The sequence below is a fragment of the Dyadobacter sp. UC 10 genome (assembly GCF_008369915.1).
GTDB lineage: Bacteria > Bacteroidota > Bacteroidia > Cytophagales > Spirosomataceae > Dyadobacter.
This window is the reverse complement of sequence record NZ_VSRN01000001.1, coordinates 6178331-6236001: the sequence shown is the minus strand read 5'-3', so window position 1 is coordinate 6236001 and position 57671 is coordinate 6178331. Positions and strand designations below refer to the sequence as shown.

Below are 57671 nucleotides of genomic sequence, written 5' to 3'. Positions count from 1 at the left end.
GCATTTTTTACAGACGATTCATTTTTGGTATCATTGATGACATTGAGCGCAAGAAGCCGGTTGTCGTCACTTTTTCCCTTGACGAGCAGGCTGAGGTTAACCAGCTTTTCGACGGTTTCTTCGTAATTAACGGCCAGCAAAATGTTCTCGTTTTCACGGTTTATGCCCGAAGCGGTATCTTCTTTGTCGGATTCAGCGATCCGCTGCGCACTCGACATCGACACGAAGGAAGAAACCGTGCAGGATATTAAAATCAGAAGGATACTACCATTCAAAACATGCTCGCTCAGCAGCCTGACCGATTCTCCATTTGCCGTTTCCGACACAATGATATTGTAACCAACCATTACAGCGGCGAGTGTGGCCGCAGCAGAAGCAGAGCTCATTCCGAATATAAGCATCCCTTCATCTTTGGTCAGCCGGAAGGTTTTTTGGGTAAAAATAGCGGCAAGATATTTTCCGCCGATGGAAGCAACGAGCATAACCGCCGCTACTCCCAGCGTTTCAAGGCTTTTGAAGAAAACACTAAAATCGATCAGCATTCCGACGCTGATCAGGAAAAAAGGAATGAAAATAGCGTTCCCGACAAACTCTACGCGGTTCATCATCGCGGAAGAGTGGGGGATCAGCTTATTCAGCGCCAGCCCTGCGAAGAAAGCACCTATAATCGCCTCTATCCCAGCCAGCTCCGCCAGTACAGCCGCCAGATAGATCATCACAAGCACGAATATGAATTGTGAAATCTTGTCGTCGACTTTCTTGAAAAACCATCTGCCTATAATCGGAAAAACGAAAAGTACCGTCACGCTGAATGCAATGACTGATAAACCAAGCCGTGTCCAGAAGGCGCTGTCGACCTCACCCTGGGTCATTCCGACGCAGACGGCCAGTACCAGAAGCGACAATACATCCGTGATCATCGTGCCGCCTACCGTGATATTGACCGCAAGGTTCTTCGAAATCCCAAGCTTGCTCACCATCGGATAGGCGATAAGTGTGTGGGAGGAGAACAAACTTGCAAAAAGGACAGAGGTCAGTATCGAAAAATGCAGGACGTAGTACCCGCCCATAAAACCGAGGATAAAAGGAATCGCGAATGTGTAGGCCGTGAAAGTCACACTCTTCCATTTGTTCCGTTTGAAATCGCCCATGTCAATTTCAAGCCCGGCCAGGAACATAATGTAAAGCAGCCCGGTGGTACCGGTAACCACCACGCTGCTGTCCCGCGCCAGCAAGTTGAAACCATTCGGACCAACCAGGGCGCCCGCGATCAGCAGGCCGAGTAAATGAGGTACTTTTATTTTATTGAGCAAAAGCGGCGCGCTCAGGATGATCACCAGTTCCAGCAGAAATTTCAATACCGGGTCTTCAATCGGTAAGCTACCGATGTGTATGTTTAAAAACTGCATAGATCAGCGTTTGGTTGTGCGGGTAAGCTCCACGGAAAATTTCGCATTACATGCCTGGTCGATATTCGTGGCCTGCGTGCCTTTGAAGAAGTCGGCATTTACCTGGCTGAGGTCTATCCGGATATCCGTCCGTTTGCTTGCAGCCGAATCACTTTTGAAATACAGCCTGATACCCGTACTGTCAAGTTCTGCGGTATAAACGCGTACCACCTTGTTGTTGCCGTCGACCACCCGGGTAAACAGCCCTGTTGAATCGCTTACAAACTCCCAGAAATTAGACCGCTGATCTCCGATTACATATTCGGTGCAGGTAGATTCGCGGCACACCGACTTGCTGTTCCATATTCCCGCCATCGCGTCCGGCCAGGCCTGGATAATCACCGTATCCTTTCTGGTAAGCAGGCTGTCGCGCATGCTTACAAGCGACCGGTAATCTGCTTCCTTCATCGCAAATTCAGCCTCCATGCGGATAACAGCCTGTTCACGTGCAGCGAGTTGCTCTTCGCGCTGCGTGTCTTTACAGCCGGTGAGCAGGACGCCGCCCAGTATGGTGAAGAAGTAAATTTTAGGAAAAAACATACGCGACCGGATTTTGCATAACAATAGGTTTGTCTCGTAAACTAGCACGAGATATTGGCTTACGCAAATAATCAGTCCATTCCCTTCGGGCGCGAAGCATCGGGGAATACAGGCGGCTTTCCAGACCGATCCGGGATTTTTCAGCGTCAGACGCGGGCAATTCCGGTCACATCGAGCATGAAATTGTGCAGTTCCGTATTTTGTACGAAAGGGTTAAGATTTTCACTGCCGGGCCCGAACATGGCTAGCTCGACGTAGTCCGAAGAATGGTCCATTCCTGCCCAGCCAATGCCGGTATAGCGTGTCTGGATCGCCCCAAGTTCTTTGGAAAGGGGTTTATTGGCCACGTAAAGTCCGCTTTCATTTTTAGTACCAAAAAGGCCGAGCAGCTTTTCGGCTTCTTCTTTCCTGATTGCATATCCCTGGGCAAATTCAATGCGCTCAATCAGCTGCGAAGGTGAAAGCATTTCCTGCAATCCTCCAAATATCCAATTGTTGGTATGCCTGAATTTTTGCAGCAGATCAAATTTTTTGTCTCCGCCAAAAAGCCCGGGATTGGCATTGCCGTGATCCGTTGTGATGATAACCAGCGTTTCTTTATCCCTGGCTGCAAATTCCAATGCTTCGGCAATCGCGGCGTCAAAGGCGATCTGATCATACAGTAGCCCGCCCGAATCGTTTGAATGTGCAGCCCAGTCTACCTTTCCGCCTTCGATCTGAACCGCAAACCCTTTTGGGTTTTTCGATAAGAGTGCAAGCGTTTTCCTGGTCATTTCCGCAAGGGACGGAACATTTTTTTGAAGATCGCTATCTTCCAAAGTATCGAGAGAATAGGGAAGTGCGCCTTCACAAAACACACCCATTACCGGCTTCTGCAGATCATGCAGTGCCTTTAAGCCGGCAAGGCTGCGGGCCACATGATAACCCGCCTTTTCGTATGCTGCGAACAGGTCTTTTTTGTCTTTTCTTTTCTCAGGCGTAAAAAATTCTGCGCCTCCGCCCATCATCACGTCAAATTTCTGGTCAAGATATTGATCCGCGATCTCCGATTCGTCCCCTCTTGATTTATTATTGATACAAAAACCTGCGGGAGTGGCGTGGGTAATGGTAACGGAGGTTACGCAACCTACCGATTTCCCGGCTTCTTTGAATTTTTGCAGGATAGGCTTATTAAAACTACCGTCGGCATTTACATTCAGGTTACCGTTCGGGACTTTCCTGCCGCCGCCCCATGCCGAGCTGCCTGCCGCCGAATCGGTGACGATCGCACTGGAAGATGAAGTTTCCATAAATGCACGTCGCCCGGTTTTTTCACTATATAACTTCATCCAGGCGCTTTCACGTCCTTCTTTACGTTTCAGGAGCAGGTCGGCCATGTTAAGCGTGCCGGTACTCATGCCGTCGCTGACCATGAATATGATATTTTTCGCAGCGTCCTTTGTCTTGAGTAGCGACTGCGGGCTGACAGATTTTCCAGAGAATGACATCGGGCCGAGGAGCAGACCTGCGGCGCTATTGGTAAAAAAATCCCTTCTTTTCATGACGGTAACGGGTATTTTGACTTTCGGCAAAACTACTTATGCGAATTTTACCCGAATGTTAAGTTGTATTTCTTCTGAAAATCATAACAACTAATTAACATAGGGTGCGGAAAAGGCAAACTCACCCGCGTATTTTGAAGCTAAAATGGCCGGGACGCATTTTTTAGTCTGTAAACGTACCAGCGCCGGGCGATCTTTCCGCTGCGCCGCTGCGTGACCGTGCCTGACTTTTCAATGCGGCGGAAATGATCCTGGAAAATGGTTTGGGGATCGGTAAAATCGTTGGAAGGGGTAATATAGTATGCGTCACTTCCGGCGGGGCAATTTGCTGACATTCCGTTCATCCACTGAAACTTATGAAGGTCATGCACCTTACCCACCGCACGAACCCGCATTTTCATCGGGTATGCAGCGTAATAGTAAATATGTGCGCCGGGAAACCATTTATACACCACCACCGGCGCCGCTGCCGACATATTACGATCAGCAATATCGCGATCCCGCAAAATCTCAAAACCGGCTTGAAGATCCTCCCAGTGATACATATCCAGGGTAGCGTCGTTTTTACCGGTATGCGGGGCACTTTTATCCGACAATGCACCCGGAAAATACAGGATTACCAGCGTGCCGGCCACGAAGACAACTAATATTAGGGCGACTGATGCTTTCGTGAGGTTGATATAACGCGGTTGTTCAGAGACAGAATGGCTTATATAAATTGCCGAAAGCAACATAATTGCCAGATACCCGGGGCCGCTCCAGTGCGGCAGCGTTGGCCGGAAAAGCGATACCATTGCAGTTGCCAGAATAATCGGGCAGCCGATCCCGAGTAGCAGCAGAATGTTGTCACTCCGGATATTGCGCCACTGTTTGATGATGCCGGTAACGCTCATGACTGCGATAAAAATCAGGACGGGATTGAAATATAAAACCTGCCCGATCACATTTGCGAGAAATGATTTCAGTTGAATGCCCTGGTTCATTTCAACGCGCTCGCTGTGGAATTGCCAGGAAATAAAGTCGTTACTTAAATTCCAGAATAGAATAGGAGAGGAAATCAGGACAGTAAGCCCGCAAGCGAGGAAGAGTACTGGATTTTTCAGCCAGCTCCGTTTCCTTAAAACAATAAAACCGAAAAGCCCGGCCCACAAAAACATACCATGCACTTTGCACATCACGGCCAGGCCCGTACAAATCCCGAATAACAGCAGGTTTAAGTTCAGATTTTTCGTCGATTGGGTATTGATCGCATTCAATGCGGCCTGTGTGGCGAGCAGCCAAAAAGTGAGCTGTACTGAGTCAGGGAGAATAAAAGTCCCTGATATGATACTGGTGTAAATGCAGGCATTGTAAAAAATGGCAGCGAGCAGGCCGGCAGCTTTATCCGCCAGCATGCGCCCACAGCGGGCTATCAACATGGTATTGACTGCCGCGCCGACTATGGCGGGCATTCTCAGCGCAATCTCATCCGTCCAGCGGAGATTGAAGGTAAAGAGCCTGATAAAAATGCCGACCAGCGGCGGATGGTCGAAATGGTTCCAGTCGGGCTGAACAGCGTAAGTGAAGTAATAGACTTCATCATTCCCCAGGCTCGTGAGCGAGGCGACGGCAAGTCGTAGCGCACTGAAACCGAGAATAACAAAAGCAATGTACATCGGGTACCGGATTGAACCGTTCCGTGTATCTGGCAATCGGGTGGAGGCGGCTGTCACTTGATTGCCAGGCGTCCGGTTCCGAATCCTTGCAGCCCGTTCCCGCCGGAAAGTCTCCACACGATGCCCAGCCAAAAGCAAATAGCCAAAATACCCGAAAACCGGAACAGCAGGGTCTCGCCAGGGTTGACATATGGCCTCACTGCACGGTAACCCGATCGCGGCGTAAAGAAGACAGGGTTAAGATAAATGCCGGTACCATTGGAAAAGTGAAATTCGGCCCTCGCATAATGGTCGTCCCGGCGAAACAGGAATGCAATACGGTCTGTTTCACGGGCTGTTTTTATTGTCCTGCCATTTTGTCCGTAAATACTCACTTTTTGGGCTGTATCGCTGACTTTAATGAACACAGAATCCTTTTCAACTTTCACATAAAGCAGGTAAGGCACAGAGTCGATAGGCTGGGTTTCGCCCATCGCAACTCCATAGCTGCGGCCCGCCCGCAAGGCTTCCAGCACACCGGATCCAGTCTTGGCCGGGTTGTTTACGAACGTGCACATTTTGCCCAGCCTGTTCCCGGAAATTACATCGTGCGTATCATCATTTCCTACCACAAACACTTTTCTGCCAGCCGAAAGTGCCGCATCCCATTCCTGTGTAGAAGTCGCTGCCGGGCTCAGCACTTCCATGCAATCGTAGTTGCCCAGCTGGGCCAGGTCGTTTTTTGTGTATCCGTTTCTGATAGCGGGATGGTTCAGTACAGTTACTGTTTTCCATTCGTAAAGTTTGTCAAGCACATGCTGTTTATTGTGGACGGTTTGCGGCAGAAGGTAGTCCAGCCACTGCACATTTGAGCTGCCTAACACCAGCTGATGGGTTTTGGTAGTATTATAACCGTGTTCATAAACAGGCAGATAAGTTCGTTCTTCTTCGTTGGTTGTATCGATATGATGGTAATTTGATACGCAATGCACCCCATATTTCAGCGAGTCGTAAGCCGAGTGGATGTCGCTGGCGCTGCCTTTTCCATTGGTTACCCCGTTCCAGGCGCGGGCATGTGCGTGAAAGTTGCATTTGACCCAATCCTGCTGGCTGACAGAATCGTATGGATTGTAAACAACCGGTCCTTCGAAAGGCTCAGGATCAGGGAACTGGTAGCGTGCGCAAAGCAGGTATTGTGAAATCAGCAGCCAGAAAATCCAGGTGCAGCATAGAATTCCGATGGTAGGCAGAGGTTTCATAGCGGTAAATATCCGTTCCTGCTATTACCTCATTGTTAGCTGAATGTGATTTTTTCCGGCCATTCGTGGCTAGATAAGTAATAGACCAAACCTATCCTTCCATAGAATTAATCGATTGTGATTATAATTTTCAATCTTATATCTTGCCGACCTGCTCAGTAAGAAATACAGTTTATTATTAGTTAAATCATGAACTCATAACAATGGAAAACGAATCAGGCGACATCAGTAAATGCCCGTTCCACAATGGAACAATGCAAAGTAATGTAGGGGGCAGCGGCACCAGGAACCGTGACTGGTGGCCCAATCAGTTGAAACTCAATATTCTGCGCCAGCATTCGTCTAAAACCAATCCGATGGGAGAGGATTTTGACTATGCGGAAGCATTCAAAAGTCTGGATTTGGCAGCCGTAAAAGCCGATCTACATGTGCTTATGACGGATTCGCAGGACTGGTGGCCTGCCGATTTCGGACATTATGGTCCGCTTTTCATTCGTATGGCCTGGCATAGCGCTGGTACCTACCGCGTATTCGATGGCCGTGGAGGCGCAGGCTCAGGCCAGCAGCGTTTTGCCCCGCTCAACAGCTGGCCCGACAATGTCAGCCTTGACAAGGCGCGCCGCTTGCTTTGGCCGATCAAACAAAAATATAGCAATAAAATCTCCTGGGCCGATTTGCTGATCCTCACAGGAAACGTTGCGCTGGAATCGATGGGCTTTAAAACATTCGGTTTCGCAGGCGGCCGCGCCGACGTCTGGGAGCCTGACGAGGACGTATACTGGGGTGCAGAAACAACCTGGCTCGGTAATGACAAACGCTATCCAAAAGGCGTAGCCGGAGTTGAAGGAAACGGCGTCGTATCTTCCGATGAAGATCCGGGTGAAGGAATCCATACACGCAACCTGGAAAAACCACTTGCAGCTGCACATATGGGCTTGATTTATGTAAATCCCGAAGGCCCGGACGGAAACCCGGATCCGATCGCTGCCGCAAGGGATATCCGCGATACGTTCGGCCGCATGGCTATGGATGACGAGGAGACCGTCGCACTCATTGCAGGCGGACATAGCTTTGGTAAAACCCACGGCGCAGCCCCTTCCGACCACGTAGGCAAAGAACCCGAAGCCGCGGATGTGGAACTGCAGGGACTGGGCTGGAGTAATAGTTACGGATCAGGTAAGGGGGCCGATACCATTACGAGCGGATTGGAAGTGATCTGGACTACAACACCTACACAATGGAGCAACAATTTCTTCGAGAACCTGTTTGCATTTGAATGGGAGCTAACTAAAAGTCCAGCCGGTGCGCACCAGTGGGTTGCGAAAAATGCAGGAAACATCATTCCCGACGCGTATGACAGTTCCAAAAAACATGCGCCGACCATGCTTACCACCGATCTGGCCCTGAAATTTGATCCTGCCTATGAGAAAATATCCCGTCGCTTTCTGGAAAACCCCGACGCATTTGCAGATGCATTTGCACGGGCCTGGTTCAAGCTGACCCACCGGGATATGGGGCCGAGAGAACGTTATCTGGGCCCGGAAGTACCGGAGGAAGTGCTGATCTGGCAAGATCCTATTCCTGGGGTGGACCATGCATTGATAGACGAAAACGACATTGCTGCACTGAAATCCAATATCCTGGCTTCCGGATTGAGCGTGTCAGAACTGGTGACGACGGCATGGGCTTCGGCTTCTACCTTCCGCGGCTCCGACAAGCGTGGAGGCGCCAATGGTGCACGTATTCGCCTGGCTCCCCAGAAAGACTGGAAAGTAAACAATCCTTCACAGCTGCAAAAGGTATTGCGGACGCTGGAAAGCATTCAGGGTGAATTCAATAGCACGCAGCCGACCGGAAAGAAAGTTTCCCTGGCTGACCTGATCGTACTGGCAGGTTGTGCAGGTGTGGAAAAGGCGGCTCAGGAGGCGGGACAATTTGTTGCCGTTCCTTTCACGCCTGGCCGGATGGATGCATCGCAGGAGCAAACCGACGTTGAATCAATGGGTTATCTGGAACCTGCTGCCGACGGTTTCCGCAATTACAAAGGCAGATTCGCAGCTTCCACCGAAGAAATGCTTATCGATAAGGCTCAGCTACTTACACTGACTGCGCCGGAACTGACCGTTTTGGTTGGAGGTTTGCGGGCTTTGAATGCCAACTTCGACGGCTCTAAAAACGGCGTGTTTACTTCACGTCCGGGCCAGCTTACCAACGATTTCTTCGTTCACCTGCTGGATATGAACACCGCCTGGAACGCAATGGGAGAGGACCGGGAGATCTACCTGGGGACCGACCGTGCGACCGGCCAGCCGAAGTGGACTGCAACCCGTGCAGACCTTGTGTTTGGCTCTCATGCAGAACTACGGGCGATCGCAGAAGTGTACGCAAGCTCGGATTCAAAGGAGAAATTTGTCACCGACTTCGTAACGGCATGGAATAAAGTAATGAATCTGGACAGGTTCGACCTGGCTTGAATGTCAATTTTTTAATGTATGCAAAAATGGCGTCTCCACGAATTTGGGACGCCATTTTTTATAAAACGGAAATTTCAGGCAGAAAAAAGTAAATCAACCGCTTAATCAGCCAGCGCGATTTCCACAACTCCGCCTTTTCCTTTGTCACCATATTTCCGGATTCCGTCGGCTTCACGCAACTCCCGAAAATGATATTTGTTTTCTGCAAGTTTCACTGTTTCGTTCAGTTCTACCGGTTTGCCGTCGATAACCAGATAGCCAAACTGACTGATAAAGGAAAACCTCCCGCTACCGGTAAATTTCTGTGTGTTGAAATCAACTTTTACATTTTTTCCCAATAAAAACAATTCATTATTTTTCTCCGACCAGTGTATTTCCGACGCATAGAATGTGCCGGACAGGGGCCTGCCTTTTCGATTGGCCGCAGACTTTACAATTTCCTGTTCAGCCGGCTTGACATTCCGCGTCTCCGTAATGTCCTGGGCCTTAAACCGGACCGGTAATTCCGGTATTAATCTGGCAGAGTCAAGCGTCAGGCCTGCCAGCATAAGTCCTCCCAAAGTGCTCAGATTTTTCATTTCTTCTAAATTTTTAGGTTTTTCAGATATGATGGGATTTTCAGGAATGGTGGCAGCCGAGGTATCGGGAAATAACGCTTTTTGATTTGCCTTCTGTTTTACATTAACCTGGGTCAGATTGATTGCGGATGAGTCTTTTTCAAATAGGATTGGTGCAGCATGCTCTTGGTTATTGGTATTTAATGAAAATATTGAAATACCGGCTAATAGACCAGCGGTTGCTATTCCCAGAGCCCCGGTCTTTAAATAGGTGCTTTTCTGAATAAAAAGAGGTTGGTATTTTGGGATAGCTGCGCCATTCAGGTCGACTTGATGAAATAAATGTTCAGCCCGCGGTGGAATGGAAAACTGCCCTAAAATGTCGGTAAATAGCTGGTCTATATGCCAGATCCGGTGCGGGAAAATAATAAAAAGGAATGCTCTCTTTCGCTCCTTATTATTCGTTAAAAGCAGATGAAGAAGCACCCGGATTTTTTTTCTTGCTCTCGCTAAATGCGATTTGGAAGTGCCTTCGCTGATGCCAAGCTGCGCTGCAATCTGGGCGTGCGTAAAATTATCGATGACATATAAATTAAATACAAGTCTGTGGTGCTCAGGTAGCTGGCCGATTACTGATAATAATTCCTGCTCCGAAAATGCATTCAGATCGTTATCCGGGCTCTCTTCGTGATGGTGATCGTAAATCGCCGGATAGGCATTTTGTCCGAGCTTTTCCTGTTGTTTTTGGGCTCGTAAATATTGCAAAGCCACATTCACGACGATCTGTCTGAGCCAGGCTTCGAACGGTCCCCTGTTCTCAAAGCTCGAAACCTTGTCGATGGCGATTACAAATGCGTCGTGTGCCAGGTCTTCGGCGGTTTGCCGGTCCTGGGTATACCGACAGCAAATGCCTATCATTTTTCCGATGTTTCGCCGGTAGGTGGCTTCCCAAAAACTGTCTGACATGTTATCCGGATTGAAATGTGCATTTCAATGATGCAGATTTTTCAAATGGTTGCAGTTGCCGGCAGTTCAACGAAAAAAGCGGTGCCGAGGCCGCTTTCCGATTCGAACCAGATCTTTCCTTCGTGTCCTTCAACAATTTGCCTGCAAATAGAAAGGCCTATCCCGAAAGATTGCTCGCCTGCGGTGCCGGACCGTCTGGCTTCGTTGGACGGCAGGAAAATCTGACTTTTCAGCTCGTCCGGGATCCCTATGCCGTGATCTCTCACCGTCAGCAGGACCATATCGCCCTGTTTCTGTAAATGAATAAGTATCGTGCTTTCGCGGGGCGAAAATTTGATGGCATTGCTGAGCAGGTTGCAGAACACCCGCCATATTTTTTCCCTGTCAACAGGTGCCGTCACTTCCTCATATTGAAATTCAAGCTTTTGCTGTTTCTCACCTGCCTTATGACTCAGCATATCCACGCACGATTGTACGATCTCTTGCAGGGCGGCGTCACTTTTCGAGATTTTTTCACGATCGGAGCTCGACTGCAGTATCTGGCCGATGAGGTTATTCGCCATTTCGCCGGAATGCTGCATAGCGGTGACTATTTCAAGCTGTTCGCTGGTCGGGATCTGGTCCCAGAATACCATATGTGATGCCGATATCATTGCTGCAATCGGGCTTCGCAGGTCGTGCGCGACGATTTTCAAAACGTTCTCGTTCTCGGCCTCCGCCTGTTCCAGTGCATTCACGGTATCCTGCAAAACGATATTGCTTTGGGTAATTGCTTTGTTCAATTCCGTGACGGCGCGCAAATTCGCCGCACTTTTTTTGGCACTGCGCCAGATCAGGTAAATAATGACGCACAGTGTGATTGAGATCAATATCGAAAACCGCAATATCAGTTCTTTCTGTGCATCCTTTGCGACGGTAAGCTCCGTTTCGTGGGCCCGCTGAACTTGTTGAAGCAGTGCGCCGACGTCACTTTTATTCTCTCCGTTTTTTTTCATTTTACTAACCTCATCTGCTTTGAGGCTGGTGATCAGCAATCCGCCCGCTTCTCTGAACTTTTCCTGACCGAATAAAATGTAAGCTTCCAGCTTTTGGTACATACTAGCCGTGGCCGTATTGTTTGAAGCGGCGGGCAGGGTTTTCAGGATATTCAGTTGTTCTTCTGCCTTGTCATATTGTTTGGTATCTATGTAAATCCTGGTCAGTATCAGGCGTGATTGCTGCTCTACTTCTACCGACCAGTCTATTTCCGGGTCGTGCTGAAGACATTTTTTCAAAAGCCTTTCCGCGATCTTTACTTCCCCTTTCAATGCATATGCTTCTGCCTGATTCTGGAGAATGACAAGCCGGGCAAACTTTATGAAATTCTTCTCGCGCGGAAATTTTGACTCATTTTTGTCAATGAAATCCATAGCCTGCTGGAAATAAGTCGATGCAATGTCCGGCTTGTTCAATTGCACGTAGGCCATTCCAATATTCCGGATGCTGCCCTGTACTTCGATAAACTCCAGCTGAAAATTGTCTGCCTTAGGACATTCCGCAAGTTCTTTCAGCTCTTGTTCCCAGTAAGCGATAGCACGATGGTAATTTTCTTCTTTATAGGAAATGTTTGCAATCCTGCTGCTGTACCTCGCACATTCGCATATTTCACCCAGGGCGGTCAAAAATGATTTACCATGGTAATAGTTCCTGTATGCCTTGTAATACTCTTTTTGTTTAAAAAGATCGTCTCCTTTCAATAGCAACGCTTTGGAATAATCGGTTGGGTACAATTCCCGCACACGGACCGAGGAAAACAGCAGCAGAAGACTATCTGTATAATTCAGTGCATCTTGTTGCAAAGTAGAGTCGCGGTGGCTCAGCACTTTCATGAACTTATAATACTGCACGCGTTCATTGAAGCTTTTCTCTTCCTTTGTGCCCATTAAAGAATCAAGGAGCATGATTGATTTTTTGATCCCGATCTTCCTTGAATTTCGGTCCAGGCTGTCGATCCACACTTCCAGCTCTTTTTCCTGTTCGTTCCCAGGCGAGTTCTGACATCCCGAAAAACTCCATAACAGGGACAGGGACAATAGGGTTATCTGAAGAATTTTTGCTTGTGCGAGCGAAAAGAAGTCTTTCTTCATTGGTAAGTGCTGTGAACTGTGCCTGTGGCGGTTATGTCAGAGAAAGTGAGAGAAAATGGGTTAGCGGGCGTTATCAAGCGTTTTTCAATATGGTTTCCAGGGAAATAGAACGGATATTTGATCGGTGGATGCTAACACAAAGCAGCTTTTATGAAAATTTACTAAAATACGCACGTAGCTAAATGGCTACATGGCGTTGTGTAATTTATTGGTAAAAGTGCTTTGATTTCCGAAGTTAATTCTAAACACTGTTCAATTGTACAGGAGACTGCCAGTTTACCTGAAATTTAATATTATCCGATAAATAATTATGGAGCCACAACATATTTCCCGAAACCATTTTATCAAATCTGCATCCGTGCTGCTGGCTGGCGGCAGCGGCATTTTGAACGTGCCGGAAAATGTATCGCGTGAACGGACCTTACCTGCTCAGAACAAGAGATCTTATACACTGAAAAATGTAAGGCTGGAAACCGGATTTGAATATGATCCGGAAGGTGAAGTGACCGGCACGAGGACGGATCTTTTTTGTATTGAGGTGCATGAAGGGAAAATCAAAGGTATTCTGGCAAATAAACCTGCTGCGGACGCCATTGATGCAAAAGGACTCCTGATGCTGCCGCCGTTCCGTGATATGCATATTCATTTGGACAAAACTTTTTACGGGCTTCCCTGGAAAGCCAAGTCTGCAAAGAACAGGACGGTAAAAGATATGATCGCTTATGAGCAGCAAATCATTCCCGAACTGCTGAAGACTTCCGTTCCCAGAACTGAAAAACTGATCGAACTTCTGCAATCGTACGGCACCAATTATGCCAGGTCTCACGTCAATATCGAGCCTACATCCGGATTGAATTCTTTGAAAAACCTGCAAAAGGCGCTGGAAAATAAAAAAGATTCCTTCCAGGCAGAACTTGTTGCCTTTCCGCAGCACGGTATCTATTACACCAAGTCCGAGGGCCTGATGAAGGATGCCGCCCAAATGGATATTGATTTTATAGGGGGACTTGACCCTACCAGCATTGACGGCGGTATTGAAAAACACATGGATTTTATCATACAACTGGCACTCGACAACAACAAAGGGATTGATATTCACCTCCATGAAGGCGGGGAATCGGGTATGAAAACGATTCAGTATTTGATTGATAAGGTGAATGAAAGTCCCGTTCTGAAAGGCAGGACGTTTGTCAGTCACAGCTTCGCACTGGCTAATCTCGACAAAGGCAAAACGGAGGAGGTTGCGCAGCAGCTGGCCAATGCCAAAATCGGTATTGCTTCCACGATTCCTTTTGGAGGAACGATTATGCCGATCCCGGTTTTATATAAACACGGCGTAGATGTGGTGACTGGAAATGATTGTATCGTAGACTGGTGGAGCACTTTCGGGAGCGGAAGCATTCTTCAGAAAGCAAATCTGGCCGCGCAATTGTATGGTTACAGAACAGAATTTGACCTTTCAAGAATATTGAAACTGGCTACTCACAATGTACTGCCGCTGGACGATAAGGGGAGCCGGAGCTGGCCGAAAGCAGGAGATCCGGCAGATATGGTATTAATCGAGGCAAGTTGCTCGGCAGAGGCAGTGTCGAGAGTATCACCGGTTAAGTCGCTGATTCACCGGGGAAATATCGTTTTCTAGTTCAGGTGCATGCTTTATTTGGCCCACCCATTCGTTTTTTTAACTGATGAAGTTCGATTGGTAATTTGGTTTGCCGGGCAAATAATCAGAAATTGCGCGCCCAATTTTCCAATTCAATGACAAACCCTCTTTTTTGCGGCATTGATTTCGGTACTTCCAATTCCAGTCTGGCGGTAGCGGATCGTGACGACGTGTTTCTTATCCCGGTTGAAAACGACCATGTAACTATTCCCAGTGCCATGTTCTTCGCGCGGAAGGACAATCACGCCTCGTTCGGCCGGGAGGCAACGGAGCGTTTCCTGGACCGCCAGCCCGGCAGGTTGATGCGAAGCCTGAAACGTGTTCTCGGCACTCCTGCGATGCGGCAGGGGACGATGGTCAACGGCGAACTGATGAAATTTGACCAGATTATTGCGGCATTCCTTGACCAGATGAAACGCAAAGCCGAGGCCGATTGCGGGAAGGAACTTCGCCACGTCGTAATGGGGCGTCCGGTTCATTTCGTAGACAATGATCCCGCCGCCGACGAGCGGGCGGAAAACGAGTTAAAGGCCATTGCGAAAGGGCTTGGTTTCGATCATGTCGGTTTTCAATACGAGCCTATTGCCGCCGCATTTGCCCACGAAGCCAGACTTTCCGGTGAGAAACTGGCGATAGTGGTGGATCTGGGCGGCGGAACTTCGGACTTCACGATTATCCGGCTTTCAAAGGAAAATGCCAGAAAGCACGATAGAAACAGCGATATCCTGGCAAATACCGGCGTGCGCCTCGGTGGAAATGATTTTGACAAAGATCTGAGCCTGGCCGAAATGATGCCGGAACTAGGTTTTCGGACGAGATACGGCGCCAAAAACCTCGAAGTGCCGTCTTACCATTATTTCGATTTGTCGGAATGGAGCAAGGTGAATTTCTTATATACAAACCGGATTTTGTTCCAGGCCAAGCAGTTGCTGCGCGAAACGCATGATCCGGTTCGCTACGGCAGGCTGATCAATGTGCTTGAACAGGAAACAGGACATGCGGTGCTGGCAGAAACGGAAAAGATCAAGATCGGTCTGGCGAGCAGGGAGAACTTCGAGGCCGAACTACCTTTTATTGATCAGGATCTGCGTATCGATGTGGCCAGAGAAGATTTTAACACAGCCATTATTTCAAAAACAGAGAAAATCGTAAATGCAGCAGAAGAATGTTTGCAGGTGGCCGGCATTGCGCCCGAAGCGATCGGACTGGTAATTATGACCGGCGGCTCTACCGAAATTCCCCTGATCCAGGAGCAGTTCAGGAAGCTATTTCCAGCCGCCAACTGGTCGGAGGAAAACAAGCTTTCCAGCGTCGGGCTGGGACTGGCCTACGATGCCCGCAACCGTTTTTCCTGAAACTATTTAAAGCCGGTATTTCACGCCGGCTTTGAATAGTTTTTGTCAGAACGAAAAACTGTACCGACAGGAAACTGCCCTTCCCGGCAAGTTATAGCCTCTTTTTTCATAATAATTCTCGTCAGTTGCATTAGCGATTTTCAGGGTGAGCAGGTGACTGGCTGAAATTTTGAATGCAGCTGCCAGGTCGATCATCATATAGTTTGGGTATTCGATTTCGGGATTGATCGGATCGGTATAATCGATATCTGTCCGCATGCCCACCGTCCGGGCGGATAACCGGATGCGGAGCCATTTGAGGTTGTCATATTCCAGGCCATAATTAAATGTATTTCTGGCCACATTCTGAATATTCCTCGTTGTTTCCGAAGCGTCGGACCCTATAATCAGTTCCCTCGCTTTCAGCAGGGAAGTGCCATTCCAAAATGCCCGCAAAACGTATCGGTAATCATTTAATGCGCCCAAATTATAGGATAGCTCAGTTTCCAGGCCATTGATCTGCGCGTCGGCCGCATTCACAAAAGTTGCTCTGGACACGATTACGTCGCCGTTTTGCAAAGGCTCGTTCACTGTTCTGATCGTCTTCGCGATCCGGTTATCGACCTGTGTCGCAAAATAGGTAACACTGGCCGACAAGCCTGATTTTGGTCTGCTCAAATGTATTCCTGCGTCCCAGCTGAGGCTGTTTTCGTTTTTCAGGTCCGGGTTCCCGGCTGTTACGGCGATCCTGCCTTTTGCGTCTCTTATCTCGTTATATCCGGCCACATTGTAAGCATCCGTTGTTACAAAGGCGCGGCCGACATTGGCTTTTAAAAACAAATAATGAACCGGATTATAGGTTATGCCCAGGCTTGGACTTGTAAAAGGTGTTTTTTCCTTACCTGCTTTGTAGGTAGGCAACAGGGCAGTTTCGTGTACATCAAATGTAATATGGTCGAAGCGCACGCCGGGCTGCAAAGTGATTTTACCAAAATCCAGAACTGCCTGAGCAAAAAATGCAGATGAAATGATCGCATATTCAGGCTGGGTGGGCGCTCGCTCAGTAGTATCGTTGGTCCAGCGACGACTTTTGGTGGAAGCATTCAGATAATCGTAACCTATTATCAATGAATGTTTTTGCAGTTTCCAGACGTCTTTAATCTGAATACCTTTCCAGCTGTTTTTACCGGCAGCCGAGCGGAAAGGCGCGACGGGCTTGCCGGAAACGTTCAGGGTATAATTAGAAGTATGTTCGTCTGCCCCGAACACTTTCACGCTTGCAGTATGAGCGCCTATTTCCGCAGAAAGTGCAATATCCAGCGCAGCCCGGCCAATATCCTTGGTACTCGCTTCTGTGCTGCCGGAAGAAATTTCACCGGGTGACTCGACATCTTTTGCTTGAAATGTTTCGCCACGCACATCGAGTCGCAGACGTTTGTTCAGCTGATAACCCAGCCGCAGTGCACCCGAATAGTAATGCAGCTGCGTGTAAGGCCTTTTTGCGCCATCATTAACCGTTTCGTCCACTTTTTCAATGGGCTGGGCAGTGTAATTTTTCTGGGAAGATGTGTAGTCAAATGCATTTCTAAGCCAGTTGTTGCTGCCAATCCTGTAATATTTTGATCTTTCCAAATAGGTAAATGAAAGGTCGTAATCAAGCTTTTTGGTCAGATTTCCACCGGTGTTGAGGCCAGCCTGAATCGTTTTAAAACTACCATATTCTACAAAGCCATTGCCGCTGGCTGCACCTTTGGACCGCTTGGTAATCACATTAATCACCCCGCCCATTGCCTGCGAACCATAAAGCGAGGAAGCAGGGCCTTTCAGGACTTCGATCCGCTCAACGCCATTCAGGTTGATTTGGGACAAGTTGGTCGCCCCGGCGGCGCGGCCATCGATCAGTAACAATGTTCTTTGGTTCAATCCGGAAAACTGCGGCCGGAAACCCCGGATTCCTATCCCGCTTGACAAATTCGGATATTGGATCACATCCACGGCTGCCGATTTCCGAACCATATCGGTAAGGTCCTGGGCGGGCGTCAGTCGCATATCTTCCGAGGAAATCAGGTCGATTTTTTGGGCAATGCGCTCTTTGTTTGTGTCAAAACGCGTGGCTGTAACTACGATGGGATCGAGCAGGTTCGCATTCGAACTGTCTGTCGGGGTAGTTTGTGCATTGCTCTGGAAGTAGCTGATAAAGGGCAGTAAATGAACGGGTAAGCGTAAAAATTTATACAAGGGATTCATACAGAGTGATTGTTCCGATAAGGATTGAAAATGCGCCGACGGTGTAGTTGACGACTTTGAGAAATGTTTCCCGCTTGCCCGCGAAACGGTGGATGGAAGTGGCGAAAAAATAGCCGTAAGCCGACATGGAAAGAATAATTCCGACACTTTGCAAAATGATGATCCAGACCGCCGTAGACGCATCGCTTGCGGCGAGGGTCAGCGCCACGGCACATGCGCCGCCTGTTCCCGCAAGTCCGTGGACCATTCCTACCCAAAACGAGCGGCTGAATTTTTGCTGCGGGTTAGGGTAATGCAAAGTTCTGTCTTTCACAAAGTTCCGCCGGATCGCAACCACACCCAGCCAGATCATCAGCGGCCCGACGAGCAGCTCTACTTTCTCCGAAATGTCAAGGGTAAGCGTCGATCTCAGCAGCAAAACCAGCACAGCAAACAGGATGAGCGTAAAGGAATGTCCGAGCGCCCAGTGGGACGAACGCCAGATCAGTTTCCAGCGTTGGGAAGGACTTTTGGCATCCTCGCTGGCCAATACAGAAACCGCCGCCATATGATCGGGTTCAAAGGAATGCTGGACGCCAAGAAGCAGGGAATCAATGAGTAGGATGTTGACCATTCGTTTTTCGATTAATCTTGGATAAGTAAAAAACCGCTTATCTCGAAAAACTTTGGGAACAATGCAGGCGCAGGGCAGCAGCCCAAAAGAAGCCACCGCCATCGTCCTATCGCCTTTCTTCCCGAAAGCAATCCGGATAATATATCGACTGGCAGGTCTTCTGGCTCGCCCAGTTGCAACGCCTTCCCGGGGGATTGATTGAATTAGTGAGTGAGTGAATTAGTGAGTGAGTGAGTGAGTGAGTGAGTGAGTGAGTGAGTGAGTGAGTGAGGGTTTTATAAGTCTAATACAAAAACATTCACTAATTCGGTCATTCACTAATTCACTAACTCATTAATTCACTAACTCACTAATCACTAACTCAAAATTACTTCCCAGTGGCACAAAATGTTGCAACACAAAATATGAACTTACAGCAGCGGGTACTGCTCCGGATTTTCACCGGATTCCCTTTTCATCACGCAAAGCGCGTGAACCAATTGAGCCGCAAATATGGAGTTTTTTGTTTTACACTGACATGAAAATTAACTTATTCCTCTACTTTTGCAGCCTTGAAACAGTTCTTTACTTTATTTTCCAACAGGAAAAGGTTTTACTAACCACGTGAATTAATAGGGAATCGTGTGCAAATCACGAGCTGTCGCGCAACTGTAAGTAACGCAAAGAGTTTACATCAGAATGATGTCCACTGGGGAATTAATGATTGAATTAGCGAATGACTGAATGACTGAATTATAGACCGGGTCGCCACTGCGATGACCGAATATTTTTTTATCAGTCAATCATTCAGTCACTCAATCATTCAAAATTAAAAGCCCCGGGAAGGACGATGTGAATGTTACAAGTCAGGAGACCTGCCTTTTTTTGTTGACAATGCTTCCGCGAAATGAAGCTTCGTCTGGTCTGGATTTTTCCGGTTTTTGAGCCGTGATTTTCGGGTGTAGTTCGCCCGGTCTTTCCTTCTTCGTCTTCTTTCGCTTGCATTAAAAATTCTGGCAAGAGCTTTTAACTCACCTAAAATCAGGTTAAAAGTATGCAAATGCTACAAAACTGCGGTCCGCGAACTGACGGCAGGAGCAACCGGACCATTCAATTAAAAATCGGCGTCTGCACTGCGGTATTCGGCGGACTTATCGTGCTCACTTCGGCTGGTTATGCGCAGCAAAACACTGTGAAGCCTGATCCGGACAAGGACGGCGAAGCACGCGATTTGTCCGAAGTTATCATTTCGGAAGAACGGCGGAAGTCATTTTCTGCCATCAACAAAATCGACGTTCCGATACGGGATATGCCCGTTTCCACTTCGGGTGTCAGCGTCAAAACCATTGAGCAGCGCGGCGCGGATGACCTCGGTGAAGCGATGAAAAACACCACCGGTGTGCGAGCCAACAACACTTACGGCGGATTTCAGCATTTCACGATCCGCGGGTTTTCCAACTTTGTATTGCTCACGGACGGTGTCCGCGACGAGCGCCACAACATTTCCACGAGCGCGCCGAGCACGAACCTGGCCAATGTCGAAAGCATTGAAATTCTCAAAGGCCCTGCTTCGGCACTGTTCGGGCATTCTGCATTGGGAGGGATCATTAATATCGTCAGGAAAAAGCCAACTGCCGGGTTCAAAGCTGATTTTTCTACTACCTACGGAAGTTTTAACACCAAAAGGATGCGTGCCGGAGCGGGCGGGGCGATCAATGACAAGCTGCGTTACCGGGTCGATTTTGGGATGTCCGACACGGAAGGTTACCGGCATTCCGGCTCGAACACAAACAATGGGTATCTGGCATTGGAATACACTCCAACTGAAAAAGACCTGTTTTACCTGACGATAGGCGCCAATAAGGACATTTACGATACCGACACGGGCATTCCGATGCTGGAAGGAAGCAAAGTAGTACCGGGTTTGAACGTAAATACACGCTACAACGATCCGCAGGATTTTTTGAAAAACACGCGGTATGATTTTCAGCTCAAATACGTCCGCCAGATCAATTCGAAACTGAAACTCTCGAACCAGCTATCCTATTACGATGACAATATCAACTACTTTTCTGCGGAGGAGCTGACTTTGAACCCTACGCTGGATTCGATCACCAGGTCCTATCCCTTTTACTTTAATCACCTCACCAAACCGCTGCAAAACCAGCTCGAACTGACGTTTGATTTCAACACCGGAGGCATTGAGCATAAGCTGCTTGCCGGTTATTCACTGAGCTTGATGGATCGCCGGACTTATAACGGGGATGTTTTCGGGCCGGGTCAGTTTGCTACCATTCCGGTTAAGGATCCGGTCGCGAATCAGGGTTATGTCGATTTCGTGACTACCAATTACCGGGCTACGATGGAAAACGTGCACGGGATTTATGTGCAGGATTGGTTAAAGATTTCGGAGAAATTAAAAGCGTTAGCGGGGTTGCGTTATGATATTTTCAGAGGCACCTATTTCAGTGATCAGGTCAATGGCGACAGGGAAGTAACCGCGGAAGGTCCCGAGTCGAAAGTAGCGAAATCTGCATTGACTTACCGCCTTGGTCTGGTTTATCAGCCGACTGAAACTTTGTCGGTTTACGGGTCTTATGCTACTTACTTCAAGCCTTCGCGCCGGGTAGCAGCGAATGGTGAAACCTTTGAGCCCGAGGATGGTTATCAGGCTGAAATCGGCAGCCGGCTGGAAATTTCCCGCAAATGGTCGGGTAACCTGTCAATTTACTACATGCGTAAAAATAACCAGCTGGAAAGCTTGCCGGGTGGGGTTTTGAAACCGATCGGATCGGCGGAATCAAAAGGTTTGGAAGTTGAAATTCACGGAAATCCATCGCCCGGACTGGACATCAATGCAGGCTACACCCTGGCAAAGGCAAAATACCTTCCGCACGACGGCTCAGAAGTGAATCCGGCGGCGGGAAACAAAACGGCTTTCGCACCTGAAAATATGGTTAATGTGTGGCTTAATTATGAAGTTCAGCAGAGCATCCTGAAAGGATTCAGCGTTGGTGCGGGCGTTAATTATATGGATGAAACATTCACGAATAGTGCCAATATTTATGCACTTCCGGCTTATACGGTGGTTGACGCGGCAGTTGGCTACCGGGTTGGTCGCACCGCCTTGCGCTTGAACGTCAATAATTTATTCAATGAAAAATATTTCGCCAATGCCATTTTTGCCAACCAGTTTTCACCGGGCGCAACTCGGAATTTTTTGGTCAGTTTAAAGTATAACATATAGCTCTCTGAGGTGACACGGAGGTACTCGGAGTTAAGGGGAGGACCACAGAGAAAAATAATCTCCGTGCCCCTCATTCTTTCTCCGAGGCTCTCCGTGTAACACAGAAACAAGCACAATGACATTCAAAAGCTCCCATTTCCTGATCTCCGCTCCATCGAGCAACTCCGGTAAGACGACCCTTACGCTGGCCTTGTTGCGCGCGCTGAAAAATAGGGGGATGGTGGTTCAGCCATTCAAATGCGGCCCGGATTACATTGATCCGATCCATCATACCACGGCTGCGGGTCGATCAAGTATCAATCTGGACACCTTTATGTCTTCGGAAAAGCATGTGCGGGAGAGTTACGGGAAATTTAGTGCTACTGCCGACGTGTCGGTGACGGAGGGGGTGATGGGGCTTTTTGACGGAGCGGATAAAATGCAGGGCAGCAGCGCGGAGATCGCGCATTTACTGGATGTTCCTGTGATCTTGGTGGTAAATGCGAAGTCTATGGCTTACTCGGCGGCTCCTTTGTTGTTTGGTTTTAAAAATTTTGATAAAAGAATCAACATTGCCGGCGTCATTTTCAACTTCGTCAGCACCGAATCGCATTACGGGTTTTTGAAGGAAGCTTGTGCCGACGCCGGCGTTGAGCCTTTGGGTTATCTTCCTCTGAATAAGGATATAAGCATTCCTTCGCGGCATTTGGGGTTGCAAATCACTGCCGGGACAGATTACGAAGAGATTATCTCAAATCTTGCAGAGGTACTTCCCAAAACTGTAAACCTGGATCGCTTACTGGAAATCACACAGCGTGAAAAGCATAGCAGCACAAGCCGCGAACATTCAAAATCTTCGAAAAAACCCGGACAACTGAAAATCAGCATTGCGCGGGATGAAGCTTTCACTTTTTTATATCAGCAAAATATTGAAATGCTTTCCCGCTTCGGAGAGATCACCTGGTTCAGTCCGTTGCACGACAACCATTTGCCGAAAACCGATTTCCTTTATCTGCCCGGCGGCTATCCTGAGTTATTTGCTGAAAAATTAAGTGAAAACGTATCTATGCGAGCCAGTGTAGCAGCCTACTGTGATGAAAGAGGCCGGACACTCGCTGAATGCGGCGGGTTAATGTACCTGGCAAAAAGCCTTACAACGCAAAGCGGAGAAACATTCCCTATGGCGGGCGTGCTGGACTGCGCCACTTCCATGCAAAGTGCAAAAATGACACTGGGTTACCGGATCGCGAATTGGAATAATATGGAAATAAAAGGCCACGAGTTTCATTACAGCAATTTGATACAAAACGAAATGCAGCCGGAGTCAATCCGCATTACCAATGCGAAATTGATTGAAACGGAAACGAGGATTTATAGAAAGCTGAATACATATGCTTCCTACATGCATTTGTATTGGGCGGAAAGGGAGGAGTTTGTCAGGGGGCTGTTGGCCTTTGGCTATTAGCTATTAGCTGTTAGCTTTTGGCTGTTAGCTTTTGGCTGTTAGCTATTACCTGTTAGCCATTAGTTTTTAGTGATAAGGATTGAACTGCCTGATATTTAGTGGTAAAATAAGAATAATAAAGAGAGATTAGAGCTAACAAATAGCAGCAAACGGCCAACCGCCAAAAGCTAATAGCTAACGGCTAATAGCTAACAGCTAAAAGCCAAAAACCACCAACAAAATGACAACCAAACGCCAGCGAATAACACGTTCTGACGGAAAAGCGATTAACCTTGTGCAGCGACGGGGGCATTTGTCGTATTGTTACAATGCCTGCTGCTGCGGGCGGGTGGATCGGGGTTATGATGCTGTTCCCGTGGAATTGTACAAAAGTGAGTGGCTGCGCAGAAAGCTCCGCAATGTGGTGCACATGACCAAAGGCGGCTGTTTGGGCCCGTGCACGCTGGCAAATGTCGTGACATTGCTTTTCGACGGACATTCGGTTTGGTTTCATTCCATCAATAATGACTGGCAGATCATCGCCATTTTTGATTACATCGAAAGCATGGTCAAGGCGGACCGCTATCTTGTTCCGCCTGCCGACCTGGCCGAATATGTATTTCAGTTTTACACCTGGAAAGGTTCGGAAACAGCCACGATCAGCGGGCAGCCGGCCATACCGACGGAAGGAATCGTTTTCATGACCCATGCCGATACGGATTTGCTGACATTGAGCCGCGCGATGGAAACATTGCCGGATGATTTTCCTAAAACCATGGGTATCAGCCTGCTGGCTGTGAAAAGTGATGAGCAAATGGCGCAGTTGCTGGCCCGTGAACTGGCAGAAGCACAGATCATTGTGATCCGGATTCACGGCCGGCTGAGTAGTATTCCGGGTTATGGTGAGTTGGTCAGGCTGGCGAAGGAGCGGCAGCAGCACCTGATTATTGTCAGCGGAACCGGAGAGCTGAATCCCGACTTTGCAGCTGTCTCAACGGTTTCACCGGACATTTTGCAGGAAACTCTAAATTATCTGCAGGCAGGCGGGTACATCAATTTTACATCGCTATTGTGCTATTTGTCAGACCATTTGCTAATGACCGGCTTTGGCGCTGAACCTGCGTTGCAATTACCGGAACACGGCATATATCATCCGGATCTTCCTGAAAATGCAGCTATGACAGACTGGCTGAAATACAAAGATCCCGCGCTTCCGACCGTCGCGCTCACATTCTACCGCGCACATTGGATCAGCGGAAATACGCATTTTGTGGACGCGATGGTCCGTTCGCTGGAAAACGGGAATGTAAATGTACTGCCTGTTTTTACATCGTCACTGAAATCAGCCGATCCGGTTACGGGTAAGCCGCTTGCATTTCAATATTTTGTTGATGAGGGAGTTAAGGTCGATGTTTTGATCAATACGATCTCATTTGCTATGACCGATATTCAGCCCGTGGGAACGATCAGCAAGCCGGTAGCAGCACTGACAAACCTGGATGTGCCTGTTTTACAGGCGATCACCAGCGGAATGAGCCGGGGGCCGTGGGAAACGTCAGCGCGTGGACTGAACCCGCTCGATACCGCCATGAATGTGGCGATCCCGGAATTTGACGGCCGGATTATTACCGTTCCGGTTTCATTTAAAGAAAAAGGAAAGGAAACAAAAGGTTATGAGCCGCTTGAAAACAGGGTTGAAAGAGTAACGGGTCTGGCAATCCGTTTTGCGCGGTTGAGACATTTGAAAAATGCACAGAAACGCATCGCATTCATTTTTACCAACTCCAATACGAAAGCATCGCAGATTGGAAATGCAGTAGGGCTGGACGCACCGGCCTCGCTGATGAATATGCTGCACGCAATGCAGGCGGAGGGTTACCAGATCAAAAAGCTTCCCGCGACAGGCAATGAATTGATCCATACATTGATCGATCGATGTTCTTATGACCATAATTATCTGACCAACGAACAACTCGCGAATGCTGCCGGACATGTGCCGGTTCAGCAATATCAGAGGTGGTTTGATGAACTTCCTGATCAGATTAAACAAAAGATAGTGAAACAATGGGGGCCTGCGCCGGGCGAAACATTTGTCCACGACAAACAAATCGTATTGGCGGGGCTGGATCTTGGCAATGCGTTCGTGGCATTGCAGCCGCCGCGCGGATACGGCATGGATCCGGACGCCATCTATCACCAGCCCGACTTGCCTCCAACGCACCATTATTATGCGCTATATCGCTGGCTGCGTGACAGTTGGGGTGCCGATGCGATCGTACATGTGGGCAAGCACGGAACCCTGGAATGGTTGCCGGGAAAAGGTATTGGTTTGTCGGAAAACTGCTTCCCTGACGCGTTGCTGGGTGACATGCCGCTTTTCTATCCCTTTATTATCAACGACCCGGGAGAAGGTTCTCAGGCTAAAAGGCGGGCACATGCAGTGATCATCGACCATCTTACGCCGCCCATGACCTCTGCTGACAGTTATGGTGAATTGGCGCAACTGACACAATTGGTGGACGAATATTATCAGGTCGAAAGTCTGGATCCTTCCAAATTGCCGCTGCTGCAAAGGCAGATCTGGGAATTAATCCGGCAAACGAACCTCGATACCGATCTTTCCGTCATGCTCGCCCGCGATCATGGCGACCATAAGCACGATTGGGACGATGAAATGACCCCTGAGGGAGTGCCGGTAAGCCTGACCGAAATGGATGGAAAAGATATTGCGCATTTGATTGAAGACATAGACGGCTATCTGTGTGAGCTGGGGGCTGCACAGATCCGAAACGGTTTGCATACCCTGGGAGAAATGCCCACAGGCGATACATTGGCCGATATGCTGCAATCGCTCACCCGTTTGCAGAATGGACCGGTGCCTGGATTGCAGTCGGAAATCGCGGCGATATTTGACCTTGAACTAAACGATATTCTTGCCAGAAAAGGGGAGAAGCTTGGTTTAGTAAGTGCTCTTTTTGAGACCCTCGCAGGCAGGAAAATCGTAACCGGCGCTGACGCTTTGGAGGTGATCGATGCGCTGAGTAGCCACCTTTTCAGGCTTTTGGAATACTACAATTTTAGGCAGGATTCCATTGATCGGGTGCTATTTGAAACACTAAGCATTACATCGAAACATTCCGGTTTTTCTGATATAAAAGCCATTCTGGAATTTGTTTGCCATGAGTTGGTTCCCAATCTGGCGCGGACGGATGAGGAAATTACGAACCTGCTTCACGGGCTTTCAGGCGGTTATGTGCCGGCTGGCCCAAGCGGCGCTCCTACGCGTGGAATGGCGCATATACTGCCAACCGGGCGCAATTTCTATGCGGTCGATCCCCGGGTACTGCCCTCGAAGGCGGCGTGGGAAGTGGGACAGCAGCTCGCGCGGGAAGTCCTGGAAAGGCATTTGAAAGAAACTGGGCGATACCCGGAAAGCGTCGGCATCAGCATTTGGGGTACCAGCGCGATGCGCACGCATGGGGACGATGTTGCGGAGGTACTGGCTCTACTAGGCGTTCGTCCGGTTTGGCAGGCAGAAAGCAGAAGGATTACGGGCGTCGAGGTAATTGCATTGGCGGAGCTTGGCCGTCCGCGCATTGATGTTACCACGCGCATCAGCGGTTTTTTTCGTGATGCATTTCCGCATTTGATCGATTTGATGGATGAAGCGGTGCAGCTGGTCATCGCACTTGACGAACCGCTTGAAGACAATTTTATTCGAAAACACTATTTAAAAGATTTATCGGAACTCCAAAAGGACAATAATCTGGCGATTGAGGAAGCCGAGGAAAAAGCGGGTTACCGGATATTTGGCGCAGCTCCCGGCACCTACGGGGCGGGAATTTTGCCGCTGATCGATGAACGGAACTGGCATTCGGATGCGGATCTGGCCAAAGCTTATGTCAACTGGGGAGGATATGCCTACTCGAAAAATGCGCAGGGCGTGGATGCCAGAAGTGAGTTCAGGCAGCGGCTTGCGGGTGTGGAAGTGGCGCTGCACAACCAGGATAACCGCGAACACGACATTTTTGACAGTGACGATTACCTGCAATTTCACGGGGGCATGATCGCCACGATCCGCAATCTGACGGGCCAGCAGCCAAGGCATTATTTCGGCGATTCCCAAAATCCGGCGCAGCCTGTCGTGCGCGATTTGAAAGAAGAAACATTACGAGTTTTCAGGTCGCGGGTTATTAATCCGAAATGGATCGAAAGCATTAAGAAGCACGGCTATAAAGGCGGATTGGAACTTACGGCGACGGTCGATTATATTTTTGGCTACGATGCGACGGCGAATGTGGTAGACGACTGGATGTACGAAAAATTGGCGCAAACCTACGCGCTGGACCCGCAAATGCAGCAGTTTTTTGAAGAAAGCAACCCCTGGGCGCTCAACGCGATTGCTGAAAGATTGCTTGAAGCAGTACAGCGGGGCATGTGGGAATCGCCTTCCGGGGTGGCTCTGGAAGGTTTGAAAGATTTGTATCTCAAAAGTGAGGCGTTACTGGAAGTGCGGGCTGAATAATATCTTAATTAACTGTAAATGAGTGATCAATATCCATTTTCTGCGATAGTTGGACAGCATAAATTGAAGCAGGCTTTACTGCTTTGCGCGGTCAATCCTGCGATTGGCGGGGTGCTGATCAAGGGTGAAAAAGGTACGGCCAAAACAACGGCAGCGAGAGGATTGGCGGCGGTAATGCCCTTTATGGCCGGAGACGGGTCAGAAACGACGGTTGACATTCCGGTTCCTTTTGTCGATTTGCCGCTGGGAGCTTCGGAGGATCGCGTGATAGGAAGTCTGGACATCGCGGCCATGGTGTCGGAGAAAAAGCAAAAGCTGCTTCCGGGCCTGCTCGCAAGTGCACACCGGGGGATTTTATATGTGGACGAGGTGAATCTGTTGTCCGATCATCTGGTCGATATTCTACTGGATGTGTCGGCTTCGGGGGTTAACACTGTTCAGCGTGAGGGACTTTCCGTTTCGCACCCTTCGCGTTTTGTGCTTATCGGTACGATGAATCCGGAGGAAGGAAATCTGCGCCCGCAATTTCTTGATCGTTTTGGTTTAATGGTGGAAGTGGAGGCGCAGCAGGACATTTCGGAGCGAACCGAAGTTGTGAAAAGAAGGATTGCTTTTGAGCATAATCCGGATCAGTTCCATGCACATTGGAGCGGCGCACAACAAGCTTTGAAAACGCAGATCACAAATGCTAAAAACCTGCTTCCCTCCGTAGCTATGCCGGAAGGATTGCTGACATTGATCAGCCAGCTTTGCATTGAATGGTCGGTGGCAAGCCTGCGGGCTGATATCGTGCTGTACAAAACCGCAACTACGATCGCCGCACTGGCTAATCGGAAGGTTGTAAACGCCGACGATATCCGCAAAGCAACCGGGCTGGTTTTAATGCACAGGAGGGGAAAAAAGCCTTTTGAACAAAAACAAAATGATACCCAGGCACAAACAAATGGTACACCTGAAAACCGCGATTCTCAGCCTGAAAATAACCAGATAGACCAGCAGAAAACGCAGGAAGTTCGGTCTGGAAGTAACGACAGTAGGGACGAATGCGGTGAAGGAAATTGCCCTTCCAATGCAACAGAACAGGTTTTTATGCCGGGTGTTTTTAACAAAATACCTGAAATCAATTTGGATAAAACCGTTTTTTCACCTGAATTGAATGCTGGCCGCCGCAAGAAAACGCTGGATATGCCTAAGGGTTTTCAGGTTGGTGCAGAGAAGTTTGCTGGCGGCAGTCTGGCGGTTTCGGAAACAGTGCGAAATGCGCTTGTCCGCGATCCCGACCAGCTGGAAATCAGGAGCGAGGATTTGTATCAGAAAGTGAAAAGTGGAAAAACCGGTCATTTGATCCTGTTTGTGGTCGATGCGTCTGGTTCTATGGCGGCGGGAAAAAGGATGGAAGCTGTAAAAGGAAGCGTGCTCGCATTGTTGCAGGATGCTTATCAAAAGCGTGATCGGGTAGGCGTAATCGCTTTCCGCGGCGTGGAAGCGGAAGTGCTTTTGGAGCCGACCCGCAGCATTGAATTCGCCGAGGAAACCATGAAGAGTTTGCCAACTGGAGGAAGAACGCCACTGGCTCACGCTATGAAAGTTGCTTTGGAGTTAATTCAAAGTCAACCGGTTGATACGAAACCGATGCTCATCGTGCTCAGTGACGGAAAGGCCAATGTGCCGCTTGCAGGCGGTGGCGATCCCTGGCAACAGACTTTGCAGCTCGCTGCTGCGATCGGGGAAATGCAGCTTAAATGTTTGGTTCTCGACACAGAAAACGGTTATCTGCGGCTCGGAAGGGCTGCGGAACTGGCAAATGCGCTGAAAGGAGAATATCTGTCGCTCGACGATCTGACGACTGAAACGATCACAGAAACGATCAACGCAACAATCCATGGAAGACAGTAATAACGGAAAACTGCGGCCGATTATGTTTGTAGGAACCGGCTCAGATGTAGGGAAAAGCGTGATAACAGCCGGTTTTTGCAGGATTTTTAAACAGGATGGATATCAGCCCGCACCATTTAAAGCACAAAATATGTCGCTGAACAGCTATGTCACGGCCGACGGCCTGGAGCTCGGACGCGCGCAGGCTGTGCAGGCCGAGGCGGCTGGTATTCCATGTTTGTCGGACATGAACCCGGTTCTTTTGAAGCCGACCAGCGATAGGTCCTCACAGGTGGTTTTGAACGGGAAACCGGTTGGTAATCAGTCAGCTTACGAGTATTTTATGGCAAATGACCGCCGCGAGTTGTTCGAATCTGTGAAACAGGCATTCGACCGGCTTTCAGCAAGCTATCATCCGATCGTATTGGAAGGGGCGGGGAGTATTTCTGAGCTAAACCTGAAACACCGGGACATTACCAACCTGCGCATGGCCGCCCACGCCGGCGCCGCCACTTATCTGATCGGCGACATTGACCGGGGAGGTGTTTTTGGCAGTATCTACGGGACAATTGCTTTGCTTACCGAGGAGGAAAAAGCATGCATGAAGGGCATTATCATCAATAAATTCAGAGGCGACGGGCGGTTGTTCGAAGATGGAAAACGGATGCTGGAAGACCTCACGGGCTTACCGGTGGTGGGCATGTTACCTTATTTCCGGGACATTCACATTGAGCAGGAGGATTCGGTTTCGCTCCAAGCCAAATACAGGACTTCGGTAAAGGGCAGTGTAAATGTGGCTGTGATTCTTTTGCGGCGGCTCTCCAATTTTACTGATTTCGACAGGCTGGAAAATGACCCGAGGGTCAACCTGTTTTACACCAACGAACCCGATGAAATTGCAAAAGCAGACATTGTGATCATTCCGGGCAGCAAAAACACGATTGATGATATGCTGTTTATTAAAAATAATGGTGTGGCAAAAGCGATTACGGAGGCGCATAAATCTGGGAAGACGGTGATAGGGATCTGCGGTGGATACCAGATGATGGGCGAGCGGATTATGGATCCGTATCATGTTGAAGGAACGATAGAAAGTATTCCCGGGCTTGGCATTTTGCCGGTGAGTACCACGCTGCAAGCTGAGAAAACGACCTTGCAATGTCAGTTTAGGTTTCGGGAAGAGGATGGCGTTGCGTTCGGTTACGAGATTCACATGGGTGAAACGACTGCTTCTGGCAAAGGCAATGCAGTTGCGAAATTGTCGGACGGTCGGGAAGACGGTTATTATTTAAACCATAAAACCTGGGGAACTTACCTGCACGGCGTGCTTGACAATGATCATGTGATCGCACAGGTGCTTCAATCTTACACATCGGAACGGATTGATAATGAGCTAAGTTTTGAGCAATTTAAAGAGTTGCAATACGATAAGCTGGCGGATCTGATCCGCGCAAATGTGGATATGGAATCGATTTACAAAACCCTCAAAAACTAGCGTATGTTGCACGGGCATGGAGATGATGGTTACCGGTTTGGCGGAAAGATATCGGCGGATTTTAGCACGAATGTTTGGTATGGAGGCGAACCGGAGGGGTTGAAAGCACACATTTTTGAGCATTGGGCAGACATTAACCGGTATCCTGAGGTAATTGGCGAGTCACTCACGGCAAAAATCGCCTCACATCACGACCTCGAAAAAGATCAGCTTCTGGTCACCAGTGGAACGACTGAAAGCATTTATCTCATCGCGCAGCTTTTTGCAGGGAAAAAGACAACGATCGTAACGCCGTCCTTCTCGGAATATGAGGATGCCTGCGCTACTTACGGCCACGAAATGCAGTTTTTGAGCTGGAAAGATGCACTCGAAATGCCCAGGCTGAAAACGGACGTGGTATTTATATGCAACCCCAACAATCCGACAGGCTTCACATTCCCGGACCTGCAATTCTGGCTGCGTATTAATCGCCAATGTGTGTTTGTGGTGGATGAAGCATTCATTGATTTCGCTCCGTCGGCACAATCGGTCATCGGGCTGCTCGATCAGTTTGATAACCTGGTCATTATGCGTTCGCTGACCAAGGCTTATGCGATCCCGGGGTTGCGATTGGGATATATTGTCACTAAAAACGAATGGATTGATCAGTTGCTGCGGATCAGGCAACCGTGGTCTGTGAATGCGTTGGCATTGGCAGCGGGGCATTTTATTTTTGATCATTTTGAGTCGGTTCAGCCGCCTTTTGCGGAATTGCTGGCGGATAGAGTTGATTTTGTCGCTCAGCTCAGACAGAATGAAGCCCTTGAAATTGAGGATAGCGACACCCATTTTTTCCTGGCCAAAACCCTGATTAGGAATGCCGCACAGCTGAAAACGTTTCTGATCGATAACTACCAGATCCTGATCCGGGATGCAGGCAATTTTCGTAGCCTCACCCGGCAGCATTTCAGGCTTGCGACGCTGAGCCCGCAGAAAAATCAATTATTAATTAATGCACTGGAGGAATGGACGAAGCGCTATTACTGATCGCGCCGCTGCTGATAGGCTATGCGCTGGATCTCCTGCTTGGCGACCCCGATCACTGGCCACATCCGATGCGTTTATTTGGAAATGTAATTGCGCTGGGAGAACGGAAGTTGAATCAAGGCGGATACAAAATCTGGAAAGGCGCGTTCCTGGCCATATCGCTGGTACTGATCGTGTATTTAATTTTAACGCTGTTAGATACTGTCATTATTGAGTTGAAATGGCTGTTTGTCTTGGTTAACAGTATTGGAGTTTACTATGGACTTGCCAATAAAAGCCTGATCTCGGAAGGTCGTAATGTGTTTTCGGTGCTGGAAATTGGTGGCTTGGAAGCGGGGCGCAGGCAGCTCTCCCGGATAGTTGGCCGCGACACGGCTCAATTGGATGAACAGCAGATACGGATCGCAGTATTTGAAACCATGTCCGAAAATTTGAGCGATGGCGTCGTAGCTCCGCTGTTTTACTATGCAATCGGTGGGCTGCCTGGGATGATGGCTTACAAGATGGTCAATACCATGGATTCTATGATAGGTTACCGCAACCCGCGTTATGAGCAGTTTGGCAAGTTTGCCGCGCGGCTGGATGACGCAGCCAACTTTATCCCTGCCCGTTTAACAGCCTTCCTGATGGTGTTGGTGACTGGCAGTGGCAGAGGTTTACAGTTTATTTTCAAATATGGTAGCAGCCATAAAAGTCCGAATGCAGGTTATCCGGAAGCCGCGTTGGCAGGCATTCTCAATTGCCGTTTCGGCGGGCCGAATGTGTATCAGAGCGTGCTGGTAAACAAACCTTTTATTGGGGAGAATGGGCGGATTATTCAAGTGACGGAGATTCAAAAAGTGGCGTGGATCAATCATAAGGTCTGTTTGCTAATGATCGTCCTGTCGTGCGTGGGTACTTTTTTAGTGTGCTACCGTTGACTGAAGTCAACGGTAATTGAGGTTTTTTGCTGGTGTTTTTGAATAGAAAGAAATTAGATTTTGACGGAGATATTAAAAATAAAAAGCAACGAATTCAATAGCCGTTGACTTCAGTCAACGGCAAACGAGCGAAATGGGATGAATAAGATAATAATATCCGGGGGGCCGGGGGCGGGGAAATCCAGCTTGTTGGGTGGTTTGGAAAAGGCCGGTTTTTGCTGTATACCCGAGGTTTCGAGAAAATTGATCCGTGGGCAAGTCGAGGCTGGCACCAATATGGTTCCGTGGGTCGATTTGGCTGGTTTTGCCAGGTTGTGCCTGGAAGAAATGGTGCGTGATTTTGAGTATGCTGGAAATAACGGTTTGACATTTTTCGACCGGGGCATTCCTGACATTATCGCTTACCTGCGCTTTGGCGGCCTGGATGTGGATCATGCATATTTGATAGCAGCTAAAAAATACCGTTATGCCTGCAATGTATTCGTAGCGCCATCCTGGGAGGCCATTTATGTGAATGACGCGGAGCGCTGGCAGACGTTTGCGGAAGCAAATGCCTTGTATTTTGAAATAAAAAAAATGTATACAACGCTGGGCTATCATGTGATTGAGCTGCCGTTTGCCTCCGTCGGGGAACGGGTTGAATTTACTTTAACGAAACTTGAACAACTTGAAGTTAAGTAGTTATTTATCAAGATTTTGGGTTATAGTTGTTGGAGTTGTTTTATACGCTTGCAGCACTTCTTCCATGCTTTACGAAAGAGGCGAATCTGGTTACGAAGGGCCGCCGCTTTTTAAAGAAAAAGTGTCAATCCGGCATGCGAGAGGCTTTACGATTGACTACCATAAGAATTATAAAGTCGTAAAAATCATGAGTCCGTTTGAGCGTACGACGGATACCATGACTTATGTGCTGTTGCAGCGCGGGACGCCGAAACCTGCGGGTTACCATCATGCGCAAATCATCCAGATACCCATTCAAAGTCTGGTGCCTATGTCGTCCCTGCACATTGGTTTGGTGGGCTTTCTCAATGCGGAAAACATTGTCACCGGAATGGGCAACCTGACTTATGTATCTTCCCCAAAAATCATCTCCCGCATCAACTCCGGCGAGATTAGGGAAGTGGGAAAAGACCAGGGATTAAATGAGGAACTGCTTATCGCGATGCATCCGGATCTCGTGATGGCGATAGGAAGCCCCGTCTCTAAAATAAATCGATATCAGTCACTCAAACTGGCCGGGATTCCGGTAATGGTTAATTCCGAGTGGATTGAGACCACGCCGCTTGGACGTGCGGAATGGGTGAAGTTGCTGGCGGCTTTACTGAACAAGGAAGCGGAGGTTAACCGCAAATTTGGTATTGTCGAGAAGGAATATAACCGGTTGGCCGCATTGGCAAAGCATAGTAAAACAATGCCCAGCCTGATTTCGGGCATCAATTCGAAAGATGCGTGGTTTGTCCCAAACGGCACAAGCTATGTCTGCCGGTTCTTCAAGGACGCTGGCGGAAGTTATCATTGGGCAGATACGAGAGCGACCGGAAGCCTGCCGCTGAACTTCGAAACGGTATACCCCATCGCATTAAAGGCCGATTACTGGCTGAATCTGGGAATTCTCGGCGTAAGGTCAAAGCAGGAATTGCTAAGTAAGGACCGGCGCTATGCCGATTTCAAGGCATTTAAAAACGGCAATATTTTTACCCATAACAAGAGACATACGGTCGACGGTGCGAACGATTATTGGGAATCCGGGGCTGTAAACCCACATCTGGTTTTGTCGGATTTGATTAAGATCCTGCATCCAGAGTTACTGCCGCAGCATGAAATGGTTTATTATAAAAGGGTAGAGTAACGACCTAAATCTTTAATGGGACTTTGCTTGCCACTGCCTATTCGTCGTTTTGCGGCGGCCAATTGATTCATGCACTAATTCAATCATTCGGTCATTCATTCATTGAAAATTAAAACATGAAAATCTACACGAAAAAAGGAGACAAAGGAACCACCGGCCTGTTTGGTGGAAGCAGGGTTGACAAGGACGATGTACGTATTGAGTGCATCGGAACGCTGGATGAGGCCAATTCTACGATCGGATTAATGCGTGTAAAGCTTGGTAGTGCCCATGAATGGCAGCCTAACCTGCACAAAATCCAGAAGGACCTGATGGATATGATGTCGCATTTGGCGCGACCTTCGGACGCAAAAAAAGAAAACACAAACCCGATGCCCGTTGACGGCGCAGCTTTTTGTGAAACGTGGATCGACGACCTCGAAGCTGCCATGACTTCGCCCTCTGATTATTTCCTGCTGCCGGGGGGTAACGAGGTATCTGCATTGTGCCATATGGTTCGCACACAAATGCGCCGCGGGGAGCGGAGACTGGTGTCTCTGATCAAAACAGACGAGGTGAATGAAGCGGTCCCGGCATATATTAACCGGCTTTCCGACCTTTTCTTTACCCTCGCACGTACCGAAATGGACAAAGCAGGTGTAGCCGAAGAAAAGTGGCAGCTGTTTTTATACAAGCGTTTCAAAACAGTTGAGAAATGATCATTTATATCAGTGGCGGCGCGAGAAGCGGTAAAAGCGGATTTGCCCAGGAAATGGCCCTCAAACTGAGTGAGAAACCTGTTTATGTCGCTACGGCGAAGGTTTGGGACGAAAATTTCGCCGAACGCGTTGCGCGGCACAAGGCGGATCGCGGGCCCGAATGGTCTTCGATCGAGGCGGAGCGGGATATCCATTTGCAGCCCATCGCGCGGCGAACCGTGGTTATTGATTGCATTACGCTTTGGCTTACTAACCTGTTTATCCAGTATGACGAGGATATGGAGCGAACCTTAACAGCATTCAAAGCTGATATTGATTCCATTTCAGCAATGGAAGGCACTTTCATAATCATCTCCAACGAAATCGGAATGGGTGTACACGCCGCAACAGAAATGGGCCGGAAGTTCACCGATTTGCAGGGTTGGGCCAATCAATATGTTGCCACAAAGGCAGGAGAGGCTGTTTTTATGGTTTCCGGCCTGCCTTTATGGTTGAAAAAATCAAGCTAAAAATATAAGCCATGAATTCAGAAATAGCAGAACAGATCCAGCATAAAATCGATTTCAAAACCAAGCCTATGGGCGCGTTGGGCTTGCTGGAAAAGCTGGCATTCCAGATCGCGCATATCCAGGGTACATTAACGCCGGCGCTGATAAAGCCGCATATTATTGTATTTGCGGCCAGTCACGGCATTGCAGCGAGTGGGGTAAGTGCCTATCCGCCAGAGGTTACTGCGCAAATGGTGCTGAATTTTATCAGCGGCGGCGCAGCGATCAATGTCTTTACGAAACAAAATGGCATAGAGTTGCTGGTCGTGGATGCCGGAGTCGATTTCGATTTTGGTAAAAATGAAAAGCTGATCGATGCGAAGGTGGCATTTGGGACACGGAGTTTTCTGACAGGCCCAGCGATGTCAGCGGCTGAATGTCAGGAATGCCTGCGGCGTGGCCGGGAAATTGTAGCTCATGTGCATGCGACGGGTTGCAATGTAATTGGTTTCGGGGAAATGGGTATTGGTAACACGTCCTCGGCTGCTGTGATCATGAGCAAGTTGCTGAATGTGCCGCTCGCGGATTGTGTCGGAAAAGGTACGGGTTTGAATGATGGACAGTTGTCTGCGAAACTGGCTACTTTGACTCAGGCAATGCAAAACCATGGCGATACGGGTGCGAATCCGTTGCGTGTTTTACAAACATTTGGCGGCTTCGAGATTGCGATGATATGCGGGGCGATGTTGGAGGCTGCGGAGAGGGGTATGGTGGTATTGGTCGATGGATTTATTGCTTCTGTGGCTTATTTGTGCGCTTTTCAAATGCATGCAGATCTTTCGTTACATGCTGTCTTCTGCCACGAATCCACGGAGAAGGGGCACGGATATTTACTACGGCACCTGAATGCTGAGCCAATTCTGCATGTGGGAATGCGGCTGGGCGAGGGAACAGGCTGCGCCGTTGCTTATCCGATCCTGCAAAGTGCCGTTGCGTTTTTAAATGAAATGGCAAGTTTCGAAAGTGCTGGCGTAAGCAACAAGTCGCTATGAAACAGCAAGCCACGCTTTTCTTTACCGCATTGCAATTTTATACGCGTTTCCCAGCACCGCGCTGGGTGCACTACAAACCCGAAAATCTCAATCGCGCCACCGGATATTTACCTTTAATTGGCTGGATCGTGGGCTTGGTCGCCGGATGCAGCTGGCTCGCCGGAGCGTATTTCACAAACCTGAACATCGGATTGCTGCTGTCTATGGCTGCTTCCGTTTTGGCTACAGGCGCGTTCCACGAAGATGGATTCGCTGATGTATGCGACGGTTTTGGCGGTGGCTGGACGAAAGCTAAAATTCTGGAAATCATGAAAGACAGCCGCATCGGTACTTACGGTTCGGTAGGGCTGATGCTGTTGCTCGCATTCAAATTCCTGCTCCTGCAAAATCTGGCTTTGCAATGCTCGGATGATTTCGCAATACTTATCTCGCTGTCAATCAGCGCACACGCATGGAGCAGGTTGATGCCGGTATTTGTGATTTTCACGCAACCTTATGCCAGGTCGGATCAGGATAGTAAAGCAAAACCAGTAGGCGGGGGCACGGGTCTTGACAGCATTCTGACCGGCTCATTCTTTGCATTGGTGCCGGTTTTGTTCTTTGGCTGGCATTCCCAATCGCCACTGATTTTTATCTGCGGCATATTGCCAGTTATATTGACATTCGCACTCGTGCGCTACTTCACTAAATGGATCGGTGGCTATACCGGAGACTGTCTGGGTGCAATCCAGCAGGTTTCTGAGGTCGCATTTTACTTTTCAATAACGGTACTTTGGAAATTTATCTGATCCGCCATACCACGCCACTGGTACCCGTCGGGCAGATTTACGGGTGGTCAGAAGTACCTTTGCATACCAATTCCGCAGAGGAAATAGAAGCTGTCCGGCTGAACCTGCCAGCGCAATTCGATAAGGTATATTCCAGTCCGTCGCTGCGTTGCACCGCACTGGCTACTAAAATTAATGCCGACTTTGTAATCGATCCGCGTCTGAGGGAATTGCATTTTGGAGACTGGGAGGGAAAAACCTGGGACGCCGTGGACCAGCGGACGCTGCAATTTTGGATGGACGATTATGTTAATGTCTGTGTGCCGGGCGGAGAAAGTATGCTGCAAATGCAGTTCCGCATTATTTCGTTTTGGAATGAGCTAAAAAAAGAGAGTCCAGAGAAGGTTGCCGTAATCTCGCATGCCGGGGTGATCCGGATTTTACTGGCAATCCATAATTCTACTGAGCTGAAAGACTGCTTTGATTATAAGGTCAACTTTGGTGAGATCATTGTATTGCATGAAGGCTCGCAGTCCCGCCTGGTATGATTGTTTTTGGAGAGAGGGCTTGGATAATTCCATCGACCTAACACTTCATTATGCAACGGATCAAATTTATACTCTCTCTATTAAAGGAAAGTTTTTCAGAATTCGCTGAGGATAACGTGCTCAAACTGGCCGCGGCGCTTTCTTACTATACCATATTTTCACTGGCTCCCATGCTGCTGCTGATCATTTCGATTGTCAGCATTTTTTTCGGCCGGGAGGCTTTTCAGGGTGAATTGTTTGCACAGATCAGCGGACTGGTGGGAAACCAGGCTGCGGAGCAGGTCCAGGAGCTGATCAAAAATGCGGCGATCACAGATAAATCAAATGTAGCTGCGGCGGTCGGAGGGATTACGCTGCTCATCGGTGCCACGGGGGTTTTTGCGGAAATACAGGATTCAATCAATTATATCTGGTCTATCAAGTCGAAACCGCAGCGGAGCTGGCTGCAATATCTGAAAAACAGACTGTTGTCCTTCTCCATTATTCTCACGCTCGGGTTCCTGCTGATCGTTTCACTGGGTGTAAATGCAGCGGTGGATCTGCTCAGTAACAGGCTGGAAAGGTATTTCTCGGAGGTTTCGGTCGTAATATTTTCGATTTTAAATGTAGGTCTGGTACTGGTAATCATTGCGGCACTTTTTACGGTGATTTTCAAGATACTGCCCGACGGCCATTTACGCTGGAAAGAATGCCTCGTCGGCGCTTCGTTTACGTCCATATTGTTTGCTATCGGGAAGTTCGCGATCAGTTTCTACCTCGGTCAGTCCGACCTGGGTGCAACCTATGGAACCTCCGCATCTATTGTGATTCTCCTCACCTGGATCTATTACTCATCGATCATCCTGTATTTCGGGGCCGAGTTTACAAAGGTATATGCGAGATCCGATGGCGTCGCCATTTCTCCCAACGAGCACGCGGTGCTGATTTCGCGGCATGAGGTGGAAACTGCGCACAGCGGGGGCGCAATCCCGGAACCAGCTGAAAAGGTCGAAAAAGCTGTCAAAAAAAGTCCGTTCGCGATGTTCACCAGGTTTGTCGACGATAAGCTTGACCAGATCAAAGCCGAATTCAATGCATTTGCAGCCAGAGTTGCGTCACCGGTTACCTATTACGCAATCATGGCGCTGATCGCCTTAACGATGGCGATTACGATTATCCTGCTGCTTGGCCAGTTCATTAACCGTGCGCTCGACAGTGACTATCTGGGTTACCTGATCCTGATCGGCTCAACGTTGCTGGTACTCGGTGCCAGTCTGTTTTACGGAAAAAGCGTGCAGAAATTCCTGGCTAAGATGCTTATGCGGATCAACAGGGAGGATTGATGACATTTCAGTCATAAAATTTTCGGTTTTATAATTGAACAACGCGATATTGCATTGTTTTCCCGCCTGAAAATCTAGTCTGAAAAATCGTTGTGCAGTTCATGAATATAGGTAAAGAGCTTTTATTCTTTTTCAGTGTTTTTGGTGCTTTCAACGGTCTGCTGCTCGGCCTCTATTTTTTCTTTTTTACCCGGAAAAAATACCTTGTCAACTACATGCTGGGAGCCCTGTTTTTCGCATTGAGCCTGCGTATAGGCAAATCCGCCTTCCTGTATTTCGACGGTAAGCTGCCCAGGATCTATCTGCAGATCGGGCTTTCCGCCTGTTTTTTTATCGGACCGTTCCTGTATGGTTTCGTTTCTGCGGCGGTAAAACCAATCGAAAAGTTTCCACGCAGCTGGGCCCGGGGCCTTGTTGCATTGTTTATGCTCATATTGCTCGTCGACATCAGCTGGCCTTACGCCGGATACCCCAAGCTCTGGAAAATGTACATTATCCGGGGTATCTATTTTCAGTGGTTTGTTTTTATAGTGGCAGCCGGCTTTGCAGCAAAGGATATTTTGAAAAAGTTAGTCGAACGGACCTCTCAAATGAAGGCTTCCGAGCTTTGGATCGCCGTTATTTACCTGGCTAATTTACTGATATTTTTCCTCTACTTTTCCTCGATGGTCGACGCACCTTACGCACCATATATCAGCGGGGCGATCGCTTTTTCACTGATACTTTACCTGATCGGGGCCATGTTGCTGTACCGGAATAAGACGGACGAACTTTTCCTGATACCGGCCGCGCGGCCGGCAGCCAAAAGGCTGAGCGAATCGGACGCACAGCTCTGGCTTGCGAAGTTGGACAGGTTAATGCGGGAAAAGGCGGTTTATACCAACGCCGATCTGAAACTGGGCGATTTGTCGAAGGAAATCCAGATCTCTTCCCACCAGCTTTCACAGCTATTAAATGATGAACTGGGCAAAAATTTTACGACCTACATCAACGAATTCCGGATCGAAGAAGCCTGTCGCATTCTTTCTTCCGATTACCGGTTTACCCTCGAATCGGTTGGGTATGAAGTTGGTTTCAATTCCAAATCCACTTTTTTTACAGCTTTCAAGAAATTCAAAGGCGTTACGCCTGCGGTTTACCAGCAACAGCAAGTGCAGCCGGCCTTGCTAAAACGCGGTCAGGACTAAATTTTCAAAAAGCATTTTAGGTTTCTTACCTATTTTCCAGGATATTCCGGGGCACTATAAGTTTGGTCCCGATGGAAAATGAAGATTTTGAAGCTTTCAAAACCAGTAAAACGATCCCGCGGGTCATTGAAGAGCAGGTATTAAAAGCCCTTTCATTTTATCCCGAATTGAAGGAGACGGAGATACATTTCTTGTTTAAAAAGAAAATCAAAGGCTCTGTGATGCAGGCGCAGCCGAAGATCAGTACGATGTTTGGCGGGAAACGTGCCTATCACATCAATATCAGTGCGCTATTCCAGCTTACCAACTCGGCGATCCCCATTCATCAGATTCCGCCGGACATCATGGTCGGCTGGATCGGGCATGAGCTCGGGCACGTGATGGATTATGAAAACCGGAACACGATGGGAATGATCCGGTTTGGGTTAGGGTATTTGTTTTCGACGAGATTCGTAAAACAAGCCGAGCGCGTGGCTGATACGTTCGCGGTCAACCACGGTTTAGGAAGGTATATCCTTAAAACGAAACACTTTATTCTCGACCACGCTTCTCTTTCGGAAAAGTACAAACAGAAGATTGCCCGCCTGTACCTCTCGCCTGATGATATTGTAGAGCAGGTAAGGAAACTGGAAGCCGAAGAGCGCGGCAACCCGTCATAGGTTTTTGTCCACAAATGAGGCAAAATCAAGGAAATCCTCTTCCTTCATCACGCGCGGGATTTTTACCTGTCCACCTTTTTTCTTTGTCTCCTCACTCCATTTGTAAAATATTTCCTCCGGTATCAGCTCCACTTCCACGCCTTTCAATGCGCGGCTCCTGGCTACCTTGTAATTTTTGTTGTTTTCGGATAGAGTGGCGTCCAGCGACTCCGCTACCTTCACCTTATCCGGGCATTTATCACAACTCAAAAACCATTTATGAATGTATTCATCACCGCGGTGAACAGCTGCCACAATGAACTCTTTAATCACCACATCATATTCCCGCTCAATCACACGTAGTCCGTCATTCATTTGATTCACAGAAAGTTGTGAGCCTACTACATTAAGATAATGCTTGGTCCGGCCGGTGATCTTAATCTCGGCCCGCAACTTGTCGGTAATGGTAACGGTATCGCCGATCATATAGCGCCAAGCCCCGGAAACGGTCGATATTAGTAATACATATTCGATATTTTCCTCTGCCTCAGCCAGCGAATGCACAGTCCCGCCAGGCTTGACGAGTCCATCCTCATCCACATTGTCGCCATTGAACGGGACAAATTCGTAGAAGATCCCATTGTCTGGAAAAAGCGCCATTGAAGAAGTATCCGGCCGTTTTTGTATCGCGATGAAACCTTCGGATGCAAGATAGGTATCGATGTAGATGAGCGGGTGCGCAAACAGTTTTTCAAGACTTTTCCGATACGGTTCAAATGCGACGCCGCCGGTCGTGTACACCATCAGATTGGGCCAGATTTCGTGTATGTTGTTCAGCTTATTGTGACTGATGATCTCTTTCAGCATCAACTCGATCCACGACGGAATACCCGAAAGGCAGCCAATATCCCAGTTTCGTGCTTCCTCCGCAATTCTTTTTACCTTTTCGTCCCAGTCGGAAATTGCGGCGATTTCCGGCCCCGGCTTGTAAAATCCACCAAACCAGGCGGGCAGGTTGCTCGCGCTGATCCCGCTGATCTCGCCTTCCTGGTGATCGTCTTTCCGGATCAGGTCGGTACTGCTGCCCAGCATGAGTATTTGTTTGGTAAAAAACTCACCCGGCAGGTTGAACGCGCCGATCGTGGCGATCTCCGACATGCCCGCTTTACGGATGCAAGTCAGCATTTCGTCGGTTACCGGAATGTATTTACTATTGCTTGTGGTGCCGCTGCTGAGCGCAAAGTAGTTCTGCCCGCCGGGCCAGGTCACATTCTGGTGTCCTTCAAGAAGGAAATGCCACCATTCGTCGTAAATTTTATCGTAGTCGTGAACCGGGACACTTCGCTGAAATGTGGAGATGATATCTTCGCTTTCGAGGATTTCGGAGAAATGGTAATGCTTCCCGAAGGCGGTAAGTTTGGCCGTTTCCAGCAGTTTTTTGAGTACGTTTTTCTGAGCTTCGATCGGATCGGGATCGCTGATGATCCTGCCGGTAAAATCAATCGCTTTCTTGATAAGCTCGCCGATTACAGCCATATATGCACTACTACGTTTTGAATGATGCCTTCGCATATCAAAAAGTCGTGCCATCTGGCCGTAACCGGCGAGCAGTACCTATTTCAGGGTAATGCTTTTGAAATCACGCGTGAGGTCCGTGAGCGATTGTTCGATTCCCATTCTTTCGAGGGAAGATGCACCCACAAAACCGTGAACGTCGGTTCTGCTGAGTATTTGGCGCACGTCGTCCGGGGTATTCACCGGTCCGCCGTGGGCGAGGAAAAAAATGTCCGGATTGACTTCCCGGCCCGCATCGGCGATGGCCTGCGTGCGTTCTACTGCGTAATCCATGGAAACCGCCGCGCCGGTTACACCGATGGAGCCGCCGACGGTTGTGCCCACATGCGCCACGATCGCGTCCGCGCCGACTTCCGCCATTTGCCGCGCTTCATCGGGCGTAGCCACATACACGATAGAGAACAGGTCCATCATTGTCGCCAGTCTGACCATTTCCACTTCTTTGGCAAAGCCCATTCCCGTTTCTTCCAAAACCTGACGGAAATGCCCGTCGACAATGCAGTGGGTAGGAAAATTATTGACGCCCGAGAACCCCATTTCTTTTACTTTCAGCAAATGGTGCCACATTCTGCGCCGCGGATCCGAGCCGTGGACACCGCATATGACCGGGATTTCTTCCACCACCGGCAGTACTTCAAATTCACCGATCTCCATTGCAACCGCATTGGCATCGCCATAAGCCATTAACCCGGCGGTAGAGCCGTGGCCCGACATTCTGAATCTCCCTGAGTTGTAAATGATAATCAGGTCCGCGCCGCCTTTTTCGATGAATTTGGCGCTGATCCCCGTTCCCGCGCCCGCTGCGATAATTGCTTTTCCCTGTTCGAGCGTACTTTTCAGGCGGTCTCTTACTTCCTGTTTTGTGTAAGGATTTCCCTTACCGGTCCATTGGTTCGGCATATTGTATTGGTATGAATACTAAATTTTTTCGATTTCCTTTTGCTGTAAAAGTCCCAGCAAGTTACTAACCAAATGCGCTGCAAATGCAGGATCATTGATATGAAGGTCATATTCGGTCACTTTTACGTGATCGGCAGCACTGGATTTGATTGCATCAAATAAAGCTGTATCCGCCTCCGGCTGGTAAAATATACCGCCCTCCGAGTCGACCTGTGAAATGCCACGCAGCGGGATAATAATGGAGGCCGGTGCTTCCGATGCACTTACCTTAACTGCCAGCCGTTGTCCCAGTATCCTATTTTCTTCCACATTGGTGCGCATAAGCGTTACGTCCGGTGCCCAGCTGTAAAGCTGGCGATCTTTATATTGAGCTGGTACCGTGTCTAAATGGGCAAAATTGACCATATCCAGACAGCCGGGCACTACTACCTGCGGCAAACCCATCTCGGTAGCGGCAGTAAGCCGGGTAGGTCCCGCGCTGCAAATGCCGCCGCAAAGGTCATCGGCCAGCTCAGTGGTCGTCACATCCAATATGGCGTCAAAGCTCCCTTCCCGGATCAGCGCCTCCATGGTTTTGCCGCCTACGCCCGTCGCGTGAAATGCGAGCACTTCGTAACCTGCATTGGTCAGCAGCTCCGTGCATTTATCCACGCAGGCGGTCGTATTACCAAACATACTGATCGCAACACAGCCTTTGGTTTCGCTGTTTTCGGTTTCAGGTACGTTCGCCATCGCGCAAATTGCCGCGGCCGCCTGTGCTACCAGTCTTTTCAGAATATGGTTGGTCCCCGCCACATCCACGACCGACGGCATCAGCGTGATATCCTTGTCGCCGATCTGCCGGGAAAGGTCTTTGGAGGCCACGGTACTGAGGCAAAGTTTGGGGATACCAAAAGGGATCTGCTGCATGGCTGCGAGGGTAATGTAAGTCCCGCCGCCGCCGCCCATTCCGATCGCCGCCTTTACTTTTCCTTCTTCAACCAGCCTCGCCACAATCGCAGCGGCTCCCTGTCCCATGATATCCATCGCTTTTCCCCGGTCGCGGGCTGCCCGTAATTGGGCGAGGTCACTTGCCGCCTCGGCAGTAACTACATCTGCTTCAAAATCCACGGGGAATGCGTCAGTCGTGCCGAATATGCCCGTATTGATGGTAATGACCCTTTCCTGCTGCGCGATAATGCGTTCGCGGAGGAAAGTGAAAACGTCGCCTTTTGTATCAAAACATCCCAGGATCAGAATGTACTCTTCGTTTGAAAACATATTTAAGCATTGAATTTAAACCTCGAAATCAAACACAACTACCCGTTCCAGATTAGGTACAACCACGTCTTTGGCGTGTTCATGCACGGGGTGGGGCAGGTAGGCGTCGCGCGAAGCCGGGCTGTCGAAAGTCATGATAAAACCGTGCGTGAAACCGTCGTTCATGCCCTCCGGACTGCTGTAAGGTCCATGTTCCATGTCAAGCAGCCCGGGAATCTGCCCGACCATTTCTTTCATGGTTTTAAAACAATGTACGATTTGTTCCTCCGTAACCGAATCCTTGAACCGAAAAACCCCGAAATGTCTGACCATAATTTCTATTTTAATGTTTTGATATAAGAAAGCAAATCGGCTACCTGCTTGTCGGAATAGCTGTCGATCAGCCCTTTGACCATAAATGATCGTCCGCCGAGGAAACTCTGGCTTTTGATTGCCGCAGCTTCCACAAAAACCCTGGCACCGCCCATAAATGCAAGCGTAGTACCCTGGTTGTCGCGGTTCACCAGGTAGCCTTCCACGCTGGTACCGTCCTTTTTATTGACCCGATAAACCGCATATCCCGACTCCACAGCCGCATCAGGGTCTAAAATCGCCGTAAGCAACGCCTCATTCTCCCGGTTAGCAGAACCATCTAGCGCAGGCGCGATATTCTGGCCTTTGCTGCCTACCTGGTGACAGGCGAGGCAGGTTTGAAACAATAGTTTTCCGGCCTCAGGATTTCCTCCGTTCTTCTCCGCCACGGTCATGTATCTGGTGAGCTTGCCTTTAAATTCCTTCTTCTTTTCCTCGTCGCGTTTCTTCACGCCTTCCATGATCGCGATGCTGCGTTTGTCGTTTTTGTTTGCATTTAAAATGCGTTCGGCCGCTGGAAGATCGAATGCAGACAGGTCGAGCAGTTTTTTTTCATGCATCGAAACGAGCAGCTCTGCGCCCTGGCCGGAGGAAGACAGGATAGAGGCCAGCTCTGCTTTTTCGGTCTGGTTCAGTTGGGGTACCCATTTCAGCGAAGCCTGTTTGCCCGCGGCGGGATCGGTTTTGGAAAGACTATTCAATGCGGCCGCACGTACATCAAAGCTCATTTTTTTGTCCTGAACAAGCTTGGCAAATACGGGCTGATTTTCCTTCGGGCTTACTTCCATCGCTTTAAGGGCGAGCCGCAAAGTATTGTCAGGCAGCTGGTCGCTGATCATTTCGGCCACCGCTACGCTCGATTGTTCGATCCTGAACCTGCCGATCGCGTCCAGTGCGAGGTCTTTATCCGTTTGTGTATTGCTGGCTAGCAAAGTCTTCACCGGCGCGGCCAGTATCGCAGCCAGTTCAGGCGATTGTACCTGCGACTGGTTTTGCAATGCAAATGTCGTATACGTTTTCGCATTCGCCGGGTCGGCTGAGCGCTGCTTCATAGCTGCATTGATTTCGCCGTTTTTGAGCATCGCCGCCATACTTACGAATGTCGATTCATCTAGTATCGTCATATTTGCCTTTGGCCAGAATTGAAGGAAAGCGGTTTCGCGCTGTCCGTCCGGCAAAGCCTGTACCGCCCAGAGCATATTGATCGCCGGCACATTGGCCGCGGCGGGGGAATTAATGAATTGCTGCAATGCCGCGGGCGATTGCTCCAATGCTTTTCTCGCCAAAAACCTTTCAAATCGCCGCTCGTAACTGCCGCCCATCGCATTGCCGGGAAGTTCGGGCTTACAAGCTTGAACCAGGATTTCAATCACACTTTGATCCGCATTGCCAGCGTCAGTCATTGTCCTGATCACCTGCGAGCGTACCGCCGGATTTTTGTCTTCGATCAGATTTTTAGTCAGCGCAGCGATTTCCATTGGTTGCAATGAAAAGCTGTTCAGCGAGCGGATTGCCTCGCGTCTGAGATCGGATGAAGAAGCTTGCAGAAGTTTCGTCATCAGCGCCGCATCGTACTTTTTAATACCTTCCAGCGACCACAATGCATGAATGCGCGCAACGGGATCAGCTGTTTCGTCTCCTGCAATAGCGATCAGTTCCGGTGCGAGTTGGGAAGTTTCGGTTACAGGCCGGTCGGATATCTGGTGCCAGGCTGCACGTTTTTCCCAGAGTGAAGGCGATTTCAGGTAGGCAGGCAGGTCTCCGGTTTTTATTTTGTAAAAATCAGGTACCTCGCGCGGTTGCTGACTCACGTGCCTGATCCGCCAGATCCTTCCGTGCGTTTTGTCGCGGTCGGGGTGGGTGGTCGGCAGTTCGTTGTGCGACACGATTTTGTTGTACCAGTCGGCAATGTAGAGGGAGCCATCAGGGCCGAACTCCATATTCACCGGCCTGAACCAGTCATCTTCCGAGGTAAGCAGATCAGGTAAGTGGCTGGAAGTGACGGTGCCATCTTCATTCCGGACCATTTTCACGGCATTGATCGAGCTGGTAATAGGGTTTGCCAAGAAGGCGACATCCTTGTATTCAGCCGGAAAAGTACCCGAAGCATCGTCGGGAAAAGCGGTGCCCGAGATCCCTGTTCCACCTACTCTGAAAGTATGCAGCGGTGGCATAAAAGGTTGGTAAGGCCGCAGGCGGTCATTGCCGATGCCCGGGAAACCCACGCCTGGTTCCAGCTGCACGACGGAATAGCCGAGGTCATTTGCCTCAGAACCATACCATTGACCATTATGCCGCAACTGAAAACCCCAGATATTATTCAACCCGGAACTCACCAGCTCTACCTTTTTTCCATCCAGTGAAAACCGCGCGATCTTACTGAAATCGATCTTCGCTTTCGCGTCGCTTTTAAGCGAAGTTACCTCGCCTTTGTTCAACCCGCCGTGACTGAAATGGATCCAGTCGCCGGGCCCGCGTACCAGCGTATGCGCCATGGTGTGCGTGTCGGTGAAACCAAACCCGGTGAGCAGCGGGTCGCGCTGGTCGGCTTTTCCGTCGCCATTTGCATCATTTAAAAAGAACATTTCCGAACCCTGGGCCACATAAACGCCCGATTTGTAAGGCAGGATGCTCATTGGTATTGTCAGTCCGTCCGCCCAGATCGTCGCCTTCGCGGGTGTCTTTTTATAGAGGTCGGAAATGACGATGATTTTGTCGGTACCCTTTGTTTTTCCCTGATACAGGTCGAGAATGCGCTTGAAATTGGGGTGCGTTTTCTGTTCTTCCTGGTTGTCCATCAGCCGGAGCAGGTCATTCCACTGAATATCGGCAATAGGGTCAAGCGGGTACATTCTGGCGGTTTGAGTCCAGAGCCGTCCCGCGTCATCGAAGGTCAGGTCGACGGGGTTGATGATGCTGTCGCGTTCGCTGGCAACCAGCTCGATCACAAAACCGGGAGCAAGCTTGAAGCCGGCCATTTCCTGCTCGGGGGTGTTAACTTTGGTTCTTACCGATTGCGTTTTATCTCTTTTCTGCGCCTGGCTGCTGTCGGGCAGACCGAGCGCCACCATGACCACGAATATCGCAGCGATTTTTTCAAGCCTCATAAATGAATGGATTTACTGTTACTAGGTCTGATTTTGTCATAGCTCGGTGAGCACCAGGTCTTTAAATTCGACCTGGGCTACGCCGCCGCTGTGTATTTGTACTGCTATCACGCCCTTTTGGGGCATTTTCTGGTCTTGCTCGGTGTAATCGCAGGTTTTGACACCATTGATATATAGCTCGTGCCGGTTGCCTTTGCAGCGGATGATGTACGTGTTCCAGCCGTTTTCTTTCAAAACGTGGCTTAGCGTTTTCAGGTCCCCGCCGATCAGCTTGCCGCGCCGGTGCTCGTCGTAGATATCGCCCCAGTAACCGGTGCCGATATCCGCCTGGTACCCGACCATTTTACCGCCCTCGATCACCGATCTGTATTGAATGCCGCTGTTGATCATACCCGTTTTAGGGTCTCCGGTGAGTCGGAAAAGGCAGCGGAATTCGAAGTCGCCGTATTCTTTGGTCGTGAAAAGGTACCTGTTGGCTTCGATCTTGTTTTTGCCGTCGCCGCTTTTCAGCGAGCTGTCCGCCGCTGTCCAAAGCTTCATTTCGGCGGGTTCTATGGTTTTCCAGCCCGTCAGGGTTTTTCCGTCAAACAGGGAAACCGTTTTTTTGGCAGACTGACCGGATACGTTGCAGCAAATGCAGGCAAGCACCAGTTGCAGCAGCAAACTTTTATTTTTTAATAAGCTCATTTTCAAAAATTTTAATTGATACTACCACTTCGGATGCTGCACCAATGTGCCGCCTGACTTATCTATTTCGGATTGCGGTATCGGGAAAAAGTCATGCTTTCCATCTACATATTTGAAAAAATTACCTCCCCACTGCGGGTTGATCTTCGTATCGTTCTGCCAGCGGTCCTTTGATCTTAAAAAGCTCCCGGCAATACCCCATCTACGCAAATCGAATGCAATTTTTCCCTCGAACGTAAACTCAACCCTTCTCTCGTGCCTGATCGCCTCGAAGACCTGCGCCTTGTTCAGGCTCGTAGCCAGCGGCGGCATATTCACCGAAGGCCGTGCGCGCACCTGGTTAATATAGGGTACTGCCGCTGCCGGACTTCCGGTTTCGTTTAGTACCTCGGCGTACATCAGCAGTACCTCGGCATACCGGTACAATGCGAAATTCGCGGAGGTGTGCCAGGGGTGATTCTGCTCGATTTCAGCACCTGTCTTTCCCGAGATCACCCATTTTTTTAATGCAAAACCGGTCCCGTTCACGACATCCTTGAATATCTGGCCTTCAAAATTGTCGCCTTTGCGGAAGATGGAATAGGTGAGCCGGGGATCTTCTTTTGGTGTTTTTTCAAATTCATTGACCAGGTCCTGGGTAGGCCGGATCCAGCCCCAGCCGCCGCCGGGCACATATCCTTCTCCGTTTGGCGCACTGTAAGTGGTTGAGAAGTTGCCCAGGTTTTTACCGGTATTCGCCTTGTACTGTATTTCAAAAATAGACTCACTATGGTTTTCAACCGAGCCGTCGAACAATGCGGAATACGAATCCAGCAGTCTGAACTTGCCTGATTTGATCACAGTTTCGAGAAGCGGCCTGGCCTGCGCCCATTTTTTCTGCCACAAATAAAGCTCCGCAAGAACCGTTTTGGCGGCGAATGAAGTCGCGCGGCCGAGGTTCGCATCGTCGTAAGTATCAGGCAGGGTAGAGGCTTCGAGCAGGTCCTTTTCAACCTGCGCAAACAACTCCGCCTGTGTTGATTTTGGTACGAGAAGGTCGTCGATACCCAGCGTGGTCGTCACGAGGGGTGCGTCTCCGTACATTTTGGCGAGGCGCAGCATCCACCAGCCGCGCAGGAAGTACGCTTCTTTAATGAGCCTTCCTTTCAAAGCTTCGTCCATTTCAATAGCGGGGATCTTTTCCATCGCCTGGTTGGAACGGTAAATGCCTTCGTAGATCTGAAACCATTGGTTCGACAATTCCCCGTTGTTGGGTTGCAGGGTATATTGGTAGATCTGGTTCCAGGCCACGCCGTCGGGGTGCGGCTCGGCGTCGGAGCTCTGAATATCTCCCCACATATCCATTCCCGTCACATTGCTCGTACTTCCTCCGGTATGGTAGGCGAGTATGGCATTGTAGCAGGCCACCACAGCGGCATTCGCGTCGTCGGCGGTGGTATAAAATCCGTCCTGTGAAACCGAGCCGATCGGTTCGAGGTTCAGTTTGTCGTTGCAGCCGCCAGCCAGCACAGCCAGCAGCGCGATCGTAAGAGATAGTTTTTTCATTCGTATATATTCGGATACGTAGCTGATATTTATTTTCTAAAAACCGAGGTTCAATCCCATGTAAAGCGAGCGGGCAATGGGGTAGGCGGTTGCCGTTGTTTCAGGGTCAAAACCGGGGTATTTGGTAAATGTGAACAGATTTTGTCCTGCTATAAATAACCTGATCTTGCCTAATCCTGCCTTTTTGATGGCGTCGCCCGAAAAGTCATAGCCTAGCTGGACGTTCTGAATGCGGATGTAGTCCTGGCTTCTTACCCAGAAATCCGAAGAACGCGAGTTGTTGTTGGGGTCGCCACCGATAATGCGCGGCACATAGTTGCTCGTGCCCGGACCAGTCCACCGGTCAGCCCACATGATGTTGGTTGACTCCGCCGCACGTGCCGCCGCAAATCCGCTGGCGAAAATGTTCTGGTATCTCCCAAAATCACCGGTTACCGAAACGGCCAGGTCGAAGTTTTTGTAACGCGCGCTGCCGTTGAAACCGATGATCTGCTTCGCCAGGAAGTCGCCGATATAGGTCCTGTCTTTGTCATCGATGATGTTATCACCATTCAGATCTTTGAACCTGATATCGCCCGGCTGCGCATTGGGCTGGAATGGAGAAGAAGCTATTTCATCATTCGTCTGGAAAATGCCGTTGTGCACATAACCGTAAAACGAATTAATACCGTGACCCTGTGAAGTGCGCGTTTCAACACCGCCCTGGCCGCCTCCTGCCTGGATAATATCCAGTCCCTTGTCCAGCTTGGTCACCTCGTTTTTATTGATCGTGATATTAAAACCCACATTATACGTGAAGTCCTGGTCCAACGCAGTACCGCGGTAATCGACTGTAAACTCCATCCCGCTGTTCCGCACGCTGCCTACATTCTGGTAAGGATAAGTGGCCAGCCCGGAAATGCTCGGAAGTGGCACGCGTACCAGTACATCGGAAGTGCGGCGGTCGTAGTAGTCGATAATAAAGCCCAGTCTGTCCTGAAAAAGGTTGAACTCCAGCCCGGCGCCGGTCGTAGTCGTTTTTTCCCAGGAGATATTCCGGTTGGCCAGTGCAGTAGGGCCAGCTCCGGAGACTACGTTTTGTGAGGAACCGAAATTGTAAAACAGGCTGTAATCGATCAGCGACTGGTAAGGATAGATCCCCACGTCCTGATTTCCCAGCACACCGTAACCTGCACGGAGTTTCACGTAACTCACAGGCCCCAGTTTTCCGGCAATGAAATCTTCATTGGAAAGTACCCAGCCTGCTGAAACAGAAGGGAATATACCGGTTCGGTTGCTCTTTTCAAAGCGCGAAGACTGGTCGATCCGGATACTGGAAGAAAGCAGGTATTTTTCTTTGAATGCATAATTGAGACGACCTAAATACGATTGCAACGCCCACTCGGTATAGTTGCCGCGGGCCAGATCGTTGGAGGTAGCCGCGTCCAGCACTTGCAGGTTCTCGTCGTTCCGGCTGAAAGTGTTCCGGAATGCACGCACAAATTCATAACGCTCATTCTGAAAAGTATATCCTGCCATCAGGTCCAGATGGTGGTTTGTACCGAAGGTTTTGCCGTAGGTCAGGATGTTATCGATAATGTAGTTTTTCGTACTGTTGATCTGCCTGTTCAGCGTCGCGATGCCGTTGGAATTACCCAGCCCGAAGTTGTAGGAGGGGACGAAATTCTTGATATCCATATTGATATATTCCGCGCCGATACTCGTCTTGAATTTCAGACCGGGGATGATCTCGTACTCGGCATATAAATTACCAAGGAGTCCAAGCCTGTTTTCGGCATTTGTACGCTCGTAAGCGTACACGAGCGGGGCGGTCATCGTCGTGGGCTGGCCGGCGCGGTCGGCGATCCCGTAGCTCCCGTCTGCATTGTAGGGCAGAACATTAGGGGCATAAATCAGCGATGCATTTACAGCACCCTGCGGGTCGCCTTGCTTCAATGCGCCATAGCTGAAACCAAAGCTGCTGCCTAGTTTCAGTCCTTTCAGTGGCTTGATATCATTGTTTACGCGGAAGTTAGCGCGGCTGTATTTGGAATTCAGCACAATACCGTCGCCTTTGTAATAGCTCATCGTGATCGCATGCAGGTTCTTTTCGGTACCGCCGCTGAAAGACAGGGAGTAATTCTGTTTGCCGCCGGTGCGGAAAATCTCATCCTGCCAGTTGGTCCCTTTTCCGAGTGAAGCCGGATCGGCATAAGGCGCTTCCTTTCCCTGATTTACGTAAAAATCGTTTACCATCGCACCATAAGTAGCCGCGTCTACGGTACCGATCTTGTTGATCGGCCGGTCGAAACTATACATGGATTGAAAGCTGATCACTTCCTTTCCGATAGACCCTCGTTTGGTAGTTACCAGTACCACACCATTCGCACCACGAGAACCGTAGATGGCTGCCGAAGAAGCGTCTTTCAACACAGTTACCGATTCAATGCTGTTAGGATCCAGGTCGGTCAAGCCGCCGCTTGTGATAATACCGTCGACTACCACGAGCGGTGACGAGCTTGCGCCGAAACTGCCCATTCCGCGAATGCGTATCTCCGCACCTGCACCCGGCCCGCCGTTGGTTTGCCGCACATTCAGTCCCGCTAGTTTGCCCTGTAATGCCTGCGCAAGGTTTGGCACCGCCTGATTTTCAGTTTGTTTGTTCGAAACAAGTCCTACTGCACCTGTCAGGTCGGTTTTCTTCATCGTACCGTACCCGATCACCACCACTTCGCTCAACGCCTTGACATCAACGAGCAGCTGTACATTCACTTCCGTGCGGCTTCCCGCAACGATTTCCTGGCTGGTATAACCTACAAAGCTGAAAATCAATGTCGTATTTTCATCATCTACTTCCAGGCTGTATTTTCCATGTGAATCGGTGGTAGTGCCGCTCTGCGTGCCTTTCAGTAATATACTTACACCCGGCAGGCCTTCACCATTATCGTCGGACACTTTGCCGGTAATCGTGTGGCGGATCTTTTCAGGCGCCTCCGGAACAGCCATGCTTTCCTCTTTCGTCCGCACTTCTTTCCGGAGCACGATGCTTTTGTTGAATATCTTGTACGAAAGCGGTACATCCCTTAGTAACTGATTCATAGTCTTGTCAATCGAAGCGTTCCGGATGCTCAGACTGACCTTTAGACCTTTGGGAATATCGAGTTTATCGTACAGAAAAAGGTAGTCGGTCTGCTTCTCGATCGCTGCGAGCGCAACTTCCAGGGGAACGTTTTTCTCGTTCAGCGAAATTTTCTGACTAAATCCATTGGCCGCGACCTGAGAAAGCGTGGCCACCAGCAGAAACGTGATTAGTTTCATCGTCAAGATCAGTCCGGGAGGCACGGATATGAAGCTGCATCCCCCTTTCTGTGGTAAAAGGTTTAATTGCATATATTTGTAAGGTTTAGATAAAATGAAACAGACTTGTCACAAGGTTTTTTCGCACTTTCTGAACTTACCAGGGGAGATGTTCGCAGCATCTTCCCTTTTTTATGTCCGGTAGTGCAGGTCAGGCATTCATGGTGGTGCTTTCCTCCGGGCTTTCATAGGTTTTGGATTTAGGAACAGTGGGTAAATTGTATTAACGATATAGTGTATACGCTTCTTTTGTATTACATTTTCACGATGACATTGTTCTGCTCGATTTTGCAATTCACTCCGGCATAGCGTAGCATATTCAGCAGCTCTGAGATATTGACATTCCGCGAAACCTTGCCGGTAAATTGCCGCCTTGGGATCTTCCCTTCGTAGCTCACTTCGATATTATACCAGCGGGCCGCCTGCCGCATGATTTCCTCGATGCCGAAGTCCCTGAAAAAGAACAAGCCGTTTTTCCAGGCTATCTCGCGTTCCGTGTCTACCTGCGCAGTACGGATCGGGCTGCCCGCCTGAATCGTACCCTGCTCGCCCGGTTTCAGCTTTTTGAATTCCTTTCCGTTCTTTAATTTAACCGAACCTTCCACAAGCGTCGTTTTGGAAGCTGCTTCATCCTGGTAGGCCATGATATTAAAGCTCGTGCCCAGTACTTCCACCTCAGAAGTGCCGAATCTGACACTGAACGGCCTGTTTTTGTCTTTTGCCACTTCAAAATAAGCCTCGCCTGAAATTTCCACAATGCGGTTATTTTCTGCAAATACGGTCGGGAAGCGAATGGAGGAAGAGGCATTCAGCCATACTTTGCTTCCGTCGTGGAGTGTAACCTGGTATTGTCCGCCTTTCGGAGTGGAAAGGGTATTGTTATGTAAATCAGCTTTTTGTGATGTTTTAGATACAGCAACGTTCAGCGCTCCGTCACCAATTTTAGTGAACCGGGCTTCTCCGTGGCTGCCCAGTAATCCGTCGGCTGCGCTATCCAATACAATCTGCCGGCCGTCCGACAAGCTAAGCATTGCCCTGTTGCCACCGGGCGGTATATCAGTGACCTGCCGCCCGGTGACCGCAACCTCCGGGGTTTTAGCGGGGCGATTACTCAGCCAGTAAAGCGAAAATCCGGCGATGATCAGGATAGACGCTGCCGCATAACGCAGCCACCACAATGGACGAACATTTTCTTCTTCTTCATGATCAATATCTTGTTTTTCAGCTATTTGTAAAATGGAATAGAGCATTTTCCCGCTCTCTTCTTCCGAAAACTCCTTTTCATCCGGATGCAGGTTTTCCCAGGCATTTTTGATCAGGCCCGCCAGTTCTTCGTCATCTTCTGACATTCTGATCAGGTGCATCAGCTCGTTTGTTTCCGCATCTGTTGCCCGCCCTGCATAATAGCGGCTGAACAAAAGCGCCAGCCTGGAAGAGGATATTTCCATACCAAAAAAGCATTTAGATCTGTAAGAAATCGGTCTTGTAGCTAAGACAGGAAAAGTAAAATAAAAGGGGGTATCGATTTTCGAAAATTTTCAAAATAAAAATAACGAGCAAATAAGTATGCTCACTATCAGTTTCTTACGAACATAAGAGGTGATGGATTCAGAAGATATCTGCAAGTATTTTTTTACCGTTTCCCTCGAAAGGCTCAGGCGGGCGGCTATCTCTGTGTATTTCAGCCGCTCGTGCCGGCTCATGAGGTAAACCTGACGCTGTTGCGGTGGCAGGCGGTCAATGGCTTCGTCGAGCAAAAGATAATGCGCGTTCTCCTCTTGCGTTTCGTCGGTCCCGAAATCCAGGTTGTCGTCCAGGCCGGTGGTGAGTTTGTTCTGGATCGCATTCGTTTTCAGGCAGTTCAATGCATGATTTTTTGAGATCACATATAAATAGCCTTTGAAGTTCCGGACAGAAGCAAGTTCTTCCCGGTTAAGCCAGATCTTCAGAAATATATCCTGTACCACTTCCTGAGCCAGTTCGTGCGACCTGGTGATACGAAAAAGATGGGCCCCGAGGCGGTTATGGTATTTGTTAAAGACAATCCTGAAAGCCTTCTCATCCCCCTGCGCAACGAGCTGAAGTAAATCACTGTCTTCGTCTTTAATGGCTAAGTCAGACATTTTGAAGCAGATAAACCGGTAGTTCTATACTCTGCAAACACAAAGCGATGGAAATTCTACTAGAATAAATGTAATTTATTTAATGAGTGTCTGGAAGTATCCATTCCTGCACCCGGCCTGCATCGTTGTTTTTTGGATTTCGTCATGAGAAATTTGTATCGCCGCACTGGCTGCATTAACTTTCCTCACGAAGATGTTTTGACGGAAGAGATGTTGCTGCCGGAGCTCTCATCTTTCGATATTTAAATGGAAAACTGGAAAGCCTTTGCCTTTTTACTGGCTTCGGGACAGGGTTTTGTCCTCAGCCTGTCGCTGATCGCACGTGGCGCAAAAGGCCCGCGGGCTGGGTTTTTTCTCGGGCTGATCCTGTTCGTGCTTTCCCAGGAGCTGTTGAATGCGTGGGGTATCCAGGTACGCTATCACCAGCAGCCCGGCGCGATCCGGTTCTGGAATTACCAGAGTTACCTTGTTCTTCCGCTGGCGCTCTGGTTCTTTGCGCGGCTCACTACTTCGCCGGATTATAACTTTAAGAAACACTACTGGTTATTTTTCCTTCCTATTGCCGGGGAAATCGCTTTCCGGTGTTTCTGGCAGACTTACGCGGGCTCTCTGCATGTGAAGCGGGCTTCCTTGCTCGACAATCCTTTCTGGTTCTTCTGGACTGAAATAATGCCCATCTTGGGAATGGTGGGTGTTTTATGGATTTATGCACAGAAACTTTCACGATTCAGGATCGCATGGCGGAAGCAACTTGACAGCCTTAGCCTGAGGCAATATGTACGTTTATACGGACTATTCAGCTTCATGCTTGTATTGACGGTACTCTGGTTTGCAGGTGTAATTTTAAAATGGCCGATTTTTACCGGGGTTAATTATATGCTCACCGCTTGCTTGTTTGGCCTGGGTTATATTGGCTATCTCAATCCGTCCTTTTTTATGCTGCCCTCGCTGCACAAGCCCAAAGCGGTCGACAAGCCCGAATTTATCCAATACGATGATCTGGTCGAATTGCAGCGTCTCCATGCCGCTTTCAGTCAGGATGGACTGCATACCAGATCGCGGCTGACGGTCGAAGATGTAGCCGCGCATTTGAATCTTCCTTCCCGTTATGTATCGTACCTCGTGAATACGCACTGCGCTTCCAATTTTAACAATTTTGTTAACGGGTTCCGTGTAGAGGAAGTGATCCGTAAACTGGGTGATCCCAAAGAGCAGCATAAGACCGTTCTGGCGCTGGCTCTGGAGGCGGGTTTCAATTCTAAATCTACGTTTAACCAGGTATTCCGGCAGCATACGGGCAAATCTCCTTCTCAATATCTGCTCGTGCGGAAATAACCTGAAACGGG

General features: G+C 49.2%; 40 protein-coding genes and 2 riboswitches (1 of these 42 cut by a window edge). Of the genes, 21 read left to right on the top strand and 19 right to left on the bottom strand.

The features are described from left to right. The 5 genes from FXO21_RS25795 to FXO21_RS25775 form a co-directional block, all read right to left on the bottom strand. A protein-coding gene (locus FXO21_RS25795; protein ID WP_149642788.1) for a cation:proton antiporter crosses the window boundary here: on the bottom strand, positions 1 to 1409 show its 5' portion. Its footprint begins 718 nt before the window's first position; the window shows 1409 of its 2127 coding nt (coding positions 1–1409); it begins with the start codon at positions 1407 to 1409; its stop codon lies off the left edge, out of view. Positions 1410 to 1412: 3 nt separating this feature from the next. Then, entirely contained in the window at positions 1413 to 1988 is a 576-nt protein-coding gene (locus tag FXO21_RS25790) for a hypothetical protein (RefSeq protein WP_149642787.1), read from the bottom strand. A 146-nt stretch (positions 1989 to 2134) separates the two neighbouring features. Then, on the bottom strand, positions 2135 to 3529 hold the full coding sequence (locus FXO21_RS25785) for an alkaline phosphatase (RefSeq protein ID WP_149642786.1): 1395 nt from the start codon (positions 3527 to 3529) through the stop codon (positions 2135 to 2137). A 140-nt stretch (positions 3530 to 3669) separates the two neighbouring features. Then, positions 3670 to 5184 (bottom strand): ArnT family glycosyltransferase, encoded by a 1515-nt coding sequence (locus tag FXO21_RS25780; RefSeq protein ID WP_149642785.1) that lies wholly within the window; start codon positions 5182 to 5184, stop codon positions 3670 to 3672. A gap of 53 nt (positions 5185 to 5237) precedes the next feature. After that, positions 5238 to 6422, bottom strand: a complete 1185-nt coding sequence (locus FXO21_RS25775; protein ID WP_149642784.1) for a CehA/McbA family metallohydrolase domain-containing protein — start codon at positions 6420 to 6422, stop codon at positions 5238 to 5240. A 203-nt stretch (positions 6423 to 6625) separates the two neighbouring features. Between FXO21_RS25775 and katG the strand changes: the two genes are divergently transcribed. Beyond that, positions 6626 to 8896, top strand: coding sequence for a catalase/peroxidase HPI (katG, locus tag FXO21_RS25770; RefSeq protein ID WP_149642783.1), 2271 nt, complete (start codon positions 6626 to 6628; stop codon positions 8894 to 8896). A 101-nt stretch (positions 8897 to 8997) separates the two neighbouring features. Here katG and FXO21_RS25765 read toward each other — a convergent pair whose 3' ends face one another. Both FXO21_RS25765 and FXO21_RS25760 read right to left on the bottom strand, forming a co-directional pair. Continuing rightward, positions 8998 to 10419, bottom strand: a complete 1422-nt coding sequence (locus FXO21_RS25765; protein ID WP_149642782.1) for an RNA polymerase sigma factor — start codon at positions 10417 to 10419, stop codon at positions 8998 to 9000. Between the two features lie 41 nt (positions 10420 to 10460). Further along, positions 10461 to 12545 carry a tetratricopeptide repeat-containing sensor histidine kinase gene (locus FXO21_RS25760; RefSeq protein ID WP_149642781.1) on the bottom strand — a complete coding sequence of 695 codons (2085 nt, stop codon included), beginning with the start codon at positions 12543 to 12545 and terminating at the stop codon, positions 10461 to 10463. A 310-nt stretch (positions 12546 to 12855) separates the two neighbouring features. Here FXO21_RS25760 and FXO21_RS25755 point away from each other — a divergent pair, with 310 nt between their 5' ends. Next, a complete protein-coding gene (locus tag FXO21_RS25755; RefSeq protein WP_149642780.1) occupies positions 12856 to 14187 on the top strand; it encodes an amidohydrolase in 1332 nt (443 codons plus the stop codon). A 116-nt stretch (positions 14188 to 14303) separates the two neighbouring features. After that, the gene (locus FXO21_RS25750; protein WP_149642779.1) at positions 14304 to 15563 is read left to right on the top strand and encodes an Hsp70 family protein; all 1260 of its coding nucleotides are present in this window, start codon (positions 14304 to 14306) and stop codon (positions 15561 to 15563) included. 45 nt (positions 15564 to 15608) lie between these two features. On the opposite strand, the gene FXO21_RS25745 is transcribed toward FXO21_RS25750, so the two are convergent. Together FXO21_RS25745 and FXO21_RS25740 are read right to left on the bottom strand one after the other, a co-directional pair. Next, on the bottom strand, positions 15609 to 17789 hold the full coding sequence (locus tag FXO21_RS25745; protein ID WP_149642778.1) for a TonB-dependent receptor plug domain-containing protein: 2181 nt from the start codon (positions 17787 to 17789) through the stop codon (positions 15609 to 15611). After that, positions 17773 to 18402 carry a cytochrome c biogenesis protein CcdA gene (locus tag FXO21_RS25740; protein ID WP_149642777.1) on the bottom strand — a complete coding sequence of 210 codons (630 nt, stop codon included), beginning with the start codon at positions 18400 to 18402 and terminating at the stop codon, positions 17773 to 17775. Before FXO21_RS25740 ends, FXO21_RS25745 begins: the two co-directional genes overlap by 17 nt. Before the next feature lie 133 nt (positions 18403 to 18535). Then, a riboswitch (cobalamin riboswitch) is annotated at positions 18536 to 18897 on the bottom strand. 75 nt (positions 18898 to 18972) lie between these two features. Continuing rightward, positions 18973 to 19278, top strand: a riboswitch (cobalamin riboswitch). 163 nt (positions 19279 to 19441) lie between these two features. Here FXO21_RS25740 and FXO21_RS25735 point away from each other — a divergent pair. The 17 genes from FXO21_RS25735 (at position 19442) to FXO21_RS25655 (ending at position 41462) form a co-directional block, all read left to right on the top strand. Then, positions 19442 to 21628: a TonB-dependent receptor gene (locus FXO21_RS25735; RefSeq protein WP_225865868.1), complete on the top strand. Its 2187-nt coding sequence runs from the start codon at positions 19442 to 19444 to the stop codon at positions 21626 to 21628. Between the two features lie 115 nt (positions 21629 to 21743). Then, positions 21744 to 23072 carry a cobyrinate a,c-diamide synthase gene (locus tag FXO21_RS25730; protein ID WP_149642775.1) on the top strand — a complete coding sequence of 443 codons (1329 nt, stop codon included), beginning with the start codon at positions 21744 to 21746 and terminating at the stop codon, positions 23070 to 23072. 220 nt (positions 23073 to 23292) lie between these two features. Beyond that, positions 23293 to 27576, top strand: a complete 4284-nt coding sequence (gene cobN, locus FXO21_RS25725) for a cobaltochelatase subunit CobN (protein ID WP_149642774.1) — start codon at positions 23293 to 23295, stop codon at positions 27574 to 27576. A gap of 18 nt (positions 27577 to 27594) precedes the next feature. Beyond that, the gene (locus FXO21_RS25720; protein WP_149642773.1) at positions 27595 to 29472 is read left to right on the top strand and encodes a magnesium chelatase subunit D family protein; all 1878 of its coding nucleotides are present in this window, start codon (positions 27595 to 27597) and stop codon (positions 29470 to 29472) included. After that, the gene (locus FXO21_RS25715; RefSeq protein ID WP_225865867.1) at positions 29459 to 30946 is read left to right on the top strand and encodes a cobyric acid synthase; all 1488 of its coding nucleotides are present in this window, start codon (positions 29459 to 29461) and stop codon (positions 30944 to 30946) included. The genes FXO21_RS25720 and FXO21_RS25715 overlap by 14 nt, the downstream gene beginning before the upstream one ends. Positions 30947 to 30949: 3 nt before the next feature. Then, on the top strand, positions 30950 to 31972 hold the full coding sequence (locus tag FXO21_RS25710) for a pyridoxal phosphate-dependent aminotransferase (RefSeq protein ID WP_149642772.1): 1023 nt from the start codon (positions 30950 to 30952) through the stop codon (positions 31970 to 31972). Continuing rightward, the gene (gene cbiB, locus FXO21_RS25705) at positions 31951 to 32892 is read left to right on the top strand and encodes an adenosylcobinamide-phosphate synthase CbiB (RefSeq protein WP_149642771.1); all 942 of its coding nucleotides are present in this window, start codon (positions 31951 to 31953) and stop codon (positions 32890 to 32892) included. Before FXO21_RS25710 ends, cbiB begins: the two co-directional genes overlap by 22 nt. A gap of 138 nt (positions 32893 to 33030) precedes the next feature. Next, positions 33031 to 33573 (top strand): AAA family ATPase, encoded by a 543-nt coding sequence (locus FXO21_RS25700; RefSeq protein ID WP_149642770.1) that lies wholly within the window; start codon positions 33031 to 33033, stop codon positions 33571 to 33573. Positions 33574 to 33637: 64 nt separating this feature from the next. Further along, positions 33638 to 34741, top strand: a complete 1104-nt coding sequence (locus tag FXO21_RS25695) for an ABC transporter substrate-binding protein (RefSeq protein ID WP_149642769.1) — start codon at positions 33638 to 33640, stop codon at positions 34739 to 34741. Between the two features lie 116 nt (positions 34742 to 34857). After that, entirely contained in the window at positions 34858 to 35439 is a 582-nt protein-coding gene (locus tag FXO21_RS25690) for a cob(I)yrinic acid a,c-diamide adenosyltransferase (protein ID WP_149642768.1), read from the top strand. After that, on the top strand, positions 35436 to 35948 hold the full coding sequence (locus FXO21_RS25685) for a bifunctional adenosylcobinamide kinase/adenosylcobinamide-phosphate guanylyltransferase (RefSeq protein ID WP_149642767.1): 513 nt from the start codon (positions 35436 to 35438) through the stop codon (positions 35946 to 35948). Before FXO21_RS25690 ends, FXO21_RS25685 begins: the two co-directional genes overlap by 4 nt. Before the next feature lie 11 nt (positions 35949 to 35959). Beyond that, positions 35960 to 36979, top strand: coding sequence for a nicotinate-nucleotide--dimethylbenzimidazole phosphoribosyltransferase (cobT, locus tag FXO21_RS25680; protein ID WP_149642766.1), 1020 nt, complete (start codon positions 35960 to 35962; stop codon positions 36977 to 36979). Continuing rightward, positions 36976 to 37767 carry an adenosylcobinamide-GDP ribazoletransferase gene (locus tag FXO21_RS25675; protein ID WP_149642765.1) on the top strand — a complete coding sequence of 264 codons (792 nt, stop codon included), beginning with the start codon at positions 36976 to 36978 and terminating at the stop codon, positions 37765 to 37767. Before cobT ends, FXO21_RS25675 begins: the two co-directional genes overlap by 4 nt. Continuing rightward, positions 37752 to 38294 (top strand): alpha-ribazole phosphatase family protein, encoded by a 543-nt coding sequence (cobC, locus tag FXO21_RS25670; RefSeq protein WP_149642764.1) that lies wholly within the window; start codon positions 37752 to 37754, stop codon positions 38292 to 38294. The genes FXO21_RS25675 and cobC overlap by 16 nt, the downstream gene beginning before the upstream one ends. A 50-nt stretch (positions 38295 to 38344) precedes the next feature. Further along, entirely contained in the window at positions 38345 to 39616 is a 1272-nt protein-coding gene (locus FXO21_RS25665) for a YihY/virulence factor BrkB family protein (protein WP_149642763.1), read from the top strand. Between the two features lie 101 nt (positions 39617 to 39717). After that, a complete protein-coding gene (locus FXO21_RS25660) occupies positions 39718 to 40803 on the top strand; it encodes a helix-turn-helix domain-containing protein (protein WP_149642762.1) in 1086 nt (361 codons plus the stop codon). 71 nt (positions 40804 to 40874) lie between these two features. Further along, positions 40875 to 41462: a hypothetical protein gene (locus FXO21_RS25655; protein ID WP_149642761.1), complete on the top strand. Its 588-nt coding sequence runs from the start codon at positions 40875 to 40877 to the stop codon at positions 41460 to 41462. Here FXO21_RS25655 and FXO21_RS25650 read toward each other — a convergent pair. The 10 genes from FXO21_RS25650 to FXO21_RS25605 all read right to left on the bottom strand — a co-directional run bounded on the left by FXO21_RS25650 (position 41457) and on the right by FXO21_RS25605 (position 56325). Further along, positions 41457 to 42977: a GH3 family domain-containing protein gene (locus FXO21_RS25650; protein WP_149642760.1), complete on the bottom strand. Its 1521-nt coding sequence runs from the start codon at positions 42975 to 42977 to the stop codon at positions 41457 to 41459. The two genes, FXO21_RS25655 and FXO21_RS25650, sit on opposite strands and share 6 nt — an antisense overlap. A 78-nt stretch (positions 42978 to 43055) precedes the next feature. After that, complete coding sequence (locus FXO21_RS25645) at positions 43056 to 43916, bottom strand: phosphoenolpyruvate hydrolase family protein (RefSeq protein WP_149642759.1); 861 nt, start codon at positions 43914 to 43916, stop codon at positions 43056 to 43058. Between the two features lie 18 nt (positions 43917 to 43934). Continuing rightward, positions 43935 to 45176: a Tm-1-like ATP-binding domain-containing protein gene (locus tag FXO21_RS25640; RefSeq protein ID WP_149642758.1), complete on the bottom strand. Its 1242-nt coding sequence runs from the start codon at positions 45174 to 45176 to the stop codon at positions 43935 to 43937. A gap of 15 nt (positions 45177 to 45191) precedes the next feature. Continuing rightward, positions 45192 to 45488 (bottom strand): Dabb family protein, encoded by a 297-nt coding sequence (locus FXO21_RS25635; protein WP_149642757.1) that lies wholly within the window; start codon positions 45486 to 45488, stop codon positions 45192 to 45194. 5 nt (positions 45489 to 45493) lie between these two features. Further along, positions 45494 to 48634, bottom strand: a complete 3141-nt coding sequence (locus FXO21_RS25630; protein ID WP_149642756.1) for a DUF7133 domain-containing protein — start codon at positions 48632 to 48634, stop codon at positions 45494 to 45496. A gap of 36 nt (positions 48635 to 48670) precedes the next feature. Next, positions 48671 to 49321, bottom strand: a complete 651-nt coding sequence (locus FXO21_RS25625) for a 3-keto-disaccharide hydrolase (RefSeq protein WP_149642755.1) — start codon at positions 49319 to 49321, stop codon at positions 48671 to 48673. A 21-nt stretch (positions 49322 to 49342) separates the two neighbouring features. Further along, positions 49343 to 50866, bottom strand: a complete 1524-nt coding sequence (locus FXO21_RS25620; RefSeq protein WP_149642754.1) for a RagB/SusD family nutrient uptake outer membrane protein — start codon at positions 50864 to 50866, stop codon at positions 49343 to 49345. Positions 50867 to 50902: 36 nt separating this feature from the next. Next, entirely contained in the window at positions 50903 to 54235 is a 3333-nt protein-coding gene (locus tag FXO21_RS25615) for a TonB-dependent receptor (RefSeq protein ID WP_149642753.1), read from the bottom strand. A 221-nt stretch (positions 54236 to 54456) separates the two neighbouring features. Further along, positions 54457 to 55650, bottom strand: coding sequence for a FecR family protein (locus FXO21_RS25610; protein ID WP_149642752.1), 1194 nt, complete (start codon positions 55648 to 55650; stop codon positions 54457 to 54459). A 90-nt stretch (positions 55651 to 55740) separates the two neighbouring features. Next, entirely contained in the window at positions 55741 to 56325 is a 585-nt protein-coding gene (locus FXO21_RS25605; RefSeq protein ID WP_149642751.1) for an RNA polymerase sigma factor, read from the bottom strand. 246 nt (positions 56326 to 56571) lie between these two features. On the opposite strand from FXO21_RS25605, the gene FXO21_RS25600 reads away from it, so the two are divergent. Beyond that, on the top strand, positions 56572 to 57660 hold the full coding sequence (locus tag FXO21_RS25600) for a helix-turn-helix domain-containing protein (protein WP_149642750.1): 1089 nt from the start codon (positions 56572 to 56574) through the stop codon (positions 57658 to 57660). The last annotated feature ends 11 nt before the right edge of the window (positions 57661 to 57671 follow it).

Excerpts from the sequence above, each read along its gene's own strand:
- FXO21_RS25790 (WP_149642787.1), bottom strand. The coding sequence starts at position 1,988 with ATGTTTTTTCCTAAAATTTACTTCTTCACCATACTGGGCGGCGTCCTG.
- FXO21_RS25785 (WP_149642786.1), bottom strand. The coding sequence starts at position 3,529 with ATGAAAAGAAGGGATTTTTTTACCAATAGCGCCGCAGGTCTGCTCCTC.
- FXO21_RS25780 (WP_149642785.1), bottom strand. The coding sequence starts at position 5,184 with ATGTACATTGCTTTTGTTATTCTCGGTTTCAGTGCGCTACGACTTGCC.
- FXO21_RS25775 (WP_149642784.1), bottom strand. The coding sequence starts at position 6,422 with ATGAAACCTCTGCCTACCATCGGAATTCTATGCTGCACCTGGATTTTC.
- katG (WP_149642783.1), top strand. The coding sequence starts at position 6,626 with ATGGAAAACGAATCAGGCGACATCAGTAAATGCCCGTTCCACAATGGA.
- FXO21_RS25765 (WP_149642782.1), bottom strand. The coding sequence starts at position 10,419 with ATGTCAGACAGTTTTTGGGAAGCCACCTACCGGCGAAACATCGGAAAA.
- FXO21_RS25760 (WP_149642781.1), bottom strand. The coding sequence starts at position 12,545 with ATGAAGAAAGACTTCTTTTCGCTCGCACAAGCAAAAATTCTTCAGATA.
- FXO21_RS25755 (WP_149642780.1), top strand. The coding sequence starts at position 12,856 with ATGGAGCCACAACATATTTCCCGAAACCATTTTATCAAATCTGCATCC.
- FXO21_RS25750 (WP_149642779.1), top strand. The coding sequence starts at position 14,304 with ATGACAAACCCTCTTTTTTGCGGCATTGATTTCGGTACTTCCAATTCC.
- FXO21_RS25745 (WP_149642778.1), bottom strand. The coding sequence starts at position 17,789 with ATGAATCCCTTGTATAAATTTTTACGCTTACCCGTTCATTTACTGCCC.
- FXO21_RS25740 (WP_149642777.1), bottom strand. The coding sequence starts at position 18,402 with ATGGTCAACATCCTACTCATTGATTCCCTGCTTCTTGGCGTCCAGCAT.
- FXO21_RS25735 (WP_225865868.1), top strand. The coding sequence starts at position 19,442 with ATGCTACAAAACTGCGGTCCGCGAACTGACGGCAGGAGCAACCGGACC.
- FXO21_RS25730 (WP_149642775.1), top strand. The coding sequence starts at position 21,744 with ATGACATTCAAAAGCTCCCATTTCCTGATCTCCGCTCCATCGAGCAAC.
- cobN (WP_149642774.1), top strand. The coding sequence starts at position 23,293 with ATGACAACCAAACGCCAGCGAATAACACGTTCTGACGGAAAAGCGATT.
- FXO21_RS25720 (WP_149642773.1), top strand. The coding sequence starts at position 27,595 with ATGAGTGATCAATATCCATTTTCTGCGATAGTTGGACAGCATAAATTG.
- FXO21_RS25715 (WP_225865867.1), top strand. The coding sequence starts at position 29,459 with ATGGAAGACAGTAATAACGGAAAACTGCGGCCGATTATGTTTGTAGGA.
- FXO21_RS25710 (WP_149642772.1), top strand. The coding sequence starts at position 30,950 with ATGTTGCACGGGCATGGAGATGATGGTTACCGGTTTGGCGGAAAGATA.
- cbiB (WP_149642771.1), top strand. The coding sequence starts at position 31,951 with ATGGACGAAGCGCTATTACTGATCGCGCCGCTGCTGATAGGCTATGCG.
- FXO21_RS25700 (WP_149642770.1), top strand. The coding sequence starts at position 33,031 with ATGAATAAGATAATAATATCCGGGGGGCCGGGGGCGGGGAAATCCAGC.
- FXO21_RS25695 (WP_149642769.1), top strand. The coding sequence starts at position 33,638 with ATGCTTTACGAAAGAGGCGAATCTGGTTACGAAGGGCCGCCGCTTTTT.
- FXO21_RS25690 (WP_149642768.1), top strand. The coding sequence starts at position 34,858 with ATGAAAATCTACACGAAAAAAGGAGACAAAGGAACCACCGGCCTGTTT.
- FXO21_RS25685 (WP_149642767.1), top strand. The coding sequence starts at position 35,436 with ATGATCATTTATATCAGTGGCGGCGCGAGAAGCGGTAAAAGCGGATTT.
- cobT (WP_149642766.1), top strand. The coding sequence starts at position 35,960 with ATGAATTCAGAAATAGCAGAACAGATCCAGCATAAAATCGATTTCAAA.
- FXO21_RS25675 (WP_149642765.1), top strand. The coding sequence starts at position 36,976 with ATGAAACAGCAAGCCACGCTTTTCTTTACCGCATTGCAATTTTATACG.
- FXO21_RS25665 (WP_149642763.1), top strand. The coding sequence starts at position 38,345 with ATGCAACGGATCAAATTTATACTCTCTCTATTAAAGGAAAGTTTTTCA.
- FXO21_RS25660 (WP_149642762.1), top strand. The coding sequence starts at position 39,718 with ATGAATATAGGTAAAGAGCTTTTATTCTTTTTCAGTGTTTTTGGTGCT.
- FXO21_RS25655 (WP_149642761.1), top strand. The coding sequence starts at position 40,875 with ATGGAAAATGAAGATTTTGAAGCTTTCAAAACCAGTAAAACGATCCCG.
- FXO21_RS25650 (WP_149642760.1), bottom strand. The coding sequence starts at position 42,977 with ATGGCTGTAATCGGCGAGCTTATCAAGAAAGCGATTGATTTTACCGGC.
- FXO21_RS25645 (WP_149642759.1), bottom strand. The coding sequence starts at position 43,916 with ATGCCGAACCAATGGACCGGTAAGGGAAATCCTTACACAAAACAGGAA.
- FXO21_RS25640 (WP_149642758.1), bottom strand. The coding sequence starts at position 45,176 with ATGTTTTCAAACGAAGAGTACATTCTGATCCTGGGATGTTTTGATACA.
- FXO21_RS25635 (WP_149642757.1), bottom strand. The coding sequence starts at position 45,488 with ATGGTCAGACATTTCGGGGTTTTTCGGTTCAAGGATTCGGTTACGGAG.
- FXO21_RS25630 (WP_149642756.1), bottom strand. The coding sequence starts at position 48,634 with ATGAGGCTTGAAAAAATCGCTGCGATATTCGTGGTCATGGTGGCGCTC.
- FXO21_RS25625 (WP_149642755.1), bottom strand. The coding sequence starts at position 49,321 with ATGAGCTTATTAAAAAATAAAAGTTTGCTGCTGCAACTGGTGCTTGCC.
- FXO21_RS25620 (WP_149642754.1), bottom strand. The coding sequence starts at position 50,866 with ATGAAAAAACTATCTCTTACGATCGCGCTGCTGGCTGTGCTGGCTGGC.
- FXO21_RS25615 (WP_149642753.1), bottom strand. The coding sequence starts at position 54,235 with ATGCAATTAAACCTTTTACCACAGAAAGGGGGATGCAGCTTCATATCC.
- FXO21_RS25610 (WP_149642752.1), bottom strand. The coding sequence starts at position 55,650 with ATGGAAATATCCTCTTCCAGGCTGGCGCTTTTGTTCAGCCGCTATTAT.
- FXO21_RS25605 (WP_149642751.1), bottom strand. The coding sequence starts at position 56,325 with ATGTCTGACTTAGCCATTAAAGACGAAGACAGTGATTTACTTCAGCTC.
- FXO21_RS25600 (WP_149642750.1), top strand. The coding sequence starts at position 56,572 with ATGGAAAACTGGAAAGCCTTTGCCTTTTTACTGGCTTCGGGACAGGGT.